The following is a 55477-nucleotide window of genomic DNA, read 5'->3' on the forward strand; positions in this document are numbered from 1 at the left end:
GCGCGCGGCGTGCAGGTGCGCCTGCTGGTCGACGACCTCTACACCATGAAGAGCCAGCAACTGCTGCTGGCGCTGGCCGCCGTGCCCAACGTGCAGGTGCGGCTGTTCAACCCCTTCTGCTGCGGGCGCGGCGGCGGGTTGCTGTCGCGCTTCGCGGCCTCGCCGCTGGAGATCGCGCGGCTCAACCACCGCATGCACAACAAGCTGTTCATCGCCGATGGCGCGATGGCCGTGGTGGGCGGGCGCAACATCGCCGACGAGTACTTCGTGCTCAGCGAGGCGCAGAACTTCATCGACATGGATGCGCTGGTGGTCGGCAAGGTGGTGCCGCAGCTCGAATCGATCTTCGACACCTACTGGAACAGCCGGCAGGTCTGGCCCGTGGCCGACATCGTGACGGGCGAGGGTGGCCGTGCGCCGGCAGCCGCCGATTTCGACGCCTGGATCGGCATGGCCGCGCCGCCGCCGAGGATCGTGCTGCCGCCGGTCGACATCCTCGGCTACGGGCCGATCGCCGAGGAGCTCGACGCGGGCCGCATGGGCCTCTTGTGGGGCGAGGCGCGGGCCATCGCCGATCCGCCGACCAAGCCGACCACCATGACCGCCGAGGAGGCCATCGCCACCAGCGTGACGATGAAGGTCTGGACCCTGATGCTCGACGCGCAGAGCGAGGTCGACCTGACCTCGCCCTACCTGGTGCCGGGCGAGCGCGGCATGGCGGCCTTCGAGGAGCTCACGAAGCGCAAGGTCAAGCTCACGCTGCTGACCAACTCGCTGGCCGCCAACGACGAGCCGCTGGTGCACACCGGCTACGTGCGCTACCGCGAGCGGCTGCTGCGCAGCGGTGCCGACGTCTACGAGCTGAGCCCCAAGCGCACCAGCGCGGGCGAGCGCTTCGGCATGTTCGGCAAGTCGCTGGGCCGGCTGCATGCCAAGACAGCGGCCATCGACAAGCGCCGCATCTTCATCGGCTCGATGAACCTCGACCCGCGCTCGGCCAGCCAGAACACCGAGATGGGCGTGGTGGCCGACAGCCCGCAGCTCGCGCGCGAGATGCTGCGCGTGATCAACATCAGCAAGCTGCAGAACTCCTACCGGCTGCGGCTGGCCAAGGGCACGGGCACCCTGGAATGGCTCACGACCGATGGCGAGAAGGAGCTGATCCTGACCGCCGAGCCCGAGTCGGATTTCTTCCAGCGCTTCTACAACATGCTGATCGCCCCGATCGTGCCCGAGATGCTGCTGTAGCCTCGGGGGATGGCGCAGACCTTCACGTCCCTTTCCGCCCCGCAGGTGATGCTGTGGGGGCTGCTGTTCTTCGGCGGCATCTACCTCGGCTTTGGCGCGCTCAATGCCCTGCTGACCCGGCGCGTGCTGCCGGCGCTGGGCATCGGCCGGGTGCTCGACCCGCGGCCGCTGCAGCCCGGGCAACTGCGGCGCGAGCTCACGCAGTCGGGCATCTCGGTGCTGATCTTCGGGCTCGGTATGGTGTTTCCCTGGGGCCTGCTGCAGCTGGGCTGGGCGCGGCTCGATCCGGATGCGGGCTGGCGCCAGGTCGTGGCCGAGATCGTGGTGCTCGCGCTGTGGAACGACGTGCACTTCTGGCTCAACCACCGGCTGCTGCACACGCGCTGGCTGCGGCGCTTCCACGGGCCGCACCACCGTTCCTTCGTGACCACGCCCTGGGCCACTTACAGCTTCCATCCGCTGGAGGCCGCGATGCTCGGCAACGTGATCCTGCTGCCGATGGTGCTGCACGACTTCAGCTTCTGGTCGCTGGCCTCGGTGCCGGTGTTCAGCCTGTTCTTCAACAGCGTCGGGCATTCGAACTACGACTTCTTCCCGCGCGTGTCGTACAGCCACTGGTTTGCGGCCAGCCGGCGCCATCACCTGCACCACGCCTGCCACAACGGCAACTACGGCTTCCAGTTCACCTTCATGGACCGGCTGTTCGGCACCCGCATCGCGGCCGACGCGGCCGAGCCGTTGTTCCGGGGCTTTCGCGACAGGCAGCGCGGCCGTGCGGCCACGCACGATGGCAGGCCGGCCTGAGATGCCGCGGCTGCGTCACTGGCGCGACTGGCAGAGCCTGTTCTATCTGGCGGCCTTGCCGGCGCTCGCCGCCTGGCAATGGGTGCATGGGTTCAGCCTCTGGCTCTATGCGCCGATGCTGTTCCTCACGCTCGGCGTCGGCGTGATCCACCACAACCACGTGCACCTGCGCATGTGGCGCGGCCGGCGCATGAACCGGTTGACCGACTTCTGGATCACGCTGCTGCAGGGCCATCCGACCTTCGTGTTCTGGCCCGCGCACGTGGCCAACCATCACCGCCATCGCCATGGCCCGAAGGACGTGGCGCGCACCTACCGCTTCGGCGGCGACACCAACCACCTGCGCGGCTACCTGCTGCATCCGTTCCAGGCGGTGTGGGTGCTGTTCCCGCTGTTCATGGCGTGGCTGGGGCGGCTGTATCGCCATCGGCGCGGGGCCTGGCGCTACTGCATGGCGCAGTACGCGCTGTGGCTGGCGAGCTGGGCCGTGCTGCTCGCGCTCGACTGGCGCAAGGCGCTGGTGTTCGTGATCCTGCCGCAACTGCACGGTCTGCACTGGCTGCTGGCCACCAACTACCTGCAGCACGCGCATGCCGACGGCCGCCGGCCCGCACGGGGGGCGCGCGGCGATACCCCGGGTACTCCGCTGAACTACGCGCGCAATTTCGAGGGCTGGGTCAATCCGCTGCTGTTCAACATCGGGCTCCACACGGCGCACCACGAGAACCCGCATGCCCATTGGTCCGAGCTCACGCATCTGCATCGCACGCATTACCGCGCGCGCGTCGATCCGTCGCTCAACGAGGGCGGGCTGGTGCCGTACATGGCGCGCGTGTTCGTGCTCGGCGCGCTCTGGCCGCGATGGCGCAGCCGACCGCTGATGCCGGGCGATTCCTTCACTTCCTGACACATGCCAGTTCCCTTCCAACGCGTCTACCTCGAAAGCGCCGGCTACTTCATGCCGGGCGACCCCGTGCCCAACGAGCGCATGGACGACTTCATCGCGCCGCTCAACCGGATGTCCGAGCGCATCAAGCGCCGCATCCTGGCCGAGAACGGCATCCGCACGCGCCACTACGCGATCGATGCCGAAGGCGCGACGCGCCACACCAACGCGCAGATGGCGGCCGGCGCGATCCGCGACTGCCTGCGCCGCGGCGGCGCCGAGCTGTCGCGCGTGTCGCTCTTGGCCAGCGGCTCGTCGGGCGGCGACACGCTGATGCCCGGCTTCGCCAACATGATCCAGGGCGAGCTCGCCGCGGCGCCGATGGAGACGCTCGCGGTGCACGGCATCTGCGCGGCCGGCGTGTCGGCGATCCAGGCCGCGGCGCAGGGCATCGAGCTGGGCGCGCACCGTTCGGCGCTCGCGGTGGCCAGCGAGATGCCCTCGCGGCTGTTCAAGCGCTCGCGTTTCGCGGCGCGCGGCTACGAGACCGACTTCGACTCGCACTTCCTGCGCTGGATGCTGTCGGACGGCGCCGGGGCGCTGCTGCTGTCCGATGGCGCGCCCGCGCTGGCCGGCTCGCCGGGCCTGCGGCTGCGCCTGAAGTGGGTGCACCAGCGCTCGTTCTCGGGCGACTACCCGGTCTGCATGCAGCTGGGCCTGACCGAGGACCGCGCGCGCGGCCACCTCGACTTCGCCTCCTGGTCCGAGGCCGAGGCGGCCGGCGCGCTGTCGCTGCGCCAGGACATCCGGCTGCTGCCGCACCTGTTCGACATCGGCATCCACGAGTACGCGGGGCTGGTGCGCGACGGCTGGGTCGATCCGAAGCGCGTCGACCATTTCCTGTGCCACTACTCGTCGGAGAAGTTCATCCCGGTGGTCGAGGACCTGATGGCCAAGGCCGAGCTGTCGATCCCGCGCGAGCGCTGGTGGAGCAACCTCGCCTGGCGCGGCAACACCGGGGCGGCGTCGATCCTGGTGATGCTGGCCGAGTTCCTCCACACCCGCGCGCTGAAGCCCGGCGAGCAGGTCTTCTGCTACGTGCCGGAGTCGGGGCGCTTCATGGCGGCCTACATGCTGTTCGAGGTGGAAGCGGTGGAGGCGCCGCCCGTGACGGTGGCGCCGCGCGCCGCTGCAGCCACGGCCGACGACGAGCTCGTGATCGCGCCGCCGCACGACCCGGCCGCCGCGCCCGAGGGCCTGGGCGCGCTGCTGACCGAACTGGCGGCGATCTGGCACGACTACCGCTCGCGCGTCTGGCGCACGCCGCTCGTGCGGCAGATCCGCGAGCGCCGCTTCGCCGTGCCCGACTACCTGAACTGGATGGAGCAGTGGGTGCCGCAGGTGCGCGAAGGCAGCCTCTGGATGCGCGAGGGCGCGGCCTCGCTGAGCGAGCCGTACCAGGCGCTGTCGTCGCTGATCGGCGTGCACGCGGGCGAGGAGCAGAACGACTTCCAGATCCTGTTCAGCGACTACCGCAAGGCCGGCGGCACGGTCGAGCGCATCGAGGACCTGCGCCGCAACCCGGGCGGCGAGGCGCTCAACGCCTACCTGCATGCACTGGCCGCCACGCGCGACCCGATCGGCCTGCTGGGCGCGATCTACATCATCGAGGGCACGGGCCAGCGCATCGTGCCGGCGCTGCTGCCGCTGCTCAAGGCCAGCCTGCGGCTGCCGCCCGATGCCTTCCGCTTCCTCGAATACCACGGCCACAACGACGAGAACCACCTGAACCGCTGGCTGCTCGCGGTCGAGATGGTGATGGCCGTCGAGGGCCAGGCGCGCGCCGCGCGCCAGATCGCCGACACGGCGCGCCACACGGCCGCCCTCTACCTGATGCAGTTCCAGCACATCACCGAGCGGATTTCCCATGCGAACGCCTGAATTCCTGGCCCGCGGGCACGACGAGCGCGACCCCAGCCCCTGGCTGGCGCTCTACCTCGACCAGAGCACGCCGCTGCCCGACGAGGTCAAGGCGGCCTGGCTCGCCGATTCGAGCTCGGGCTCGCGGCAGTACCTGCTGCCGTTCCTGCGGCCGATCGCGCGCGCCACCATCATCCTGATCCAGGTGGTGAAGGTGTTCGTCCCGCGCAACTGGTCGCACTCGCGGTTGCTGCATCGCATCCTGGCCTGGGGGCTGCGGCATTTCGTGTCGCCCGAGGCCAACTGGCTGATCCTGCGGCACTTCCACCTGGGCTCGCAGGTGCTGGCCTTCATCGGGCGCAATTCGCCGGCGCCTGTCGCCACTTCGCCGCTGGAGCCGCCGGACATCGAGGCGCTGAAGGACGACATGTTCCTCAAGCACGACCTCAACCTGTTCAATTTCGTGATCCGGCTGAACCAGGCGCTGCGCGACCGCGGGCTGGCACTGGGCAAGGCCCAGGCGCCCGATTTCTCGATGATCCGGGAGCCCGCGTTGCGGCTGGAAGACATGCCGCGCGGCCGCCTCAACTTCCTGGACCTGCAGAGCGCCATCGAGCTGTTCACGCCGCTTTACCAGCTGATGCTGACCGACAACGACTTCTGGCGCGCCGCCAACTCGCTGCAACTGGATGAAACCATCGGCATCTATGCCGCCACCATCCTCGCGGCGCCCGAGCACCTGATCCTGGTCAACAACAAGCACCCGCTGGTGCCGTTGTCGACCCTGCGGGCCGGGCACCGGCTGGTGATCCATGGCCTCTCGACCGAGATGCTGCACAGCCTGCTGCAGCGCATGAAGGCCGCAGGGCACGGCGAAGGCGGCGAATCCGGCTTCGTCCCGGCCGGGGAAGGGGCTTCGGCCGACACCCCGCCACTTGCATAGGGGTATGCTGTCCCCAGATGCAGACCATGAACACGACCCACACTCCGTCCCCCAAGACCGATCTGTCGGTGACCCATGTGCTGGCCCAGTTGCTCGAGCGGCTGGATCACAGCAAGGTGCCCGTCGGTGCCGAGCAGTACCGCTCGGTGGTCGCGCACCTGGTGCACGAGTTCGAAGACGTCGAATCGGGCGCCGACCTCAGTCGCCTGCTCGACGCCTATCCGGCCGCCGCCGAGGTGTACGAGAACCTCAATTACCAGCACGCCGGCCTGTGCCGCTCCGCGCTCGACGCCTCGCTGGCGGCCGAGACCCGCGCCAGGGAAGCGATCGCGCGCGCCATGCGCCGCCCCGAACCGAAGAAGAAGGAAGAAACCGATGGCCAAGGCTGAGGTGAAGACTGCCGTCCTGGAAGACGGCCTGCGCTACAAGTCGAAGACGCCGGGGTCCCCGTTCCGCGCCTCCGCGTCGTTCAGCGGCGCCACCATGTCGTGCTTCATGTGCGGCAAGCACCGCGTGCGCTCGCAACTGCGCACCCGCCAGGTGCTCGGCAAGTCCCAGACCGTCTGCGCGCCGTCGTGCAAGGCGCTCGACGAGGCGCTGGAAGCCGCCGCGGCCGCGCCGTCGTCGCCCGAATGACGCAACGCCCGCGAGGGCGTTATTCGGCGCGTCTCGTCTAGCACGGCGGGGCGACGCCTTGGCGACATGCCCGTGCGGGCATCGCGTCGTGCGACTTCCATGATGGCCGCAATAGTTATACAGTTAGAAACAATTGATGCATGTAATTGCATTGGTAAAAAAGTTCTAATTTCAGGCCGACATCAGATGATTTGCAGCAAGGCAATGGGTGCTTTTGGCGTAGTGCGGCCGTCCGCGCGCGCAAAAGGAAGCTGCCGTGGCTAAACCGCGTCACGTCGTCATGCAGGTGGTCAAGCGGTCCTCGGGCAGCGCGTCGCACCATGTGGAATTCGTGATGGACGACAACTTCGCCGAGCGCCTGCGGCAGTTGCGTTCGCTGGTGCCGCCGCTGGGCAGCCTCAACAAGCAGCGCGACCTGGTCATCGACAAGGTGCGGGTGCGGCTGCCCAACGCCATCTGGCGCTCGGGCCATGGCACCGACAGCAGCGTGGACGGTTCCTGCATCGTGATCGCGGCCGAGGGCTCGTTCAACTGCGGCGGCAAGGACCGCCTGACGCGCGAGAAGCTGGTGACCTACAACTTCTCGATCGCGCGCCTGGTCGAGCTGCACGGCGAGCGCCCCGAGGGCGAGACCTTCTACATCCGCGACGGCACCTTCGCCAACGACGAGCCGGCCGAGTCGCCGGCCGGCCGCTGGGTGGCCTCGATGCATGAGCTCGAGGCCGTGATGCGCGTGCCCGACGCGCCCTCGGACTTCGACACCCTGCACGAGGTGCCGCTGCGCGTCGATCCGCAGCAACAGGCGAGCGGCACGGTGCCGCAGCACCGCACCAGCTTCTTCTGAAGGGCCGCGCTCAGGCCGCGGCGGCTTCCGGCTGCGCCGCGACCGCGCCGACCGGCACGTAGGCCGCGCGGTTGTCCACGAGCCAGCGCTCCGACAGGCTGCTGTCCTGCTGGGCGGGATGGAAATCGGCGCGCAGGTAGCGGCGCCACATCGCGTAGTTGCCGCGCAGCAGCCCGTCGCGCGCGAGCAGGATGCGCGCGGCGCTCTTCCAGGTCGACCACTTCCACAGCTGCTTCTCGTGCCGCAGGTTGGTCAGCGTCTGGTGCATCAGGTCGCCGAGGAACATCAGCGTGACGCGGCGGAACCAGCGCGTGCGCCATTCGTCGGAGCCGCCCGCGGCCCGGTAGACGTCGAAGGCCACGCTCTTGTGCTCGAGCTCCTCGGCGCTGTGCCACAGCCACATCGTGCGCAGCCGCGGCTCGGCGCCGTCGAGGATCTGCGGATGCGCGAGCAGCCACTCGGCGAACATGGCGGTGAAGTGCTCGGTGGCGGCCGTCACCGCGAGCGCATGGCGCGGGTCGGCGCCTTCCATCAGCGACAGCCGCTTGCTCGCGCGCTCGGTCCAGCGGTCGACCAGGCCCTGCTTCTCGAGGTGGGCGTTGAATAGCGAATGGATGCGCCGGTGCGTCGCTTCCTGGCCGATGAAGCCGCGCACCTCGGCGCGGTACTTGTCCTGCGTCTCGGGCGGCAGGGTGGCGACGGCGTCGCGCACCGCGTCGATGAAGAACTGCTCGCCGAAGGGAAAACTCATCGACAGGGCGTTGAAGAAGGCGGTGGAGAATGCATCGCCGCCGCACCAGTCGCGGGCAAACGGGGCCTGGAGATCGATCAGAAGGCGGCGGACGACGAGTTCGGTGCTCATGAAGACAATCCTCGTGAATCGGAATGGTGGTGGCAAGGGGTGTGGTACAGATGCGTACCGCAATGCCTGCATGGTGCCTCCGGGTGCTTGGTACTGTCAAGTACCAGCGCGTAGGAAAATGTTCCGTTCATGAGTGCCGTCACCGACAACACCTCCCAGACTCCGGCCGAATCGCGCAACGAGCACTACCACCGGCTGCTCGAGGGCATGGCCCGCGCGGTGGCCGCCAAGGGCTACGCCGACACCACCATTGCCGACATCGTGCGCGAGGCCGCGGTGTCGCGCCGCACCTTCTACGAGCATTTCGCGACCAAGACCGAATGCCTGATCGCGCTCTACGAGGCGGCCAGCCACCTGGCGCTGCAGGCGGTCAGCGAGGCCTTCGACCCGGTGCAGCCCTGGCATGCCCAGGTGGAGCGCGCGATCACGGCCTATTTCGACTATCTGGCGCAGGACCCGGTGCTGCTGCGCACGCTGTTCGTCGAAATCCTGGGCCTGGGCATGCCTGGGCTGGTGGCGCGGCGACGGGTCAACGACGAGATCGCGAACTTCATCCAGGCCGCGATCAACAGCAGCGGCACGACCGGCCCGGGCCCGCAGGCGCACCTGACGAGCGAGATGGCGATGACGGTGGTCGGCGGCATCAACGAGCTGGTGCTGCAGGCCATCGAGCAGGAGCGCGCGGGCGACCTGCGCGAGCTGGTCGCGCCGGCCACGCGGCTGGTGCGCGCGGTGGCGGCGGAGAGCCAGCGCTAGGCTGCGGCCCTGCGCCGCGGCGTCGCCGCGAGCCACAGCGTCAGCAGGCCGGCCAGCAGCAGGGCCAGCAGCACGCCCAGGTGCGGCAGCACGTCGTGCAGCGGCGCACCCATCTGGTTGAGCCGCAGCGAGGCCTGGATGCCGGCCGTGCTCGGGAACAGCCAGCGCAGGGCCTGCAGCGGCGCGGGCAGGGCCTCGACCGGCCACGAGAAGCCCGACAGAAAAGCCATCGGCAGGGCCGTGAACAGCAGCACCTGAAGCGCCCGTTCGCGGTCGCGGAACCAGCAGCCCAGCAGCAGGCCCAGCGTGCAGATCGCGGGCACGTAGAAGGCCAGCAGCACCAGCGCGCCGAAGGGGTTGCCGCCGCGCGGGTAGTCCTGCAGGAAGAACACCCAGCCGAAATAGAAGATGCCGCTGAGCACGCCGAAGCCCGACAGCGCCGCGAGCCGGCCCAGCCAGGCGCTCATCGAGGCGCGCAGCCGCCGGGCCTCGGCCCAGGTGCCGGCCAGCATGGCGGTGCCCATCAGCAGCGTCTGCTGCAGGATCAGCAGCGCCACTGCCGGCACCACGTAGCTGCCGTAGCCCTCGGTGGGATTGAACAGCGCCACCAGTTGCGTGACCAGCGGGCTGCGGCTGCGCGCCGCCTGCACGGCGCTCTGGCCGCCGGCCTGCAGCTTGCGGATCTCGACACCGGTCGAGACCGTGCCCACCGCTTCCGAGAAGCCGTAGAGCACCGCCTTGTTGAGCAGCGCATAGGCGCCGTTGCCCTCGATGCTGACCACCGCCGGCAGGCCGCGCAGCACGCTGCGCTTGAGATCGGCCGGCAGCAATGCGTAGCCCTCGATCTCGCCGCGCCACAGGGCCTGCTGCGCCTCGTGCACATCGGCCGTGACCAGGCGCACGTCCAGCCGCGGATTGGCCATCGCGAAGCGCGCGATCTGGCGCGACAGACCGGTGTGGTCCTGGTCCACCACCGCCACCGGTACCCGGGTCACGGCCTGCGTGCCATAGGGCCAGGGGTAGAAGAAGCCGTAGATGATCGGCGCCAGCAGCATGATCAGCAGCACGCCCTTGTCGCGCAGCACGGCCAGCGCGGTGTCGCTCCAGGCGGCGCCGAAGCGGGCGAGGGCGCGCTGGCGGTCCATCAGCGGCCGCCCCATGAATCGGGCGCGCGCGCCGCGCGGCCCAGTGCGGTGGCCGTCGCGGCCAGCAGCACGGCGGTGCCCAGCACCATCCACAGCGGCGTCGCGGCCGAATAGGCCAGCGGCGCGCCCATCTGCAGTTGCTCCATCTGCACGCGGACGTAGTGGGTGTAGGGCAGCAGCGCGGCCCACAGCTGCGCCAGCGCGGGCATGGCCACCAGCGGGAAACCCACGCCGCCGAACGCGAAGGCCGGCGCGGTGATGAAGCCGGTGGCCGACAGCGCGGTGCGCAGCGAGCGCGTGAGCGCCGCGACGAAGCCGCCGAGCGCGATCGACAGCGCGAGGAACACCACCAGCGCGAACAGCGTCCAGCCGAGCGAGCCCACCGGATGCCAGCCACGCCCGGCCGTGATCCACAGCATGGCGGTGATGCCGACCAGCGACAGGCTCGCGAACGGCAGCGCGAGCTTGCCCGCGAGTGCGGCCAGCGCCTCGTGCCAGCGCGGCGCGGCGCCGAGCCAGCCGCCGATGCTGCGGTCGCGCAGCTCGCGGCCCACGGCCCAGGCGCCGGCGGTCATCGCGAGGATGTGCAGCAGCGCCGGGATCAGCGCGGCGCCGAGGAACTGCTCGTAGTCGCCCGAGGTGTTGAACAGCGCGACGGTGCCGGCCTTCAGCGGCTCCATGGTCGCGCGCGCGGCGATCATCGATTCGCCGCGCTTGTTGCGCACCGCGAGCTCGACCCCGCCCGAGACCGTGGCGACCACCGTGCGCACGTCGCGCTGGATCAGGCTCGAATGCGTGCCAAGCTGGGCGTTGTGCAGCAGCACGACCTGGCCTACTCGGCCCTGCTTGACCTCGCGGTTGAGATCGCGCGGCAGTTGCACCGCGGCATCGACCGCGCCGCTGGTGAGCGCGCGCGCCATCGCGCCTTCGTCGTCGAAGCGCTGCACCACGCGCAGGCCCGGCGTGGCATCGAGGAAGCGCACGATCTGGCGCGACAGCGCCGAGCGGTCCTGGTCGAGCACGCCGATCGGCAAGCGCTCGGGCAGGCCGGCCGAGAAGATCCACCAGATCAGGAGCACCGCGAGCAGCGGCACCCAGGTGATCATTGCGAGGTCCCAGGGCCGCGCGCGCAGCAGCGCGAACTCGCGCCGTGCGCTGGCGGTGGAGAAGCCGCGAAGGCTCATGTGCTAGTCGACCAGCACGCTCATGCCGGGCCGCGCGCCCTCGATCGGCTGCAGCGGCCGCGCCCGGACCTCGAAGGTGCGCACGTCGAAGCCGGCGCCGCCGCGGGTGGCGCGCCAGGTCGCGAAGTCGGGCAGCACGCCGCTGTAGTAGACCTTGAAGCGCGCCGTGCGCCGATCCTCGGCCAGCGCGGGCAGGCGGGCCTCGAACTCGCTGCCCATCGCGAAGCGCGGCAGCCGGTCCTCGCGCACGTTGAGCACCACCCACTGGTCGGCCAGGTCGACCACCGTGACCACCGCCACGCCCTGCGGCGAGAGCTCGCCGACCTTGGCCAGCACCTTGGCCACCTCGCCGGCGACCGGGCTGCGCAGCTCGGTCTCGGCCTTGGCGGCTTCCGCTTCCGCGACCACGCCGGCGACCTGGCGCGCCTGCGCGCTGGCCGCGGCCTGGTCCTCGGGACGCGCGCCGGCGCGCGCCATGTCGTATTGCGCCCTGGCGGCGATCGCCGCGTCGCGCGAGGCCTTCCAGTTGGCCTCGGCCTCGTCGCGCTTCTGGTCGGCCACCAGGCCTTCGCGCGCGAGGCCGTCGACGCGACGGAACGAGGTCTGCGCGAGCTGGGCCGCGGTCTCGGCGCGCTGCCATTGCATGCGCGCCATCTCGATCTCCTGCGGCCGCGCGCCGTTCTGCGCCTTCTGGGCCACGGCCTGCGCGGCCTGCTCGGCGGCGGTGGCCTGCGCGAGCTTGGCGCGCACCTCGGGGCTGTCCATGCGCACCAGCACCGCGCCGGCCTGGATGCGGTCGCCTTCCTTCACCAGCACCTCGGCCACGCGCGCCGTCACCTTGCCGGCCACGTCGGTCTCGCGCGCCTCCATCTGGCCCTGGAACACCTCGGGCGCGGGCCGCGAGGCGCGCCAGAAGCCCCAGGCCAGCAGCGCCAGCACGAGCAGCGCGGCCAGGATCGCGATCAGTTTGCGGGTCTTGGCACTCATCATTCAGTTCACCTTCACGTCGGCACGCGCGATGTAGTCGGAAAAGCGGTCGGACAGGCCCGCGCTCTCGAGCAGCTGAGCCAGCGCCTGCACGTACTCGTTGGCGGCCTGCGCGCGCTCGGTCAGCACCTTGGCCTGGTTGGTCTCGGCGTCGATCAGGTCGAGCGTGGTGCTGGTGCCTTCGCGCAGGCCCGAGGTGCGCAGCTTCAGCACCTCGCGCGCCAGTTCCACCGAGGCCTGCATCTCGAGGTACTGGCGGCGCGCGTTGTCGAGCGCGCGCCAGTTGCGTTCCACCAGCAGCGAGATGTCGCTGCGTGCCTGGGCGCCGGTGCGTTCGGCCTGCTCGACCTGCTTTTGCGACGCGGCCGAGAGCGCATCGCGGTCGACCGAGTCGTACAGCGTCCAGCGCACGCCCAGGCCCGCGACCCAGTCCGCATTGCCGCTCTTGAGCTGGCGCGTGCCGAAGGCGATCACCTGCGGGCGGCGCAGCGCTTCCTCGCCCTCGTGCAATTGCTCGGCCTGCGACTTCTTGGCCGCGACCTTCTCGAGGCCCGGGTGGCGGTTGAGCGCCGAATCGATGAACCAGCCCAGCGGCTCGACCGGCGCGCTGATCACGAACAGCGGCGTCTGCGGCGCCACGCGGCCCTCGGCGCGCACCGTGCGCGCCAGTGCCACGGCCGCGAGCGCGGCGTCGTTCTCGGCCTTGCGCGCGTTGCGGCGCGCCTCCTCGTAGGCCGCGCCGGCCTGCAGCCGTTCGACGCGCGAGATCACGCCGGCCGCGAGCATCTTTTGCGCCGCCGCGTCGTGCTGCGCGATGGTGCGCTCGGCCTGCGCGCGCAACTGCGCCGCGCGCTGCGCGAGCTGGGCGCCGAAGTAGCGCTGCACCAGCAGCGTGTCGACCTCGTGGCTCGCCTGTTCGGCATCGGCCTCGGCCTCGCGCGTCTGCGCCGACACGAAGCCGCGCACCGCGTCGGTGGCGCCGCCCAGGTAGATCGGCCAGACCGCCGACACCGAGGCGTTGGAGCCGGTGTCGTGCCGGTTCAGGGTGTAGCTGTTGGGCAGTTGCGGTATCGGCACGCGCGCGATGAAGCTCTGGATCGAGGGCGGCAGCGCCTGCCCGATCTGGCCGAGCTTCTGGTTGAGCGGATCGAGGTCGAGGTTCAGGTTGGCGTTGTACGCATAGGCCAGGCCCGACACGCTGACCACCGGGCCGCCCAGCCGCTTGAGGCCATCGCTCTGCAGCTGCTTGGCCTCGACCGCCGCGCGCGCGGCGGCCAGCTTGTCGGAGCGGTCGAGCATGCGGGCGCGCGCGGCGTCGAAGCTCAGGGAGGTGACGTCGTCGGCTGGCGAAGGCGCCTGTGCGAAGGCCGTGCCGCCGGTGGCCGCGAGCAGCAGCGGCGCCAGGGCCTGGAGGAGGGCGTTGCGAAGGTGAAGGTGTGTCATCGGATTCGAAATGCCTGGCGCGCAAGCGTAGCGGGCCGGCGCGGCCCGGTCACGCGAAACGTGGCGCGCGCACCTCGCTTCGATGGGGTGCGTTTTCCGGCGCGCAAGAAAAACGGGGCGACGCCGATGCAGCGTCGCCCCGTGCGGAATGGCGTTTCAGTCGGGCGCGAGCCTCAGGACTTCACCTTCACCTCGACGCGCCGCGCCTCGCCCGCGGGGCCGTCGGCCTGGGTCTGCTCGGGCTTGGCGAGCTCGATCTTGTCCTCGGGCGCGCCCGCGGCCTTGAGCGCATCGCCGACCGCCATCGCGCGCTGCTTGGCGAGCTCGGCGTTCTTCGCGGCGTCGCCGGTGGCGTCGTGGTAGCCGCTCACCAGCACCGTGTTGCCGCTCTGCACCGCCTTGATCACGTCGGCCAGTGCCTCCCTGGCATTGGGCGCGACCTCGGCGCTGCCGGTGGCGAAGTAGAACTTGACCACGCCGTTCTCGACCTTGACCGCGGCGGCTTCGGCCGCGGTCACCGCGCCCGAGGCCACGGCACCGGCCGGTGTGCTGACCGCGGCCGGTGCCATGGCGGCGACCGGTGCCGGGGGCGGCACGGCGGCCGTCGCATCGCCGGCATGGAACTTCACCACCAGCGGCACGATGAGCAGGGCCACGATGTTGATGATCTTGATCAGCGGGTTCACGGCCGGGCCGGCCGTGTCCTTGTAGGGGTCGCCCACGGTGTCGCCGGTGACGGCGGCCTTGTGCGTGTCGCTGCCCTTGCCGCCGAAGTGGCCGTCCTCGATGTACTTCTTGGCGTTGTCCCAGGCACCGCCGCCGGTGCACATGGAGATGGCGACGAACAGGCCCGTGACGATGGTGCCCATCAACAGGCCGCCGAGTGCCTTCGGACCGAGCAGCAGGCCGACCACGATCGGCACCAGCACCGGCAGCAGCGAGGGGATCATCATCTCCTTGATGGCCGCGCCGGTCAGCATGCCCACGGCCTTGCCGTACTCGGGCTTGGCGGTGCCTTCCATGATGCCGGGGATGTCGCGGAACTGCCGGCGCACTTCCTCGACCACCGAGCCCGCCGCGCGGCCCACGGCCTCCATCGCCATGGCGCCGAACAGGTAGGGGATCAGGCCGCCGATGAACAGGCCGACGATCACCATCGGGTCGCTGAGGTTGAAGCTGATGTTCAGGCCGAAGCTCTCGAGCTTGTGCGTGTAGTCGGCGAACAGCACCAGCGCCGCGAGGCCGGCCGAACCGATGGCATAGCCCTTGGTCACGGCCTTGGTGGTGTTGCCCACAGCGTCCAGCGGGTCGGTGATGTCGCGCACGCTCGCGGGCAGCTCGCTCATCTCGGCGATGCCGCCGGCGTTGTCGGTGATCGGACCGTAGGCGTCCAGCGCCACCACGATGCCGGCCATGCTGAGCATGGAGGTCGCGGCCACCGCGATGCCGAACAGGCCGGCCAGCGCGTACGAGGCCAGGATGGCGATGCACACGAAGATCACGGGCCAGGCCGTCGAGCGCATCGACACGCCGAGGCCCGCGATGATGTTGGTGCCGTGGCCCGTGGTCGAGGCCTGCGCGATGTGCTGCACCGGCTTGTATTGCGTGCCCGTGTAGTACTCGGTGATCCACACCAGCGCCGCCGTCAGCGCCAGGCCCACGAAGCAGGCGCCGAACAGCTTGAGCTGGCTGCCGCCGGCGCCGAGCGCGTTGTCGGGGATGAGCCAGCTGGTGACGAACCAGAAAGCGATCAGCGACAGGATGCCCGCCACCGCCAGGCCCTTGTAGAGCGCCGGCATCACGTTGGTCATGCCCGGCGAGGCCTTGACGAAGAAGCAGCCGATGATCGACGCGACGATCGACACGCCGCCCAGCGCCAGCGGATAGAGCACCGCGTTGACCGGCGCCGCCGTGACCATCAGCGCGCCGAGCACCATGGTCGCGATCAGCGTCACCGCGTAGGTCTCGAACAGGTCGGCCGCCATGCCGGCGCAGTCGCCGACGTTGTCGCCCACGTTGTCGGCGATCACCGCGGGGTTGCGCGGATCGTCCTCGGGGATGCCGGCCTCGACCTTGCCCACCAGGTCGGCGCCGACGTCGGCGCCCTTGGTGAAGATGCCGCCACCGAGGCGCGCGAAGATCGAGATCAGCGAGGAGCCGAAGGCGAAGCCGATCAGCGGATTGAGCAGCGCCGCCAGCGCATGGTTGCCGCTCGGCAGGCCCCTGGAGGCCAGGAACCAGTAGAAGATCGAGACGCCCAGCAGGCCCAGCCCGACCACCAGCATGCCGGTGATGGCGCCGCCGCGGAAGGCCACGTCGAGCGCCGGCCCGACGCCTTGGGTGGCGGCCTGCGCGGTGCGCACGTTGGCGCGCACCGAGACGTTCATGCCGATGAAGCCGCAGGCGCCCGAGAGCACCGCGCCGACCACGAAGCCGACCGCGGTCGTGAGGTCGAGGAAGAGGGCGATCAGGATCGCGAGCACCACGCCCACGATGGCGATGGTGCGGTACTGCTTGGCCAGGTAGGCCGCCGCGCCCTGCTGGATCGCCGCCGCGATCTCCTGCATGCGCGCGTTGCCCGCGTCCTTGGCGAGGATCCAACTTCGGGCCCAGATGCCGTAGGCCACGGCCACGAGGCCGCAGACGATGGCGAGGATGAGGGGGGTGTTGCCATTCATGCGTTGCTTCTCCATTCGTTCGTTGTGACGTGGAGACGGAAAGCGCGAGGATCCGTTGCGTGCAACGCGCGGGAGTCGAGATTTCCGCCGCGTTGCTTCCTCGAAGCTCGCTGCATCCCGGGGAGCCGGGGTGCGGAGCCGATTGGCCAACGGCTGCAATTTACAGGCAAAAACGAAATCGCGTGCGACGGGTCCATGACACGGAAAGTAAACTTCGGGTTTGTCCGCATCCCTCTCATACTTTTCAACTACTCGATAACGACATGGCCTTCGACAAAGTTTCCCCCGGCAAGAACGTTCCCGACGACTTCAACGTCGTGATCGAAATCCCGATGAACGCCGACCCGATCAAGTACGAGGTCGACAAGGAATCGGGCGCGATCTTCGTCGACCGCTTCATGACCACGGCCATGTACTACCCGGCCAACTACGGCTACGTGCCGCAGACCCTGTCGGGCGACGGCGACCCGGTCGACGTGCTGGTGATCGCGCCGTATCCGCTGCTGCCGGGCGTGGTCGTGCCCTGCCGCCCGCTGGGCATCCTGATGATGGAAGACGAAGCCGGCGTGGACGGCAAGGTGCTGGCCGTGCCGACCGACAAGGTGCTGCCGATCTACAGTCACTGGAAATCGGTGGACGACGTGAACCCGATGCGCCTGAAGGCCATCAGCCACTTCTTCGAGCACTACAAGGACCTCGAGGCCGGCAAGTGGGTCAAGGTGCTGGGCTGGGAAGGCATCGACGCCGCCCGCAAGGAAATCCTCGACGGCATCGCCGCGTACAAGAAGTGATGCGGTAGGCGCGTGTCGGTCGCTCCGGGGCAGTCACTCCTGCTCGAACGGCGACCGGCGCGCATCGCGCACGAAGGTGCCGGCCGTCGACGGGCTCGTGCATTCCGCGGCGCCCGCGGGCGTGTCGGTCACCACGATGCGGTCGGTGCCGAATTGCAGGGTGCGGGTGCAACGCCCGCCGAACGGCACCACCAGCCGCTGCCGCTCGTCGAGCCGGCCACGGCCTTGCAGCAGCATGTTGCCGCGCGCATCGGGGCAGATGTAGAGCTCGATGTCGAGCCCGCCGTCGTCCGATGGCGTCACGTCCAGGAAGCGCCCGTCCTTCGGACAGCGGCCCTCCACGTAGCGGCCGGTCCGGTGCAGCAGCGGCTCCGCCAGGTAGCGGATGCGCCGCTCGTAGTCCTCCCGCAGGCATTTCACGTCGGCCTTGCAGTGCCGGTTGCGCACCGCGAGCCAGTCGCGCTGGTCGCGCTTCAGGTAGGCGGCCCATTGGCCGGCATCGGGTGTCGCAAGCTGCTTGCGATAGAGCTCGGCCATGCTCTCGTCCTGCAGCGAGAGCGCGGGCGTGGCGCAGATGGTCTTCTCGGTGGGGTTCGAGGCCTTGGCGCAGTCGAAGCTGGCGGCATGGGCCGGGACGCAGGCGAGGGCCGCGAGGCCCAGGGCCAGCGCCCAGGGGAAGAGGGGGCGGATCGATGCGGGCATGCGGTGCTCTCCTGCGCGCCGGGCTTGCGCGATGGCCGCATGCTCGTTCCCGCGCCGGCCGCTGTCGATCTGCCGAACGGCAGGGCCGGCTATGCCCTTGGTCGGAGCCTCGGGCTCGACCTCAGCCGCGGGCCGCGTCGCCGGCCAGCCGCATCCATTCGCGGTTGACCGAGCGGGCGTGCGAGTTCCAGTGGCGCGCGGCCTGCTGGAGCTCGTCCCATTGGCGCTGCGCGGCGGCGCCGTCGCCCTGCTGCGCGAGCCAGGCCACGTAGCGCGCCCGCGCCTCGACGGTGTTGTACAGGCTCAGGGTCGATTCGAAAGCCTGGCGCGCCTCGTCGTTGCGGCCCTCGGCGGCCAGGGCGCGGGCCACCAGCAGCGCGACCTCGTCCTTGCGGTAGTCGTCGCGGGTCGAGCGCAGGCTTTGCAGCGCCTGCATCGCTTCGCCACCCGCGCCGGGACCGCCCGCGGCCAGCAGCGCGCTCGCGAGGCCGAACTGAAGTTCGGGATCGGAGGCCAGCGGGCCCTTGAGCGCATCGCGGTAATGCCCGACCGCCTCGCCGGCCTGGCCGCGGTCGAGCGCGGCCTTGGCGAGGCGCAGCTTGTTCTGCGCCGTGGGCGCGAGGTCGTAGGCCTGCTCGGCCGCGCGGTATTCGCGCTCGGGATCGATGAAGCCGATGGCCGCGCTCGCGACCTTGCCCGCGGTGCGCTGCATGCGCGAGGCGGGCAGGTACTCGACCACGAAGTAGACGATGCTGCCCAGCAGCGGAAAGCTGAACAGGATCAGCAGCCAGTACATCTGCTTGCCGTGGCGCATCGCGTGCACCGCGAAGAACAGCGCGATCAGGATGTGCAGACCCAGGCCGACGAATGGCATGACTTTTTCCCCTTGTTGTTGGCGATCTGCCGGGGTTTATAGCAGCCGTGTTTGGCCGTGACCTGACGCGGGCCCGCCGTCGCTTTCAGGCGGCCTTGAACGGGCTGCGCTCGCCCAGGTGGTCCATGTAGTTCTCGATGCCTTCGCCCTCGCGCTCGAGGAAGCGCTCGACCGCGTCGGCGAAGGCCGGATGCGCGAGCCAGTGGGCGCTGGTGGTCTTCACGGGCATCAGGGCGCGCGCCATCTTGTGCTCGCCCTGCGCACCGCCCTCGAAGCGCTGCACGCCGTGCGCGATGCACCAGGCCAGCGGCTGGTAGTAGCAGGCCTCGAAGTGCAGGCAGTCGACGCGCTCGACCGCGCCCCAGTAGCGACCGTAGGCCACGAGCGGCCGACCGGTGCCATCGTCGGTGGCCAGCGCGATCAGGCTGGCGGCGACCGGTTTGCCCTCCCGCTCGGCGACGAACAGCAGCCAGGCCTCGGGCAGCGTGTCGGCCATGCGATGGAAGAAGTCGCGCGTGAGGTAGGGCGGGTTGCCGTGCTCGCGGTAGGTGCGCGCGTAGCAGCGGTAGAAGAAGTCCCAGTCGGCGCGCGTGATGTCGGTCCCGCGCGACCAGCGGAAGCTCACGCCGGCATCGGCGACCTTGCGGCGTTCCTGGCGGATCTTCTTGCGCTTGTCGTGCGAGAGGCTCGCGAGGAAGGCCTCGAAGTCCGCGTAGCCGGGCGCCGGGTTCTGCCAATGGAACTGCACCGTGTGCCGCAGCATCAGCCCGGCCTCGGTACAGGCCTCGATGTCGGCCTCGGCACCGAACAGCAGGTGCAGCGACGACAGCTCGCTCTCCTTGCACCAGGCCACCAGCGCCTGGGCCAGCAGCGCGCGGCCGGCCGCGTCGCGCGCGAGCAGGCGCGCGCCGGGCACGGGCGTGAACGGCACTGCGACCGTCGCCTTCGGGTAGTAGGCCAGGCCGTGCTGCTGGTAGGCGTTGGCCCAGGCCCAGTCGAACACGTACTCGCCATAGGAATGGTCCTTGACGTAGACCGGGCAGGCGGCCTCGAGTGTGTCGCCGCGCCAGAGGGTGAAGAACTGGGCCGTCCATCCGCTCCCGGGCGTGGCGCTGCCGCTCTCGTGCAGCGCGGCCAGGTACTCGTGGCGCATGAAGGGCGAGGGTTCGGCCTGCGCGGCGAGCAGCGCGTTCCAGGCCTGCGGGCTCACGTCCGACGGCGACGCGACAACCCGAATGACATAATCGTTCAAGCCTGTTTCTTCCTTCCGTATGACGCTCAAGCTCGCCATCGCGCAACTCAATTTCGTGGTGGGCGATCTCCCCGGCAATGCCCGAAAAATCGTGGCGGCCGCGCGCGAGGCCCATGCCCAGGGCGCTCGCCTTCTGCTGACGCCCGAACTCTCGATCGCCGGCTACGCGGCCGAGGACCTGTTCCTGCGGCCGGCCTTCACCGAAGCTTGCGATGATGCCGTGAAAGGCATCGCCGCCGCTCTGGCCGACCTCAAAGACATGGTCGTGGTGGTGGGGCATCCGAGCGGCGGCAGCCTGCGCGGGCGCTCCGTGTCGGTGCAGTTGCGCCACAACGCGGCCAGCGTGCTCAAGGAAGGCCGCATCCTCCAGACCTACGCCAAGCGCGAGCTGCCCAACTACCAGGTGTTCGACGAGCGCCGCTATTTCGCGCCGGGGCAGGGCACCTGCGTGTTCGAGGCCGGCGGCGTGTCGGTCGGGCTGCTGATCTGCGAGGACGCCTGGTTCGACGCGCCGGCCGAGCTGGCGCGCGCCGCCGGCGCCGAGGTGCTGGCGGTGATCAATGCCTCGCCCTACCACGTGGGCAAGGAGGGCGAGCGCGTGGCGCGCATGGCCGATCGCGCGCGCGCCGTGGGGCTGCCGCTGGTCTATGCCCACCTCGTGGGCGGGCAGGACGAGGTGGTGTTCGACGGCGCCTCCTTCGCGCTGCAGGGCGATGGCGCGCTCGCCGTGCAGGCGCCGGGCTTCGAGGAGAAGCTGGTGCTGGCCGAGCTCGAGCGTGCACCGTCGCAGGGCGTGCGCTTCCTGTCCGAGCCCATCGCCGCGCCGCGCGACGCCGAGGCCCAGCTCTGGGATGCGCTGGTGCTCGGCGTGCGCGACTACGTCGGCAAGAACGGCTTTCCGGGCGCGATCCTCGGGCTGTCGGGCGGCATCGACTCGGCGCTGGTGCTCGCGATCGCGGTCGATGCGCTCGGCAAGGACAAGGTGCGCGCGGTGATGATGCCCTCGCCCTATACGGCCGACATCAGCTGGATCGATGCGCGCGACATGGCGGGGCGCCTGGGCGTGCGCTACGACGAGATCTCGATCCGCCACACCTTCGAATCGTTCAAGACGGCGCTGGCCCCCGAGTTCGCGGGCCGGCCCGAGGACACGGCCGAAGAGAACATCCAGGCCCGCATCCGCGGCACGCTGCTGATGGGGTTGTCGAACAAGTTCGGCTCGATCGTTCTCACCACGGGCAACAAGAGCGAGATGGCCACCGGCTACTGCACGCTCTACGGCGACATGGCGGGCGGCTTCGCGGTCATCAAGGACCTGTTGAAGACGACCGTGTTCGCGCTCGCGCGCTGGCGCAATGCCCACGATCCCTATGGCACCGGCACCGAGCCGATCCCCGAGCGCATCATCACGCGGCCCCCGAGCGCCGAGCTGCGGCCCGACCAGACCGACCAGGACAGCCTGCCGCCCTACGACATCCTCGACGCGATCCTGGCACGCTACATGCAGGATGACGAGGGCATCGACGAGATCATCGCCGCGGGCTACGACCGCGCGGTGGTCGAGCGGGTGGCAAGGCTCATCAAGATCAACGAATACAAGCGGCGCCAGGCGCCGGTAGGCATCCGGGTGACGCACCGCAGTTTTGGCAAGGATTGGCGTTACCCTATCACCAGCAAATTCAACGAAACCGCCGGAGCACGCAAACCATGAAGCAGATCACCGCCATCGTCAAACCCTTCAAGCTCGAGGACGTACGCGAGGCCCTGGCCGAAGTGGGCGTCACCGGACTCACCGTGACCGAGGTCAAGGGCTTCGGCCGCCAGAAGGGCCACACCGAGCTGTACCGCGGCGCCGAGTACGTGGTCGACTTCCTGCCGAAGATGAAGGTCGAGGTGGTCGTCAACGAGGGCGACGTCGAGCGCTGCATCGAGGCCATCGTGAACTCGGCGCGCACCGGCAAGATCGGCGACGGCAAGATCTTCGTCACGGCCGTCGAGCGCATCGTGCGCATCCGTACCGGCGAAGAGAACGAGAACGCGGTCTGAGCTGAACCGCAGGGGCCGGCGCTCGCCGGCCTTTCACAAGAGGTTCAGAGGTTCTCGGCCAGCCGGTCGTCGCGCGGATGGCGCGGCACCTCGGCACGCAGCGCCGCGAGCAGCGGCTCGGCCTCGGTGCCGGTGCGCACCAGGCTCATCTGCCAGTCGCCCATCAGGCCGTCTCGCACGCTCTGGGCAAGGAATTCCAGCAACTTGTCGTAGTAGCCCGCGCTGTTGAGGATGCCGACCGGCTTGTCGTGGTAGCCGAGCTGGCGCCAGGTCCAGATCTCGAACAGCTCCTCGAAGGTGCCGATGCCGCCGGCCATGGCCAGGAAGGCGTCGGCGCGCTCGCCCATCATCGCCTTGCGCTCGTGCATGGTGTCGACCACGTGCAGCTCGTCGCACAGCGGGTTGGCCAGTTCCTTGTCGACCAGCGCCTTGGGGATGATGCCGACCACGCGTCCGCCCGCGGCGCGCGTGGCCTCGGCCACCGTGCCCATCAGGCCGGTGCGGCCGCCGCCGTAGACCAGCTGGCCACGCTGCTGGCCGATCCAGCGGCCGACCGCCGTGGCGGCTTCTGTGAACTCGGGACGCTCGCCGGGGCGCGAGCCGCAATACACGCAGATCGAAAATTCAGGGGTCATCCCTCGATCATGCCTCGCGCGGCGGGCCCGCTCATGACACGAAGCGCGTCCACAGGGCTGCCGCCCAGATGCAGGTGCACAGCGACAGCGACAGCAGCACCGCGGCGCTGCCCATGTCCTTGGCGCGCTTGGAGAGGTCGTGCCACTCGGGGCCGATGCGGTCGATGGCCGCTTCCACGGCCGTGTTGAGCAGTTCGACGATCATCACCAGCACCGCGCTGCCCGCGAGCAGGGCGATCTCGACCCAGCTGCGGCCGAGCCAGAAGGCGGCGGGGATCATGACCATCGACAGGATGGCTTCCTGCCGGAAGGCCGGCTCGCCCCAGCCGGCGCGCAGGCCATGCAGCGAGATCAGCGTGGCGTGCCAGACGCGATCGAAGCCCTTGCGGGCCTTCTGCGGATTGACGGCGGGATCGGGAAGTTCGGGCAGGGCGCTCATCGGCGGCTCATGGGCTTGGAGGTGACGAGCCGGGTGCCGGCCCAGGCGTCGTGCCAGAACTGGCGTTGCGGATGGAAGCGCGCCAGCAGGGCCCAGATGGCCACCCAGCCGAAGACGAGCACCGTGACTTCGGGGCCCGACAGCTTGAAGGGCGCGATGGCGGCGAGCGGCGGCAGGAACCAGATCCAGCTCAGCAGGTAGCGCGCGAGCGCGCGGCGCTGAGTGACCGGGTGGCCGTGCGCGTCGACGATGCGGATGTTCCAGGTCTTCATCGCCAGCGTCTGGCCCTTGGCCCAGAACCAGACGAAGTAGACGCCGAACACGATGAAGAGGAAGGCCTGGAGCAGGTGGCGCCGCTCGTCCATGGCGTCGCGCATCTGGCCCAGCGTGCTGAAGAGCCAGCCCGAGACGAACACCACGGCGAACAGCAGCATGCCTTCGTAGAGCCAGCAGGCCATGCGGCGCCAGAGTCCCGGGGCTTGTGCGATGGAAAGGGAAGCGTCAGATGCGGCAGGGGCAGGCGAATCCGACTCCGAAATTTCGGAAGGGCTGGAAACCATCGAGACCTTGGGTCAGGGGGCGGGCGATTGATCGACCGCGCGCCCCGCGGAAGTGGAAGACGGTGTGGAGGATACCGAAGTCGACGGACCGGACGGTGAAGTGTACGGAGACGGCACCTGGGCTTCGGCCGGCACCGGCTGAGGCGTATAGGTGGCAGGGGGCGCGACGGAAGGCGCTGCGGGTGCGGTGGTGGCTGTCGCGGTTGCGGCGGTACCGGGGACGGTCGCCGGCGGATTCGCGACGACGGCTGCCGCCGGCACGATGGCTGGGGTTGCGGGCGCCGCGGGTGGCGCGAGCTGGATGCGGGGCGTGTGCTGGCCGGTCGAAGTGACGGCCGGAACGGCGACGAGCTTCTGCGAGGACACCGGCCGCACCGGAATGGCTGCGCCCTTGGGCTTGGCCGGCGCGCGTTCGGCGAGCTTGCGCTTTTCCTCTTCGCTCAGCGCCTGGTACTGCTCCCACTTGGCCTTGCGTTCGTCGGCCGGCACGCGCTTGACCTCGGCGAAATTCAGCCGGGCCTGGACGCGTTGCTGGTTGCTGAGCGCGGCCCATTCGATCATGCGGCTGCGCAGCGTGATCTGGTCCTCGGCCGGCAGCGAGGCGTAGTTGCGCGACAGCGCGAGCCACTTGCGCTTCTGGCCGACGTTGAGCGTGTTCCAGTGCGGAGCCAGTGGTTGCAGCGCTTGCTGCTGCTCGGCGGTGAGCTCGGCCCACAGCGGCTTGGTGAGCTGCGCGGGCTTGGCGGCGGCGGACGCGGCCATGGTGCCGGTGGTCGTTGCCTTGGGCGTATCGGCGCGGACCGCTTCCGAGCGCACGGGCGTGGTCTGCGCGACCGCGATCGTCAATCCCAGCGCCGCGGCGGCCACGATGCCGGCCCCGGCGAAGCGAGCCGCCACGCCTTGCGACCACGAGCGCGAGGAGCGGGGCGAAATCGCGGGGGGCTGGGTGCGGCGTGGCATTCGGGTGATCGGTCGGAGGGAGGCGTGGGGGAGGAGCAGGAGGAGCCAGGACGGAAGCGGCAAGGCCGCTTGCCGTCAATCGGAGGCGCCGTCGGACTTGAGGAACTGCGCGAAGCCCGGGTCGGTGTAGGCGGCTGGCGGCAGGTCGCCGGTGAGCAGTGCGGAATCGACCTCGGCCAACTCGCTGGCGCGGTCCTCGTCCTGCATCACGCTGATGGTGATCAGGCCGGCCACCAGTGCCACGAGCGGCACCACGGTGCCGATTCGGGTCCACCAGCCCCAGCCACCGCCGCCCAGGACGGCGGTGCTGCCCGACTGCACCACCGCGGGCGCCGCACGCAGCTGCGGTGCCTGCTTGCGCTGGGCCACGGCTTGCGCACGCGCCACGCGCAGGCGTTCGCCGATGTCGTGCGGCAACGCCTGGTTGCCCGCCGACAGGCGCGCGGCCACGCGTTGACCGAACTCGTTTTCGGCGACGGAAGAAATAGGAACCTTAGTATTCATAGCGAAATTCCCTTGGCTTTGAGCGCCTTGCTCAGAGCGTGGACGGCGCGCGAGCAATGGGTTTTGACGCTGCCCTCGGAGCAGCCCATGGCGGCGGCCGTCTCAGCGACGTCCATTTCTTCCCAGTAACGCATCAGGAAAGCCTCGCGTTGACGGCCCGGCAATGCCGCGATCTGTTCTTCGATCTCATGCAGGACCTGTGCCCGGCGCGTGGTGTCCTCGGCGCTCTCGGTCTCTCTGGAGTCGGTCTCGGAAGCGAAGTTCTCGAGCAGGTCGAAATCGCCGTCGTCGTCGATGGCCTCGAAGTCGCTGAGGTTCGAGAACAGCGCGCGGCGGGTCTTCTGGCGGCGGAACCAGTCGAGCGTGCAATTCGAAAGAATGCGCTGGAACAGCATCGGCAGCTCGGCGACGGGCTTGTCGCCGTAGTGCTGAGCCAGCTTCATCATGCTGTCCTGCACGATGTCGAGCGCCGCTTCCTCGTCTCGCACGTGATAGACCGACCGCTTGAAAGCGCGTCGTTCGACGCTTTTCAGGAAATCGGAGAGTTCTTGTTCGGTGGCCAAGCGTCAGAGGGGCGCCGGGCGCCGCGTGGGAATGGATGTCGGGCGGGAATGCCTCGTTGTTGGCCGCGAATTATGCCCGCCGCTCCTGACGAATCGTGTTGCGGGGCGATACGGGCTCGGCGGAAGGCCGCGTCGGTGTCATAATCGCGGTCGCAAGTCAAAAGGCAAACGGGTCACGGTCCGGCGGAACAATCAGTCCGCCCATGGCTTTGGCCTCAAGTCCTGGCGCGGCCCCACAAGGGTTGGCAAGGGGCACCCAAGGTTTTTCGTTCCCGAAAAAACTCCAAAGGTTGATCATGGAAATCTCGAAGGCGGAACTCGCTTCCGCAGCAGCCGCGTCCTCCGGCGCCGGCAATCACTCGCAAGAACTCATGGGCGCCGAAGTGCTGGTCAAGGCACTGCAGGCCGAAGGCGTCCAGTACGTCTGGGGCTACCCCGGCGGCGCGGTTCTCTACATCTACGACGCGTTCTACAAGCAGGACACCATCCAGCACGTGCTGGTGCGCCACGAGCAGGCGGCGGTCCACGCGGCCGACGGCTATGCGCGCGCCACCGGCGAGGTGGGGGTGGCGCTGGTCACCTCGGGCCCGGGCCTGACGAATGCGGTCACGGGCATCGCCACGGCCTACATGGACTCGATCCCGATGGTGATCATCTCGGGCCAGGTCCCCACGGCGGCGATCGGCCTGGATGCCTTCCAGGAATGCGACACGGTCGGCATCACGCGCCCGATCGTCAAGCACAACTTCCTCGTCAAGGATCCGAAGGACCTGGCGATGACGATGAAGAAGGCCTTCCACATCGCACGCAGCGGCCGTCCGGGCCCGGTGGTGGTGGACGTGCCCAAGGATGTCTCGTTCAAGAAGGTGGCCTACGCCGGCTACCCCGAGAAGGTCGAGATGCGCTCGTACAACCCGGTGCGCAAGGGCCACGGCGGCCAGATCCGCAAGGCGCTGCAGCTGCTGCTGAACGCCAAGCGTCCCTACATCTACACCGGCGGCGGCGTGCTGCTGGGCAATGCCACCAACGAACTGCGCACGCTGGTCGACATGCTCGGCTACCCGGTCACCAACACGCTGATGGGCCTGGGCGCCTATCCGGCGAGCGACCGCAAGTTCCTCGGCATGCTGGGCATGCACGGCACCATCGAGGCCAACAACGCGATGCAGAACTGCGACGTGCTGCTGGCCGTGGGCGCGCGCTTCGACGACCGCGTGATCGGCAACCCGAAGCACTTCGCGCAGAACGAACGCAAGATCATCCACGTCGACATCGACCCCTCGAGCATCTCCAAGCGCGTGAAGGTCGACATCCCGATCGTGGGCGACGTGAAGGACGTGCTCACCGAGCTGATCTCGATGATCCGCGAGAGCACGACCAAGCCCGACGCCGGCGCGCTCGCCAACTGGTGGAAGACCATCGAGGGCTGGCGCGACCGCGACTGCCTCAAGTACGACCGGGGCAACAAGGACGTGATCAAGCCGCAGTTCGTCGTCGAGACGCTGTGGAACATGACCAAGGACACGGACACCTACATCACGTCCGACGTCGGCCAGCACCAGATGTGGGCCGCGCAGTACTACCGTTTCGACGAGCCGCGCCGCTGGATCAACTCGGGCGGCCTGGGCACCATGGGCGTGGGCATCCCCTACGCCATGGGCATCAAGCTCGCGAAGCCCGATGCGGAAGTGTTCACCATCACGGGCGAAGGCTCGGTGCAGATGTGCATCCAGGAACTGTCGACCTGCCTGCAGTACAACACGCCGATCAAGATCTGCTCGCTGAACAACCGCTACCTCGGCATGGTGCGCCAGTGGCAGGAGATCGAATACTCCGGTCGCTACAGCCACAGCTACATGGATGCGCTGCCCAACTTCGTGAAGCTCGCCGAGGCCTATGGCCACGTCGGCATGCTGATCGAGCGTCCCCAGGACGTGGAGCCCGCGCTGCGCGAGGCACGCAAGCTCAAGGACCGCACCGTGTTCATGGATTTCCGCACCGACCCCACCGAGAACGTGTTCCCGATGGTCAAGGCCGGAATGGGCATCACCGAGATGCTGCTGGGCTCCGAGGATCTCTGATCCGCGGCCCGTTTTCGACCGTTCGTTTCTCAACCTTTCACTGACGAATCTATTGCCCGCCGAGCCCGCGCATTACCGTGCGCGGGGGAGGGCGGCGAAAGCGAAAGCTTCCGCGCTGGCGAAAAGAGGAGTCACGCACACATGAAACACATCATTGCCGTTCTGCTGGAAAACGAGCCCGGTGCTCTTTCCCGCGTGGTGGGCCTGTTCTCGGCCCGTGGCTACAACATCGAGTCGCTGACCGTCGCGCCCACCGAGGATGCGAGCCTGTCGCGCATGACCATCGTCACCGCCGGTTCGGACGACGTGATCGAGCAGATCACCAAGCACCTGAACCGCCTGATCGAGGTGGTCAAGGTGGTCGACCTGACCGAGGGCGCCTACACCGAGCGCGAGCTCATGATGGTGAAGGTGCGCGCGGTGGGCAAGGAGCGCGAGGAGATGATGCGCATGGCCGAGATCTTCCGCGGCCGCATCATCGACGTCACCGACAAGAGCTACACCATCGAGCTCACCGGCGACCATGGCAAGAACGACGCCTTCCTCGAGGCGATCGATCGCAGCGCCATCCTCGAGACCGTGCGCACCGGCGCCAGCGGCATCGGCCGCGGCGAACGCATCCTGAGGGTCTGACCCGATGAAAACGGAGCTCGGTCGCCGTCCGTTCGGGCCGAGCTTGTCGAAGCCTCCGCGCGAGCGGGGACTGCATTGAGCCCTTCGACAGGCTCAGGACGAACGGCACAACACACTGCAACTCGCATATCTATCTGGAGAACATCATGAAGGTTTATTACGACAAGGACGCGGACCTGAGCCTGATCAAGGGCAAGACGGTGGCCATCATCGGCTACGGCTCGCAAGGCCACGCGCACGCGCAGAACCTCAACGACAGCGGCGTCAAGGTCGTGGTCGGCCTGCGCAAGGGTGGCGCTTCGTGGGACAAGGTCGGCAAGGCCGGCCTCCAGGTCGCCGAAGTGGCCGATGCCGTGAAGTCCGCCGACGTCGTCATGATCCTGCTGCCCGACGAGCAGATCGCCAACGTCTACAAGAACGATGTCGCGCCGAACATCAAGGAAGGCGCTTCGCTGGTCTTCGCGCATGGCTTCAACGTGCACTACGGCTTCGTGCAGCCGCGCGCCGACCTCGACGTGTGGATGGTCGCTCCCAAGGCCCCGGGCCACACCGTGCGCAGCACCTACACGCAAGGCGGCGGCGTGCCCCACCTCGTGGCCGTGCACCAGGACAAGACCGGCAAGGCGCGTGACCTCGCGCTGAGCTACGCCACCGCCAACGGCGGCGGCAAGGCCGGCATCATCGAGACCAACTTCCGCGAAGAAACCGAGACCGACCTGTTCGGCGAACAAGCGGTGCTGTGCGGCGGTACGGTGGAGCTGATCAAGGCTGGTTTCGAGACGCTGGTGGAAGCCGGCTACGCGCCCGAAATGGCGTACTTCGAATGCCTGCACGAACTGAAGCTGATCGTCGACCTGATCTATGAAGGCGGCATCGCCAACATGAACTACTCGATCTCGAACAACGCCGAATACGGCGAGTACGTCACCGGCCCGCGCATCGTGACCGACGAGACCAAGAAGGTCATGAAGCAAGTGCTGCGCGACATCCAGACCGGCGAATACGCCAAGAGCTTCGTGCTCGAAGCCGCCGCAGGCCAGCCCGCGCTGATCAGCCGCCGTCGCCTGAATGCCGAGCATCAGATCGAAGTCGTCGGCGAGAAGCTGCGCGCGATGATGCCCTGGATCAAGAAGAACAAGCTGGTCGACCAGACCCGCAACTGATCTCCAGGCGAGCAGGGCGCTCCGGTGCCCGATTCCCCCAGGGCCACCCTCGCGGTGGCCCTTTTGCTTGGAGGGCGGGCGTGCCCCTGAACTACACTTCCGGGGATGCGACCCAGTGACCGAATTGCTATCGAAGAGATAGCTGAGCCGACAATGCCCATGAGGGACGGAGACCTATCCAATGCATGACGACACCGTCCCCGACGAGGTCCAGCCGCGCAAGCGGCGAAAGGGCATCTACGTCCTGCCGAACCTGTTCACGCTGGCCGCGCTGTTCGGCGGCTTCTATTCGGTCGTGATGGCGATGAACGCGCGCTTCGACCTCGCTGCGCTGGGCGTCTTCGCGGCCATGGTGCTCGACAGCCTCGACGGCCGCGTGGCGCGCATGACCAACACGCAGAGCGCGTTCGGCGAGCAGATGGACTCGCTGTCCGACATGGTCTCGTTCGGCGCCGCGCCCGCGCTGATCGCCTACGAGTGGTCGCTCAAGGGCCTGGGCCGCTGGGGCTGGATCGCGGCCTTCGTGTATTGCGCCTGCGCGGCGCTGCGGCTCGCGCGCTTCAACGTCAACACCGGCGTGGTCGACAAGCGCTGGTTCCAGGGCCTGCCGTCGCCCGCGGCCGCGGCGCTGGTGGCCGGTTTCATCTGGCTCATGACCGAATGGGGCAAGCGCGGCGGCGAGGTGCTGTACCTCTCGTGGACCCAGATCACCTGGATCACCTTCGCCTTCACGCTCTACGCGGGCCTCACGATGGTGACCAACGCGCCGTTCTACAGCTTCAAGGACGTGCAGATGAAGAAGAGCGTGCCCTTCGCCGTGATCGTGCTGATCGCGCTCGGCATCGCGGTCATCAACATCCATCCTCCGACGGTGCTGTTCGGCCTGTTCGTGGTCTACGGCCTGAGCGGTTACGTGGTCTATGCATGGCGCAAGGCCAAGGGGCAGCAGACCAGCGTGATCAGCACCTCGACCGAGGAACCCGACGAGCGCGGATTGCACAACTGAGACAGGCATTGCTGCACCGTCTTCACAAAGCCGCGAAGGCTGTGCTAAATTCGCAACCCTCATGACGAAGATGATTTCGCTGCTGGCCCTACTAGCTCTCCCTCACGGGCGGAGACGGTAGCGCACGCGCAAATCCATCACCACGGCCCGTTCGCACCAGCAACGGGCCGTTTTGTTTTTTGGGGTTGCTGGTTGATTACCAACCATCACAGCAGAGAAATCGACATGTTGAAGCAACCTCAAGCCAAATACCGTGCCTTCGCGCCCATCGGTCTCAAGGACCGCACCTGGCCCGACGCCGTGCTGACCAAGGCGCCGATCTGGCTGTCGACCGATCTGCGTGACGGCAACCAGGCCCTGGTCGAGCCGATGGACATCACGCGCAAGATGCGCATGTTCGAGACCCTGGTCGCCATCGGCTTCAAGGAGATCGAGGTTGGCTTTCCCTCCGCGTCGCAGGTCGAGTTCGATTTCGTGCGCAAGCTCATCGAGGAAGACCGCATTCCCGACGACGTGACGATCCAGGTGCTGACGCAGGCGCGCGACCACCTGATCGCTCGCACCTTCGAGGCCCTGCAGGGCGCCCCGCGCGCCATCGTCCATCTCTACAACGCCGTGGCGCCCGTGATGCGCCGCGTGGTGCTCGGCATGGACGAGGACGGCATCGTCGAGCTCGCCGCCTCGCATGCGCGCATGTTCAACGAGATGGCCGCGAAACAGCCGAGCACGCGCTGGACCTTCCAGTACTCGCCCGAGATGTTCTCGGGCACCGACCTCGCGTTCTCCAAGCGCGTGGTCGATGCGGTCACCGCGGTCTGGGCGCCGACGCCCGAGCGCAAGTGCATCGTCAACCTGCCCTCGACGGTCGAGCACTCCACGCCGAACATCTTTGCCGACATGATCGAGTGGATGCACCGCAACCTCGCGCGCCGCGATGCGATCGTGCTCTCGGTGCATCCGCACAACGACCGCGGCACCGGCACCGCCGCCGGCGAGTTCGCGTTGATGGCCGGCGCCGACCGCATCGAAGGCTGCCTGTTCGGCAACGGCGAGCGCACCGGCAACCTCGACCTCGTCAACGTGGCACTGAACCTCTACACGCAGGGCGTCTCGCCAGAGCTCGACTTCTCGAACATCGACGAGATCCGCGCCACGGTCGAGCACTGCAACCAGATTCCCGTGCACCCGCGCCATCCCTACGTGGGCGACCTGGTCTACACCTCGTTCTCGGGCTCGCACCAGGATGCGATCAAGAAGGCCTTCTCGGCGCGCAAGGACGGCGACATCTGGGACATGCCCTACCTCCCGATCGATCCGAAGGACGTCGGCCGCAGCTACGAGGCCGTGATCCGCGTCAACAGCCAGTCGGGCAAGGGCGGCATCGCCTACCTGCTCGAGAGCGAGTACGGCATCGAGATGCCGCGCCGCCTGCAGATGGAGTTCAGCCAGACGGTGCAGCGCGTGATGGACGTCGCGGGCAAGGAGCTCACGGCCGCGGACCTGTGGCAGCTGTTCGTGCGCGAGTACGGCATCGAGTCGGTACAGGCGCTCCAGCACCGTGTGCTGCAGGAGGAGGGCAAGGGCGGCGCCAACGCCTCGGTGCTTCTGCGCGGCGACCTGGCCTGGAACGGCGAGACCGTGGCCATCGAAGGTCGCGGCAACGGCCCGATCGATGCCTTCACGCACGCGCTGAGCGCCGCGACCGGCCACGCGGTGCGTGTCATCGACTACCACCAGCATGCGATCGGCGCCGGTGCCGATGCCAAGGCCGTGGCCTACCTGGAGCTGCGCGTGGACGAATCGCGCACGCTGTTCGGCGTGGGCATCGACGAGGACACCATCGCCGCGTCGCTGAAGGCGATCGTCTCGGGCGTGGAGCGCGCCAGGGGCAATGGCGCGCACAGCGCACAATCGGAGACCGCGACCGTCTGAACCCCATCCCGCCCGATGCGCCAGGTGGCCAGAAACGAAGGAGAACCACGATGACCGACCAACTCATAATTTTCGACACCACCTTGCGCGACGGCGAGCAGTCGCCCGGCGCCTCGATGACGCGCGACGAGAAGATGCGCATCGCCAAGCAGCTCGAGCGGCTGCGGGTCGACGTCATCGAGGCCGGCTTCCCGGCCAGCTCGAATGGCGACTTCGAGGCAGTGAAGGCGATCGCCAACGCGATCAAGGATTCGACGGTGTGCGGCCTCTCGCGCGCCAACGACCGCGACATCGCGCGCGCCGCCGAAGCGCTCAAGGGCGCGGCGCGCGGCCGCATCCACACCTTCATCGCGACCTCGCCGCTGCACATGGAGAAGAAGCTGCGCATGTCGCCCGACGAGGTGCACGAGCAGGCCCGGCTCGCCGTGCGCTTCGCGCGCAACCAGGTGGCCGACGTGGAGTTCAGCCCCGAGGACGGCTACCGCAGCGATCCCGACTTCCTGTGCCGCGTGCTCGAGACCGTGATCGCCGAGGGCGCGACCACCATCAACGTGCCCGACACCGTGGGCTACGCGATCCCCGAGCTCTACGGCAACTTCATCAAGACGCTGCGCGAGCGCATTCCCAACAGCGACAAGGCGATCTGGTCGGTGCATTGCCACAACGACCTCGGCATGGCGGTGGCGAACTCGCTGGCCGGCGTGAAGATCGGCGGCGCGCGCCAGGTCGAATGCACCATCAACGGCCTCGGCGAGCGCGCGGGCAACTGCTCGCTCGAGGAGATCGTGATGGCCGTGAAGACCCGCAAGGACTACTTCGGCCTCGCGCTGAACATCGACACCCAGCACATCGTGGCCGCGAGCCGCATGGTCAGCCAGACCACCGGCTTCGTGGTGCAGCCCAACAAGGCCGTGGTGGGTGCCAATGCGTTCGCGCATGCCTCGGGCATCCACCAGGACGGCGTGCTCAAGGCGCGCGACACCTACGAGATCATGCGGGCCGAGGACGTGGGCTGGAGCGCCAACAAGATCGTGCTGGGCAAGCTCAGCGGCCGCAACGCCTTCAAGCAGCGGCTGCAGGAACTCGGCGTGACCATGGAGAGCGAGGGCGAGATCAACGCCGCCTTCCTGCGCTTCAAGGAGCTGGCCGACCGCAAGTCCGAAATTTTCGACGAGGACATCCTCGCGCTTGTCAGCGCGGAGGAGGGTGCGAACGTTGGCGAACAGTTTGCTTTCGTTTCTCTCGCTCAGCACAGCGAAACCGGCGAACGCCCCCAGGCGAAGGTCGTCTTCACCGTCCATGGCAAGGAAGTCACGGGCGAGTCGGACGGCAATGGCCCGGTCGATGCTTCCCTCAAGGCCATCGAATCGCACGTCAAGAGCGGCGCCGAGATGGTTCTTTACTCGGTCAATGCCATCAGTGGCTCGACGGAAAGCCAGGGAGAAGTTACAGTCCGGTTACAAAACGCGGGGCGGGTGGTCAACGGCGTCGGGGCGGATCCCGACATCGTTGTAGCGTCGGCAAAGGCTTATTTGAGTGCGCTCAACAAGTTACAGAGCCAAGCTGAGAGAGTGGCGGCACAAGGTTAGGTTTTCGGGCGATCCTTGGTATTCGAATGAAGAAAAGGATGCAAGTAGCTGATATTGCGTGCCTTTTTTGATTTCGATACACTGCGGTCCTCATTCCTGCCGCTGGAGATTTTGTACATGCCCGAAGCCCGTCTCCACCGCGTTTCAAGCCTTCGCACCCTCGCCGTCGCGTTCTGCGCGACGGCTTTTTTGTTGTCCGGCGCCCACGCCGCCAAGAAAGAAAAGGCCGCCCCCGCCAAGACGGCGGCCGTCTCGAAGAAAGCCCGCGGCGCCGCGCCGGTCGAGGTGAAGCGCAATGCCGCGTCGTCCAAGGTTGCCAAGCGTGGCGGCCGTGAAGACAAGGCCGACAAGGTGGTCCGCGGTGGCCGCAACGTGGTGGCCACCCTGCAGAAGAAGAACGGCAAGACCGTGGTGGCCGTGCAGCGCCGCTCGGTGGTCCGTGTCGAGGCGCCGCCGCGCCAGTCCTTCGGCCAAATGGCCGGCCTGCATACCACCGACGACGCGCTCGAGCTCAAGTCGAGCGTCGCGCTGGTGGTCGACCAGGACACGCACGAGGTGCTGTTCAGCAAGAACGACCACGCCGTGCTGCCGATCGCCTCGCTCACCAAGCTCATGACCGGCCTGCTGATCAGCGAGGCCAAGCTGCCGAACGAAGAGCTCATCACCATCACCCAGGACGACGTCGACACCGAGAAGCGCAGCAGCTCGCGCCTGACGGTCGGCACCACGCTCACGCGCGGCGAACTGCTGCACCTGGCGCTGATGTCGAGCGAGAACCGCGCCGCCCACGCGCTGGGCCGCACCTATCCCGGCGGCCTGAGCACCTTCGTGAGCATCATGAACGCCAAGGCGCGCATGCTCGGCATGAAGGACACGCGCTACGTCGAGCCCACCGGCCTGTCGAGCCGCAACCAGTCGAGCGCGCAGGACCTGGCGCTGCTGGTGAACGCCGCCTACGCCGACGCCACTGTGCGTTCGCTGTCCACCTCGCCCGAGTACCAGGTCGAGGTCGGCCGCCGCACCTTGCAGTTCAACACCACCAACCGCCTCGTGAAGAGCCCCGACTGGGACATCGGCGTGCAGAAGACCGGCTACATCTCCGAAGCCGGCCAGTGCCTGGTGATGCAGGCCCGGGTCGCGGGCCGCAAGCTGATCATGGTGTTCCTCGATTCGGCCGGCAAGTTCAGCCGCATCGCCGACGCCGAGCGCGTGCGCCGCTGGGTCGAGGCCACGCATGCGGTTCCGGGTTCGCCGGCCGCCTCGCGCGCCGTGGCGTACCAGATCGCGGGCTGAGCGGGCCCGCCCAAAGACGAAAGCCGGCGGTTGCCGGCTTTTTTCATGGGGGGCGCGAGGAGAGCGGTCAAAGCCCCTGGAAGGCGCCAGGCGCCTCTCAGGCGCCCTCGGTGGAGGCCGACCCCGGCGCGGCCGCTACGGCCCCGCCAGCGGGCGCCACGCCCTGCTTGAAGCCCAGTGCCTCCGAGATCTCGTTCGCGGTCGCCTGCAGTTTCGGCAGCCAGCCTTCGTCGAGCCGGTCGGCCGGTGCCGAGATCGACAGCCCCGCGACCAGCTTGCCCTGGTCGTCGTAGATGCCGGCGGCCATGCAGCGCACGCCGAGTTCGAGCTCCTCGTTGTCGCGCGCGATGCCGTACTGGCGCGCCTTCGACAGCTCGCGCTCGAGCGCCGGCAGCTGCGTGATGCTGTTGCGCGTGTGGCCGGCCAGTCCGGTGCGGGTGGCGTAGCTGCGCACCCGCTGCGGATCGTCAGCGGCCAGGAACAGCTTGCCGGTGGAGGTCAGGTGCAGCGCGGCGCGGCCGCCGATGGCGCGCACCACCTGCATCCCCGAGCGCTCGCTGTAGGAGCGCTCGATGTACACGATCTCGTCGCCCTGGCGCATGCTGAGGTTGACCGGCTGCTGCGTGAGCTTGTGCAGCTCGCGCATCGGGCCCAGCGCGGCGTCGCGCACGTTGAGCCGCCCCTTGACCAGGTTGCCGAGCTCCAGCAGGCGCATGCCGAGTCGGTAGCTGCCGGCCTCGGGACGGTCGACGAAGCGGCCGACCGCGAGGTCGTTGAGGATGCGGTGGGTGGTGGAGGGATGAAGCCCCGTCTTTTCGCTGATTTCCTTCAGGGAAATGGCTTCTTCGCGCGAGGCCAGCACGTCGATCAGCGCGAACATGCGTTCGATGACCTGGATGACGGGGGTGGCCGGAATGTCTGAATGGTTTTTTCTCATGGCGCTGTGCGGTGAAGACCGGGCGCCATTTTATCTTGTGAAATCGCTGGCGCGCTGCCAGCGGCCGTCGATCAGCAATTCGTGGGGCGCGAAGCGCGCCTTGTAGTTCATCTTCGGGCTGTGTTCGATCCAGTAGCCCAGGTAGACGTGGGGCAGGCCGAGCTTGCGCGCCTGCTCGATCTGCCAGAGCACGCTGTAGGTGCCGTAGGCCATGCCGTCCTCGGGCTCGTAGAAGGTGTAGACGGCCGAGATGCCGTCGTTGAGCACGTCGAGGATCGACACCATCTTGAGCGCGCCCGCGCTGCCATCGGGCAGGGTCTCGCGGAACTCGACCAGCCGCGAGTTCACGCGGCTTTGAAGCAGGAACTGGGTGTACTGGTCGATGCTGTCGTGGTCCATGCCGCCGCCCGCGTGGCGGCCGTTCTGGTAGCGCAGGTAGAGCTGGTAGTGCTCGGGCACGAAGCACAGCTTGAGCACGCGGGCCTGCAGGTCGGCGTGCTGCTTGACCGCCCGGCGCTGGCTGCGCGAGGCCTTGAAGGCATTGGCCAGCACCCGCAGCGGCACGCAGGCGCGGCAGCCGTCGCAGTACGGGCGGTAGGTGAACATGCCGCTGCGCCGGAAGCCGCTGAGCACCAGGTCGGAGTACGCGTCGTTGTGGATCAGGTGGCTGGGAGTGGCCACCTGCGAGCGGGCCTGGCGGTCCGGCAGGTAGCTGCAGGGATAGGGCGCGGTCGCGTAGAACTGCAGCGTGTGGAGCGGGAGATCCTTGAGGTGCGTCACGTCGGGTGAGAAGGTCGCGCGGACAGGAGTTCGGACCAGTATACGGGCTCGAAACGCCACGCGGGGCCCGTCGCTTCCCGGGCCCGGGCCACGTGCTCGACGAAGCGCGCGCGCGGCATTTCGTGCGCGCCCAGGCTCGCGAGGTGAGCCGTGTTCTGCTGGCAGTCGATCATCCGCACGCCGAAGCGCCGGCACAGGCACACCAGCGCCGCCAGCGCGATCTTCGAGGCATCGGGGCGGCGCGTGAACATCGATTCGCCGAACACGGCGCCGCCGATCGCCACGCAGTAGAGCCCGCCCGCGAGCTCGCCGTCGATCCAGGTCTCGACGCTGTGGGCGTGTCCGGCCCGGTGCAATTCGGTATAGGCGGCGACCATGTCGGGCACGATCCAGGTGCCCGACTGGCCCGGGCGGGCCGAGCCGGAGCAGGCCCGGATGACGGCCGCGAAGTCGTGGTCGATGCGGATCTCGCAGCCCGGCGCCTGCGCGAAGCGCGCCAGCGTCTTGCGCAGCGAGCGGTGGAGCCGGAAATCGGCCACCTGCAGCACCATGCGCGGATCGGGGCTCCACCACAGGATCGGCTGGTCCTCGCTGAACCAGGGGAAGACGCAGCGGCCGTAGGCGCGCAAGAGAGTATCGACATCGAGCGAGCCGCCGGCGGCCAGCAGGCCGGGCACGGGATCGGCGATTCCCCACGCTGTCGAGGGGTCGGGCAGGGCATCGCCGGGTTCGAGCCAGGGCAGTTGTCGCATGGCCGTAGGTATACACGGCTTGCGCGGCGCATCTTCGTATCGGGGGCGAAAAACCGGGCCAACCCGCCGCCGCGTCCCCCTGGTTGCGCCCCTTTCTGGTGCCCTCGCAATGCACTCGTCCAAAGGCGCACACGTTTGCCCAAGCTCACATATAGTGCGGAGCTTCCTTCGAAGAAGCACCCCATGACGGTCCCAGCGCGCCAGCGTTGTGCGCGGGCCCGGTACAAGAGGACCACGTTGACCACAGACCCCAACCCCATGCGTTTCGGCAGCGGCCAGGCCGTGCGCCGGCTCGAAGACCAGAGTCTTCTCTCAGGTGCCGGCCGCTACACGGACGACGTGTCCCTGCCGAACCAGTCCCACCTGGTCTTCCTGCGCTCCCCGTACCCCCACGCGCGCCTCGTCTCGGTCGACACCTCGGCCGCGCTCGCGCTGCCGGGGGTGCTCGCCGTGATCACCGGCGCCGACCTGGCCGCGGCCGGCGTCAAGCCGATGCCCGGCGCCGCCGGCTTCAAGCGTGCCGACGGGGGCGACAGCGCCAGCCCCGCGCGCCATGCCATCGCGCACGAACGCGTGCGCTTCGTCGGCGAGGCCGTGGCCGTGGTGGTGGCCGACACCGTGCAGCAGGCGCGCGACGCGGCCGAAGCCGTGATGGTCGAGTACGAGGAGCTGCCGATGGTGGTCGACCTCGCGGCCGCCACCGCCGAAGGCGCGCCCCAGCTGTGCGAAGCGGCGAGCGGCAACGTCGCGGCCGAGATGCGCCACGGCAGCAGCGAGGCCGCCACGGCCGCCTTCGCCAAGGCCGCCCACGTGGTGGCGCTCGACGTGGTCAACCAGCGCGTGGTGGCACTGACCATCGAGCCGCGCTCGGTGCTCGCGGCGCCCGATGCCGACACCGGCCGTCTCACGATCCGCATGAGCACCCAGATGCCCTCGGGCGTGCGCGATTCGATCTGCGCCGCCATCGGCCTGACCAAGGACAAGGTCCGCGTGGTGGTCGGCGACGTCGGCGGCGGCTTCGGCATGAAGACCGGGGCCTACCCCGAGGACATCGCGGTGGCCTTCGCGGCGCTGCAGGTGAAGCGCCCCGTGAAGTGGGTGGCCGACCGCAGCGAGGAATTCCTCTCGAGCGCCCATGGCCGCGACATCGAGGCCAAGGCCGAGCTCGCGCTCGATGCCAAGGGACGCATCCTCGCCCTGCGCATCAAGACGCTGGCCAACGTCGGCGCCTATGCCACCGGCACCGGCGTCGCGATCCAGCTGCTGATCGGCCCCTGGGTGCAGACCAGCGTCTACGACATCCAGACCATCGACTTCCACTTCAAGGCGGTGCTCACCAACACCGCGCCCACCGGCGCCTACCGCGGCGCCGGCCGGCCCGAGGCGATCTTCACCATCGAGCGGCTGATGGACGAGGCCGCGCGCCAGACCGGCATCGACCGCATCGAGCTGCGCCGGCGCAACTTCATCCGCCCCGAGCAGATGCCGTACAAGAACCCGATGGCGCAGACCTACGACACCGGCAAATTCGAGTCGGTGATGGACCAGGCGCTGGGCCTGGCCGACTGGAACGGCTTCGAGGCCCGCGCGGCCGAATCGGCGCGCAACGGCCGCCATCGCGGCCTGGGCATCGCCACCTTCCTCGAGTGGACCGGCGGCAACGTGTTCGAGGAACGCGTCACCGTCTCGGTGCAGGCCGACGGCGTGATCGAGGTGTTCTCGGCCGTCAATGCCATGGGGCAGGGCATCGCCACCTCGCTGGCCCAGCTCGCGGTCGACGCCTTCGGCGTGCCGATCGAGAAGGTGCGCGTGGTGCTCGGCGACACCGACCGCGGCGACGGCTTCGGCAGCGCGGGTTCGCGTTCGCTGTTCACCGGCGGCTCGGCGGTGCGCATCGGCGCCGAACGCACCATCGACAAGGCGCGCGAACTCGCGGCCCAGGAATTCGAGGTGGCGATCGACGACGTGACCTACAGCCGCGGCGCCTTCGCCGTGATCGGCACCGACCTCGAGCTCGACCTGTTCACGCTCGCGGGCAAGCAGCCCGAGCGCGAGATCTTCGTCGACTCCACCAGCACCGTGGCCGGCCCGACCTGGCCCAACGGCTGCCACATCTGCGAGATCGAGATCGATCCGCCCACCGGCGAGATCAGCGTGGTGGCCTACAGCTCGGTCAACGACGTGGGCCGCGTGGTCAACCCGATGATCGTGCGCGGCCAGCTCGAGGGCGGCGCGGTGCAGGGCATCGGCCAGGCGCTCTACGAGCAGGTGGTGTACGACCACGAGACCGGCCAGCCCGTCACCGGCAGCCTGATGGACTACGCCGCGCCGCGCGCCGACATCGTCAGCACCATGTTTCACATGGAGATGGACGAATCGACGCCCTGCAAGAACAACCCGCTGGGCGTCAAGGGCGTGGGCGAGCTGGGCACCATCGGTGCCACGCCGGCCATCGTCAATGCCGTGGCCGACGCCTTCGCGCGCAACGGCCATGCCGCCCGCGCGCCGCGCCTGCACATGCCGCTGAGCCCCTCGCGCGTGTGGCAGGCGATGCAGACGGTCGACTGAGGGCCCGCCGCACGGCCGGTACTGCGGAAGAACCACCATGCTCGTGGTCACCGAACTGCAGACCGAGCCGATCCGGGTCTCGAGCTACCGCTGCGACGCGGGTCCCGATGCCCCGCCTTTCGCCGAGATGCACGAGGGCCATTCGGTCTCGTACGTGCGCAAGGGCAGCTTCGGCTGTCGCACGCGCGGCCATGCCTACGAACTCGTGGCCGGCTCGGTGCTCATCGGCGCGCCGGGCGACGAATACGTCTGCACCCACGACCACCACCTCTGCGGCGACGAGTGCCTGGCCTTCCACCTCTCGCCGGGCTTCGTCGAGCTGATCGGCGGCGGGCGCGGCACCTGGCAGGCCAGCGGCCTGCCGCCGCTGCCCGGGCTGATGGTGCTCGGCGAACTCGCGCAGGCCGCGGTCGAGGGGCGCAGCGACCTCGGCCTCGACGAGGTCGGCATGCAGTTCGCCCATCGCTTCGTCGACCTCGTGGAAGGGCGCGATGCGCCGCGGCCCGGAGCGGCCCCCGCGCGCGACCGGCGCCGCGCCGTCGATGCCGCGATGTGGATCGCCGAGGGTTCGCACGAGGACATCGGCCTCGAGCAGGCCGCGGCCGAGGCCGGGCTCAGCGCCTTCCATTTCCTGCGGCTGTTCTCCCAGGTGCTGGGCGTGACGCCGCACCAGTACCTGGTGCGCTCGCGCCTGCGCCACGCGGCGCGCCTGCTCGCCGACGGCGACCGTCCCGTGACCGAGATCGCGCTCGACGTGGGTTTTGCCGACCTCAGCAATTTCGTGCGCACCTTCCGGCGCGCCGCCGGTGTCTCGCCGGGCGACTTCCGCCGTGCCGCGCGCGGCGACCGCAAGATTCTCCAAGACCGCCTCGCGGCCTTGCTCGACGATGAGCGCCTGATCCATTCATCGACCAGGAAGCCATCGCCATGCACCACGCCATCGAACTCGAACTGACAGTCCCGGCCCGCGCGGGCCGCCATCCCTGAGCGCGAAGGAGCCCGCCATGGCCACCATCCACCGGGAATTCGAACTCGCCGCGAGCGCGGCGCAGGTCTGGGACGCGCTGCGCGACTTCCGTGCCGTGCACGAGCGGCTCGCGCCGGGCTTCCTCACGGCCTGCCGCATCGACGAGGAGGGCGCGCGCGTCCTCGACTTCTCCAACGGCAGCGTGGCGCGCGAGCTGCCGGTGTCGATCGACGAGTCGCTTCGCCGCATCGCCTACACCGTCACGGGCAGCCGCATGCGCCATCACCATGCGTCGGCGCAGGTGTTCGACGCGGGCGAAGGGCGCTCGCGCTTCGTCTGGATCACCGACGTGCTGCCCGACGAACTCGCGCCCCACATCGCCGGCATGATGGACGAGGGCGCGGCCGCGATGAAGAAGAAGCTCGAGGCCGAGGCTCAGAAGTCCTCGAGCGGCAGCCCGACGTAGTTCTCGGCCAGCGAGGTCGAGGCCGCGTGCGAATGCACGAGGTAGTCGAGCTCGGCCTCCTGGATCTTCTGGCCGAAGGCGCCGGTCTCGGGGAAGCGGTGCATCAACGAGGTGAACCACCACGAGAAGCGCTCGGCCTTCCAGACCCGGCGCAGGCACAGGTCGGAATAGCGGTCGAGCGCCGAGGCCGAGCGCTCGCGGTAGAAGATCTCGAAGGCGCGCGACAGGTAGCCCACGTCGGCGGTCGCGAGGTTCAGCCCCTTGGCGCCGGTCGGCGGCACGATGTGCGCCGCGTCGCCGGCCAGGAACAGCGAACCGAAGCGCATCGGCTCGGCCACGAAGCTGCGCAGCGGCGCGATGCTCTTCTCGAGCGATGGGCCGGTCACCAGCCGCTCGCGCGCTTCCGGGTCGAGGCGCGCGCGCAGCTCGTTCCAGAAGGCCTCGTCGCTCCAGTTCTCCACCCGTTCCTCGGTCGGCACCTGCACGTAGTAGCGGCTGCGCGTGGCGCTGCGCATGCTGCACAGCGCGAAGCCGCGTTCGGTGTTGGCGTAGATCAGCTCGTGCGACACCGGCGGCACGTCGGCCAGCACGCCGAGCCAGCCGAAGGGGTAGACCTTCTCGTAGGTCTGGATCGCATCGGCCGGCACGCTCGCGCGGCTCACGCCGTGGTAGCCGTCGCAGCCGGCGATGAAGTCGCACTCGATCTCGTGCGTCTGGCCGTCCTTCTCGTAGCGCACGCGCGGCGAGCGTGAATCGAAGTCGTGCAGGCTCACGTTGGCCGCGCTGTAGACGGTGGCCAGGCCCTCGGCCGCGCGCGCTTCCATCAGGTCGCGCGTCACCTCGGTCTGGCCGTACACCGTGACCTGCTTGCCGCCCGTGAGGCCGTGCATGTCGATGCGGTGGCGCGCGCCCTTGAACAGCAGCTCGATGCCCCCGTGCGGCAGGCCCTCGGCCTTGGCGCGGGCGTCGACGCCGGCACGCTCCAGCAGGTCCATCGTGACCTGCTCGAGCACGCCCGCGCGGATGCGCCCGAGCACGTAGTCGCCGCTCTGGCGTTCGACGATGACGTTGTCGATGCCGGCCTTGAACAGAAGCTGGCCGAGCAGAAGGCCGGCCGGGCCGGCGCCGATGATCGCTACCTGGGTGCGCATGTCGTTGTCTCCGAGAAGTTCCGCGAAGCGTAGGGCGCGCGCGCCGCCCTGGCATGCCGGGCGATGCGGCTGTGTGCGATCATGCGAATGGCTGCGCGATGATCGCGCAACTTCCCGCTTCGCCTCACTCATGACCATCGCCAGAGCCGACTTCATCGAGGGCATCGCCAAGGGAATGGCGGTGCTCGAAAGTTTCGACACCGAGCGCCAGCGCCTCAACGCCACCCTGGCGGCCGAACGCGCCGGCCTCACGCGCGCCGCGGCGCGCCGGCACCTGCTGACCCTGGCGCACCTGGGCTATCTCGAGACCGACGGCAGCTACTTCTGGATGGCGCCCAAGGTGCTGCGCTTCTCGGGCAGCTACCTGGCCTCGTCGCGCCTGCCGCGCGCGCTGCAGCCCACGCTGAACCGGCTCGCGGCGCAGACCGGCGAATCCTTCTCGGCCGTGGTGCTCGACGGCGAGGAGGTGGTGATCGTGGCGCGCAGCGGCAGCTACGGCACGCCCACGCGCGTGCTGGCCTATGGCCTGCACCTGGGCGCGCGGCTGCCGGCCCATGCCACCTCCACCGGCCGCGTGCTGCTGGCCGCGCTGCCGCCGGCCGAGTTCACGCGCTGGCTCACGGGCCGCCACCTGGCGCGCCTCACGCCGCAGACCACCACCCAGGCGCGCGCGTTGCGCCAGCTGGTGACGCGCGCGCGCAAGGAAGACCATTGCTTCGCGAGCGAGGAGCACGAGCTCGGCGTGCAGGCGCTGGCCGTGCCGCTGCGCGACATGCAGGGCCACACGGTGGCCGCGCTCAACGTGGTGCTGTCGGGCGCGCGCTACCAGGAGGAGGCCGTGCGGCGCGACATGCTGCCGCTGCTGTTCGAGGCCGCGCGCGAGGTGCGCGCGCTGCTTTGAACTTCGCCCGATCCGGCCGCCTCGAACCTCGAAACCAGAACTCCAGGAACCCGCCATGCGACTGCTGCTCCTCGAAGACGACGTGATGATCGGCGAAGCCGTGCTCGACCTGCTGCGGGCCGAGCAGTACGCGGTCGACTGGGTCAAGGACGGCGACAGCGCCGAGTCGGCGCTGCGCACCCAGGACTACGACCTGGTGCTGCTCGACCTCGGCGTGCCGCGCCGCGACGGCCTGGAGGTGCTGCGCAACCTGCGTGCGCGCAAGCAGCGCATGCCGGTGCTGATCGCCACCGCGCGCGACTCGATCCAGCAGCGCATCGAGGGCCTGGATGCCGGCGCCGACGACTACGTGCTCAAGCCCTACGACCTCGACGAGCTGCTGGCGCGCATCCGCGCGCTGCTGCGCCGCGCGGCCGGGCGCGCCGAGCCGGTCTACGAACACATGGGCGTGAGCATCAATCCCGCCACCCGCGAGGTCAGCGTGGCCGGCCAGCCCGTGGTGCTGTCGGCGCGCGAATGGGCCGTGCTCGAGCCGCTGCTGGCACGGCCCGGCATGGTGCTCTCGCGCGCGCAGCTCGAGGAGAAGCTCTACAGCTGGAAGGACGAGATCAGCAGCAACGCGGTCGAGGTCTACGTGCACGGCCTGCGCAAGAAGCTCGGCGCGGAGCTGATCCGCAACGTGCGCGGCGTCGGCTACATGGTGCCGAAGGCGTGAGCGGCATGAGCGGCATGAGCGGCGTGATGGGACTGATCGCGCGCATGACCGGCTCGTTGCGCGCGCGCCTCTTGTGGTTCCTGCTCGCGGCCATCGTGCTGGCGGCCGGCGCGCAGGCGCTGGTGGCCTACCGCACCGTGCTCAAGGAGGCCGACGAGATCTTCGACTACCACATGCAGCAGATGGCGCTCTCGCTGCGCGCGGGCCTGCCGCCCAGCGCGGCGGTGGGCGGCCTCGGCGGCGCCGAGCAGAACTTCGATTTCGTGGTGCAGGTCTGGACCGCCGACGGCGTGCGCATCTTCGAGTCGGCCGACCAGGCCGCGCTGCCGCAGCTCGCGGTACTGGGCTTCGCCGACGTGCGCGCGCGCGGCACCACCTACCGCGTGTTCTCGATGCAGACGCGCGGGCTGGTGATCCAGGTGGCGCAGGACATGGCGGCGCGCCAGCACATGGCCGGCACCCTGGCGCTGCGCACCGTCGCGCCGGTGGCGCTGATGGCGCCGCTCCTGATGCTGGTCGTGTGGTGGGTGGTGAGCCGCTCGCTCGCGCCGGTGGCGCGCGTGCGCACCCAGGTGGCCTCGCGCCAGGCCGACGATCTCTCGCCCGTGAGCGAGGAGAAGCTGCCCGACGAGGTACGGCCGCTGGTGCAGGAGCTCAACCTGCTGTTCGACCGCGTGCGGCAGGCCTTCGAGGCGCAGAAGCACTTCGTGGCCGACGCGGCGCACGAGCTGCGCTCGCCGCTGGCCGCACTCAAGCTGCAGGTGCAGGGCCTGCAGCGCGCCAGCGACGACGGCGCGCGCGAGCTCGCCATCGGCCGATTGGTGGCGGGCATCGACCGCGCGACGCGGCTGGTCGAGCAGATGCTCGCGCTCGCGCGCCACGAGGCCAGCATGGCCGCGGGCGCGCCGCCCGAGCCGGTGGTGCTCGCGGAGGTGGCGCGGCTGGCCGTGTCGGATGCCGTGGCCGCGGCCCAGGCGCGGCGCATCGACATCGGCATCGCGCGCGCCGACGAGGGCGCCACGGTGAAGGGCCAGTCCGAGGCGCTGCGCATGCTGCTGCGCAACCTGCTCGAGAACGCCGTGAAGTACACGCCCGAGGAAGGCCGCGTCGACATCGCGATCGCGCGCCTGGACGACGCGGTCGAGCTCAGCGTCGACGACAGCGGCCCGGGCCTGCCGCCCACCGAGCGCGAGCGCGTGCTCGACCGCTTCTACCGCTCGGGCGAGCCGCAGGCGCCGGGCAGCGGACTCGGCCTCTCGATCGTCAAGTCGATCGCCGAGCTGCATGGCGCGAGCGTGGCCCTTGATGCCTCGCCGAGCCTGGGCGGGCTGCGCGTGGTGGTGCGCTTTCCGACGCGGGCCTGAGGGGTCGTCGCCGGCATTTCCCTTTAAGCGGCGCTTAAGTCAGCGCAACGACATTCCTTCCATCGCATCAGCGTCACGACGCAATGAAAGGAACCGATCCATGAACACCCGACTGACTTCGCCCCGTGCCCTGGTCCTGGCCCTGGCCACCGCGGGCGTGATCGGCGCCGTCGGCGCCGGCGCCTACACCAGCGCGCGCGCCGTGGGCACGCCCACCAACGCCACCGCGACCGCACCGGCCGCCATGGTCACGCTGCCCGACTTCTCGACCATCACCGCGCGCGACGGCGCGGCCGTGGTCAACATCAGCGTCACCGGCACCATGAAGGCCTCGGACGACGAGCAGGCCGCGCAGATCCAGGGCATCGATCCCGATGACCCGATGTTCCAGTTCTTCCGCCGCTTCCAGGGGCAGATGAACCCGCGCGGCCAGCAGCAGCGCGACGTGCCGGTGCGCGCCCAGGGCTCGGGCTTCATCGTCGACGCCAACGGCATCATCCTGACCAACGCCCACGTGGTGAAGGACGCGAAGGACGTCACCGTCAAGCTCACCGACCGCCGCGAGTACCGCGCCAAGGTGCTCGGCGCCGATGCCAAGACCGACATCGCGGTGCTCAAGATCGACGCCAGGAACCTGCCCGTGCTCGCGCTGGGCAACACCAAGGACCTGAAGGTCGGCGAATGGGTGCTGGCCATCGGCTCGCCCTTCGGCTTCGAGAACACCGTGACGGCCGGCGTGGTCAGCGCCAAGGGCCGCACGCTGCCCGACGACAGCTACGTGCCCTTCATCCAGACCGACGTGGCCGTGAACCCCGGCAACTCGGGCGGCCCGCTGCTCAACACGCGCGGCGAGGTGGTCGGCATCAACTCGCAGATCTACAGCCGCAGCGGCGGCTACCAGGGCGTGTCGTTCTCGATCCCGATCGACGTGGCGGTGCAGGTCAAGGACCAGATCGTCGCCACCGGCAAGGCCGTGCACGGCCGCCTCGGCGTGGCGGTACAGGAAGTGAACCAGGCTTTCGCCGATTCCTTCAAGCTCGACAAGCCCGAGGGCGCGCTGGTCTCGAACATCGAGAAGGGCGGCCCCGGCGACAAGGCCGGCCTGAAGGCCGGCGACGTGATCCGCAAGGTCGGCGATCAGCCCATCGTGTCCTCGGGCGACCTGCCCGCGGTGATCGGCCAGCAGGCCCCCGGCACCAAGGTCACGCTCGAGGTGTGGCGCCAGGGCGAACGCCAGGAGCTGACGGCGAAGCTCGGCGATGCCAGCGACAAGCCGGCCCAGGTCGCGAAGGCCGACAAGGCCACCGGCCAGGGCAAGCTGGGCCTGGCGCTGCGGCCGCTGCAGCCCGACGAGAAGCGCGAGGCCTCGGTGGAGACCGGCCTGCTGATCGAGGACGCGGCCGGCCCGTCGGCGATGGCCGGCGTGCAGGCCGGCGACGTGCTGCTGGCGATCAACGGCACGCCCGCCAAGACCGTGGAGCAGGTGCGCGAGGTGGTCGCGAAGGCCGACAAGTCGGTGGCGCTGCTGATCCAGCGCGGCGACGACAAGATCTTCGTGCCGGTGCGCATCGGCTGACCGCCCCGGGCCGGACCCCGACGCGCGACGACCGATGAAGCCGCCGCACCGACGGTCTTCGGCCCCGCAGGCCGAGCACCTCGACCCTGCCGACAGCGCCGCCAACGGGCTGTCGGCCCACATCCTGCCGACCTCCGCCACCATGATCGGCGTGTGCATGACCGTGATGTCCATCGGGCACCTCGGTCCGCGCGACGATCTGCGGCTGGTGATCGATCGGCTGCTCGCGGTCGACGCGCTGGTCTTCCTGGCCAGCGCGTTGCTGTCGTTCATCTCGATGCGCATGCGGCGCTCGGGCGCGCGACTCGAGGCCTGGGGCGAGGTGGTGTTCATCGCGGGCCTGGCGCTGCTGGCGCTCGGTGCCGTGGCGCTGACCTTCGCGCTGCGCTGAACCCGGTGGCCGCGTTCAGTGCCGCGGGCAGTCGAGCGCGCCCGGCCACTCGAGCGTGATGCGCGTGCCGCCGGCGGCGTTCTCCCGCGCCTCGGCCGGCTCTATCACCAGCCGCGCGCCGATGCTCAGCGCGCGCGCCCGCATGTTCGCGAGGCCATGCCCCGTGGCCTTCGGCGCGGCGTCCGCGGGCCGCGGACCGATGCCGTCGTCCGTCAGCACGATGCGCACGCGCGGGGGCTGCGCCTCGGCCTGCCAGCGCGCATGCAGCACGATGCGCGTCGCGCGCGCATGCTTGAGCACGTTGGTGAAGGCCTCGAGCAGGATGCGCTGCAGCTGCAGCGCGGCCTGGGCCGAGAACGGCGCCACGGGCGGTATCACGCCCACGTCCCATTCGAGCGCGATGCCGGCCGCGTCCAGCCGCGGCTGCAGCCGGTAGCGCAGGGTGGCGAGCACGGTCGCGAGGTCGTCGTGCGTGGGCTGCAGCGAGTCGACCGCCATGCGCATCTCGTCGAGCGCGAGCTTCACGTGCTCCTCGACCACGGCGCGGTCGGGCGCTGGCTGGGTCACGACGTTGAGCAGGCCCACGAGCTGCGAGCCGACGCCGTCGTGGATCTCGCGCATGATGCGCTGGCGCTCGAGCAGCACGGCTTGTTCCTGCTGCTGCAGCCGCAGCGCGTCGAAGGCCACGCGCAGCTGTCCCTCGCGCTCGGCCACCCGCTCGGCCAGGGTGGCGTTGAGCGCGCCGTAGTCGGCCACGGTGCGGCTGTAGCGGTCGACCACCAGGCCCGCGAGGATCAGCACGAAGAAGAACATCGCGCGCGGCGTCTGCGAGGTGTCGGAGCCGCCGAAGAAGCCCATGCGCATCAGCAGCAGGTCGTACATGCCCGCGAGGATCGCGAGCACGCCCGCCAGCAGCAGCACCATGGCGATCGGCCGGCGCTCCACCCAGGCGCTGCGCGCCACCACCGGCAGGCAGGCCACGCCGGTGAGGTTCAGCAGCACCAGCCCGGCGGTCCACAGCGCCGGCCAGGCCAGCGCGAAGGCCGCGATGGCGCTCGCCATCGCGATACCCATAGCCGCGTAGAGCGCGCGCACCAGCCCCACCGAACCGCGCTGCAGCGCCAGCAGCACGAAGCGCGTGATGAGCCCGATGTGCAGCGCATAGCAGACCGCGACCACCACGCCCCAGAGCGGCCAGGGCAGGTTCATGTCGGGCCGCACCCGGTCGATGTTGTGCGGCAGGCCCGAGAGCGCGGCGAGCGCGAAGCAGCCGTAGAGCGCATGGCGCTGGCGCAGCCAGAGCGCGCCCGACAGGCAGCCCATCAGCGCGAGGACGGCCGCGTTGACGATCACCGAGGTGTGGCGCCAGCGCTGGTAGCCGCGGTAGCGCGGCAGCAGCTCGCGCTCGGTGCCGTACTGCAGCGTGGCCAGTGCCGCGCCGCGCTGGCGTTGCACGGTGGTGCGGATCACCAGTTCCTGCGCGGCGCCGGTGCGCTGCAGCGACGCGGCCACCGGCACGAAGGGCGTGCCCTTGGTGTCGTAGGACGGATCGCCGAGCGTGCCGAAGCCCGCGAGCGGCGTGCCGTTGAACTCGATTGCGACCTGGTTGCCCACGCCCGCGAACAGCAGCGCGGCCGGTTCGCTCGCGGGCGCCGCCGCGGCGGGCAGGGCGATGCGGTAGGTGGCCTTGCCGCCGCGGCCCGGAAAGGCATGGTCCCAGCGGAACGGCAACTGCACTTGGCGTTCCTCGGCGGGCAGGCCGTCGGGTTCGAGGCGGGCCTCGGCGCTGGTGACGGTGTAGGGCGTGGCGGTGCTGCTGGCGATGGCCGGGCCTGCGATCAACAGCAGCGCGGCGACCAGGGCGAACAGGAAGCGCAGATCGGAAGAAGAGGCGGCGGCAGGCTGCTCAGGGCAGCCAGCCCAGGTTGCGCGCCTCGAACACGGCTTCGGACTTGTTGTGGACATCCAGCTTGCCGTAGATATTGCGGATATGGGTTTGAACGGTCGAAGCCGAGACTCCCATCCGCGCGCCGACTTCGGCATAGGTGAAACCACGGGAGACGAGGTCCAGCACCTCCGATTCGCGCGGCGACAGCCGCACCGGCGGCGTGCGAGGGAGTGCCGAGGATGCCATGGCCGAGCCGATCGTGTCCTGGGCCAGCCCGACCAGCGCGGCGGCGCCGGCAGGCACGGGAGCGTCGGTGCGGGCCTGCCAGCGGCGCAGCAGCTGCCGCGCGATCACCGGCGACATCGGCGAGCCGCCCGCGCGCAGGTGGCGGATGTGGGCCGCGAGGTCGCGCTCGGTGCCGTCCTTGAGCAGGTAGCCGCTGGCGCCGGCCTCGAAGGCGCGCAGCATGTTGGCTTCGTCGCCGAAGATCGACAGCACCATCACCGCGCAGGCGGGCTGCATGCCGCGGCAGCGGTCGATGACCTGCAGCCCCGGGATGTCGGGCAGGCCCAGGTCGACCAGCAGCACGTCGACCGGGTTGTCCTCGAGCCAGGCCAGCAGCTCGGTCGCGGTCGAGGCGCAATGGGCCAGGGTCAGCGAGGGGTCGGCATCGATCACGCGGGCGAGGCGCTCGCGCATGCCGGTGTCGTCCTCGACCAGCGCGACCTGCGTGGTCGAGAGAAGGGGAGCGGCTGCGGTGTCGATGGCCATGGCGCGGGACTGCGGTCCTCGGGTGGGCGGACCCGCAGCGTAGGGGCCGACGCGCGCCGTGCCCATCCTATATACGTGGGAGGGGCGCGGGCCGCGCGTTCAGGCGGCCGACATGCGCGCCAGCCGCGACGCCACGCGCTGCAGGTGCGCGCCGAGCTCGGGCGGCGACTCGACCTCGAAGTCGTGCCCCAGGCAGCCGAGCCAGACCGCCAGCGCATCGAGCGAATTGGCCGCGGTCTGGATGCGCGTGCGGTCGGGCGCCACGGCCTCGGGCACGCCGCCGACCCACGACAACTGGCCGTCGAGCGCGGCCACGGGCGCATGCACCAGCACGCGCGCATGGTGCAGGTAGGGCGAGATCTGCAGCGCGTGCTGCATGTAGGCCGCGATGTCGCCGTGCGGCAGCCGCCGCGGCGTGAAGCGCGCGCCGGTGGGCTCGGGATCGACGATGCGGTCGAGCCGGAAGGTGCGCCAGTCCTCGCGGTCCGTGTCCCAGGCCAGCAGGTACCAGCGCTGGCCGGTCTGCACCACGCGGTGCGGCTCCACGCGGCGGCTGCTGACCACCTCGTGGTGGTCGCGGTAGCCGAAGCGCAGCAGCGCGCGGTCGGCGCAGGCCTCGGCGAACAGCGACACCGCCTTGAGCCGGATGTCCGAGCGCTTCTGCAGCACCGGCACCACGGTGGCGCGCAGCTTGTCGAGCCGGCGGCGCAGCCGCGGCGGCATCAGCTGCTCGAGCTTGGCCAGCGCGCGCATCGAGGCGTTCTCGATGTCGTTGCCGCCGTCGCTGGAGGCCGGGCCCACGCCCAGGCCGACCGCCACCGCGATCGCTTCCTCGTCCTCGAGCAGGAGCGGCGGCAGGCTGTTGCCCGCGCCCAGCCGGTAGCCGCCGGCGACGCCCGAGGTGGAATCGACCGTATAGCCGAGGCTGCGCAGCCGGTCGACGTCGCGGCGCAGGGTGCGCTCGGTGATCTCGAGGCGGCGCGCGAGCTCGGCGCCGGTCCAGGCGCGCTGGGCCTGGAACAGCGACAACAGGCGGATGAGGCGGGCGGAGGCGGAGAGCATGGAAGCGATGATGCCTGCGATCGAGGACAGAATCTGTCCGCAATGGACCTTAGTCTTCGGGCCTTCCAACACCTCAGACCCCAGGAGAAAAGCCCATGCTCAAGACCTACAACGGCAGCTGCCACTGCGGCAAGGTTCGCTTCCAGGCCGACATCGATCTCGCGGCCGGCACCGGCCGCTGCAACTGCTCGATCTGCGCCAAGGCGCGCAACTGGGGGGCGATCGTGCGGCCCGAGGCCTTCCGGATGGTCAGTGGCGAGGAGGAGCTGTCGAGCTACCAGTTCGGCTCGTACAGCACGCACCACCTGTTCTGCCGCCATTGCGGCGTGCGGCCCTTCGGCCGCGGCGATGTGGCCGAGGTCGGCGGCAAGTACGTCAGCATCAATGTCAGCTGCCTCGACGACGCCACGCCCGACGAACTGGTGGCCGCGCCCGTGATGTACATGGACGGGCGCAACAACAACTGGTTCAACCCGCCGGCCGAGACGCGGCATCTCTGAAAGACGGGCGATAAAAAGCCCCGCGGCCTGGCGGCGGCGGGGCTGCTCGTCTCTCGCCGCGCTTACTTGCGGCGACGCGCCGGCTGCTCGGCCGGCACATAGGTCTGCGACGGTGCCGCGCCGCCATCCACGCCGAGGCGGCCACCGCCACCCAGGCCCTGGCCGCGCACGGTCTGCGCCTTGTAGTTGCGCAGCGAACGGACCATCTGGTTGAAGGCGTCCATGAAGGCCGCCGCGATCACCTTGCCTTGCGGGGTGCGCGTGTAGCCGCCGATGCCACCGGCCGCGCGGCCGCCGGCGAGGTCGGCGAAGCCGCCGAAGTCGGTCTTCGAGGCGCTGCCTTCCGCCGCCGCGACCTGCACGCCCGAGCGGTTGTCGATCAGGGTCAGCAGCGCCGAGGCTTCCTTGGTCTGCAGGTTCGCGCCCAGGTTCGCGATCGCACGGCCACGGCCACCGCCGACCAGTCCGCCGAGCGCGCCGCCGAGGCCGCCCGCGTCGCTGTTGCTGAACACGATCTCGGGCGACAGGCCGTAGTCCGACGCGACCATCTGGCCGCGGCCGAAGTTGCTGCCGCCACGCATCTCGCCCGACTGCTGCAGCGCGCGCTCGCGCGTCATCGCGTTCATGCCGGCCGCGCCGCGCTCGACCACCACGAAGCAGTTCGATTGCTGCACCAGCAGGCGCAGCAGGTTGGCGGTGGGCGGCAGCTTGTATTCGCCGGTCAGCACCGTGTACCAGCCGGCATTCACGTTCTCGATCAGCGAGACGGTGCCCAGCGGCGAGTCGCAGCGCTCGAGCGCGCTGCTTTCGCCCGAGGTGGCGGCGCCGGCCGCGCTGCCCGTGGCGACGGTCTTGGCCGATTGGCTGCCCATCTGCATGTCCATGGTCTGGCAACCCGAGAGGGCCAGCAGGCCGGCCAGTGCGCTTGCGAGAGAAAGTTTGGAAAAAGCCATGTCCCGATCTATCAAGTGAAACAACACGGCGCCCGCGCGGCAGGCGCCCCTATCGAACAGCCGAAGGTGGGACCGCGTGGCCAATACGAGCTCCCGATTCGATACCGCGTCGCAAGCGACCGCGCGACGATACGGACCGGTCACCCGGTACGCCAGTGTCGAAAGTCATGTGCGCATGCGCGTCGTCCGCGGTGCGGAGTCCGGCATGGCCTGGGATGGAAAACGGCTCCTCGACCTCGGCTCGAACGGGGGCTCTTGGAAGGTGGCCCATCTTCGAAACGCGCCGCCTGGTGCGCTGCGCGAACGGCAAGGCCCGGGGGCTTGCGCGACGCGCCGGCCGGCGTAGCGAGGCGCGATTATCCATCCGGAAATCTTCAGAAAAGATGAGCGCGACGACGGTGTTCTCACCGAGCGCTTCGAGTGAAAACCTTCATCTTATTTTTGACGCCCAGTTAACATTTCATCGTTGGCGGAGGGTTGTGGCGCGTGATGGATCTCACGCGGCCCGCAGTCGGCTGGCGTTGTTTTGCTTTTTTCCTCACTTCCAGAATCAGGAGTTTTCAGATGGCAACCACCAAGAAGAACGTCGTTGGAGAAGCGGCAGCCGAACTCACGCGCCAGCAGGTGCAGCAGGCCCTGGCGATCGCGGGCGCGGCGGAATTCAGCGGCTCGACCGACCCGGCCTTCGTCGGCTCCGTGCTCGTGGCGCTGGCCATCAACACGAGCTCGGTCAGCGCGACCATCGACAACGCGAAGACCCGCCGCGATGCGACTGGCGGCGGCGTGACGGCGCACTGATCGAACGGCCGGAAAACGAAAGGCCGGCAAGCGCGATGCCTGCCGGCCTGGGTGGATCGGGTGTGGACGCGAGCCCGATGACGCCTGGTCTTCGCGATGCCGCGGTTCAGCGCGCGGCCCGCCTCATCGCATCGTCATTCGCAGCGAAACAGCACGCCGCTCTCGGCCGGTGCCTTGCCGAGCCAGCGCGGGCTCTGGCTCTTGTTGTCGCAGTAGATCTGTGCCTGCGTGTAGGTGGTGGCGCGCAGAACGCCTTCGCGGAACTGCATCACTTCGTTCGGGGGCGTCGAGCAGCCGGCGATGGCCAGCGCGCAGGGGATCGACAGGAGGGCCAGGAGGGACGGTGCATGCCAGTTCATCGCACGATTCTCCGACATTCCCGTGTCTGCCAAGACATGCACCTTCGCGCCCGACGCTTCATCCCTGATTGGCCGCGGCCGCCGCACCCGGGTACAGGTATCTGAAGTAGGGCCCCGAGCTGCCGAACAGTCTTGCCGCGAGCTGCACCGGATCTTCGGCGCTGTGCTTCTCGTAGAGCACCGGTCCCCAGATGATGAAGCCGTCGATGCTGAGCGTGGCGGGCGCGGGCTCGATCGCCTTCCAGGCATGGGCGAATTTCGAGATCCAGGCGAGGGCGTCGGTCAGCGCGTAGTTGGGCACGACCACCGGTTGTTCGATGCGGGGCATGGCGGTACTCCTGGGTTGAGAGAACTGTACAAATATACAGTAAACTACGGCCCATGGCAGGCGCGCGGCGCACCACTTTCCATTCTCCTTGACGGGTTGCCCGTCCCTTTGATGCTTGACTGCAAGAAGGCTTGAGCCCGGTCCGATGCCGGGCTTTTTTTTGCGCGCGCGATTTGTTGATGGCGGCGTCATCGCGCTGCATGCGGGCGATGAAGAAAGAGCGGATGCGATGCGTGCGATCGGCCATCGATCGTGTTGCCGCATTCGTTCTTCGGCACGCGTTTGCAGGTCGATGCGCGAGCACAAAGGAAAATGCCCCGCTACCTTGTGAGTAGCGGGGCATCCAGTAGCCTTGCGGCTTGTTTTTGGCTCCTCGACCTGGGCTCGAACCAGGGACCTACGGATTAACAGTCCGGCGCTCTACCGACTGAGCTATCGAGGAACAAGCCTCAGATTATAGCGTCGTTTTTGAGGGTCTGGCAAACCGACGCAACTTTTCGCTAAAAAAGTTCAGAGCGCGATGCTCACGCCCAGTCGCAGCGTGCGCGGCGCGCCCGGGAACAGGTAGACGTGGCTGAACTGGTAGGGCGATTCCTTCCAGTAGCGGCGATCGAAGACGTTGTCGACAGCCAGCGACCAACTGGTGTTCACGCCGTTGAGCTTGGTGTCGTAGCGCAGCACCGCATCGAGGCGCGTCCACGACGGCAGTCGGATCGAACCATCGGGCAGCACGTTGCGCCGGCCTTCGTACGACAGCTGTCCCGCGATCTCGAGGCCCGCCACCGCGGGCACGCGGTAGGCGACCTGCGCGCGCAGCACCTGCTTGGGCACGTTGGTCGGCGACTGTCCGTTGAGCGCGGGATCGGCCGTGCTGCCGCGGCGCTTCGCGTC

Annotated in this window: 55 protein-coding genes and 1 tRNA gene (2 of these 56 cut by a window edge); 29 read left to right on the forward strand and 27 right to left on the reverse strand. The window is 69.0% G+C overall.

Annotated features, from left to right (window positions below; all coding sequences use genetic code 11):
• The 8 genes from ACODT0_RS22185 to ACODT0_RS22220 form a co-directional block, all read left to right on the forward strand.
• On the forward strand, window positions 1–1248 hold the 3' portion of the coding sequence (locus tag ACODT0_RS22185; protein ID WP_489042280.1) for a phospholipase D family protein. 336 nt of this gene lie to the left of the window's left edge; 1248 of the gene's 1584 nt are visible here — the last part of the coding sequence; the start codon falls outside the window, past its left edge; its stop codon occupies window positions 1246–1248.
• A 9-nt stretch (window positions 1249–1257) separates the two neighbouring features.
• Complete coding sequence (locus tag ACODT0_RS22190; RefSeq protein ID WP_296789204.1) at window positions 1258–2052, forward strand: sterol desaturase family protein; 795 nt, start codon at window positions 1258–1260, stop codon at window positions 2050–2052.
• Window positions 2036–2959 carry a fatty acid desaturase gene (locus ACODT0_RS22195; RefSeq protein WP_489042281.1) on the forward strand — a complete coding sequence of 308 codons (924 nt, stop codon included), beginning with the start codon at window positions 2036–2038 and terminating at the stop codon, window positions 2957–2959. Before ACODT0_RS22190 ends, ACODT0_RS22195 begins: the two co-directional genes overlap by 17 nt.
• 3 nt (window positions 2960–2962) lie before the next feature.
• Window positions 2963–4879: an iron-containing redox enzyme family protein gene (locus ACODT0_RS22200; RefSeq protein WP_413763712.1), complete on the forward strand. Its 1917-nt coding sequence runs from the start codon at window positions 2963–2965 to the stop codon at window positions 4877–4879.
• Complete coding sequence (locus ACODT0_RS22205; RefSeq protein WP_489042282.1) at window positions 4866–5801, forward strand: DUF6999 family protein; 936 nt, start codon at window positions 4866–4868, stop codon at window positions 5799–5801. The genes ACODT0_RS22200 and ACODT0_RS22205 overlap by 14 nt, the downstream gene beginning before the upstream one ends.
• A gap of 17 nt (window positions 5802–5818) precedes the next feature.
• Window positions 5819–6190 (forward strand): hypothetical protein, encoded by a 372-nt coding sequence (locus tag ACODT0_RS22210; protein ID WP_057592506.1) that lies wholly within the window; start codon window positions 5819–5821, stop codon window positions 6188–6190.
• Entirely contained in the window at window positions 6177–6437 is a 261-nt protein-coding gene (locus ACODT0_RS22215) for a hypothetical protein (RefSeq protein ID WP_057592505.1), read from the forward strand. Before ACODT0_RS22210 ends, ACODT0_RS22215 begins: the two co-directional genes overlap by 14 nt.
• 256 nt (window positions 6438–6693) lie before the next feature.
• On the forward strand, window positions 6694–7281 hold the full coding sequence (locus tag ACODT0_RS22220) for a hypothetical protein (protein WP_057592504.1): 588 nt from the start codon (window positions 6694–6696) through the stop codon (window positions 7279–7281).
• 10 nt (window positions 7282–7291) lie between these two features.
• Here the strand turns inward: ACODT0_RS22220 and ACODT0_RS22225 are convergent, their stop codons facing one another.
• The gene (locus ACODT0_RS22225; protein WP_489042283.1) at window positions 7292–8143 is read right to left on the reverse strand and encodes a metal-dependent hydrolase; all 852 of its coding nucleotides are present in this window, start codon (window positions 8141–8143) and stop codon (window positions 7292–7294) included.
• 129 nt (window positions 8144–8272) lie between these two features.
• Here ACODT0_RS22225 and ACODT0_RS22230 point away from each other — a divergent pair, with 129 nt between their 5' ends.
• Window positions 8273–8899: a TetR/AcrR family transcriptional regulator gene (locus tag ACODT0_RS22230; protein ID WP_261213832.1), complete on the forward strand. Its 627-nt coding sequence runs from the start codon at window positions 8273–8275 to the stop codon at window positions 8897–8899.
• Here ACODT0_RS22230 and ACODT0_RS22235 read toward each other — a convergent pair.
• From ACODT0_RS22235 to ACODT0_RS22255, 5 genes are all read right to left on the reverse strand, one after another.
• Window positions 8896–10044, reverse strand: a complete 1149-nt coding sequence (locus ACODT0_RS22235) for an ABC transporter permease (protein ID WP_489042284.1) — start codon at window positions 10042–10044, stop codon at window positions 8896–8898. The two genes, ACODT0_RS22230 and ACODT0_RS22235, sit on opposite strands and share 4 nt — an antisense overlap.
• On the reverse strand, window positions 10044–11228 hold the full coding sequence (locus ACODT0_RS22240; RefSeq protein WP_489042285.1) for an ABC transporter permease: 1185 nt from the start codon (window positions 11226–11228) through the stop codon (window positions 10044–10046). The genes ACODT0_RS22235 and ACODT0_RS22240 overlap by 1 nt, the downstream gene beginning before the upstream one ends.
• A gap of 3 nt (window positions 11229–11231) precedes the next feature.
• Window positions 11232–12218, reverse strand: coding sequence for an HlyD family secretion protein (locus ACODT0_RS22245; protein WP_093341394.1), 987 nt, complete (start codon window positions 12216–12218; stop codon window positions 11232–11234).
• The gene (locus tag ACODT0_RS22250) at window positions 12219–13658 is read right to left on the reverse strand and encodes a TolC family protein (RefSeq protein WP_413763707.1); all 1440 of its coding nucleotides are present in this window, start codon (window positions 13656–13658) and stop codon (window positions 12219–12221) included.
• Window positions 13659–13831: 173 nt separating this feature from the next.
• Complete coding sequence (locus ACODT0_RS22255) at window positions 13832–16336, reverse strand: sodium-translocating pyrophosphatase (protein ID WP_489042286.1); 2505 nt, start codon at window positions 16334–16336, stop codon at window positions 13832–13834.
• A gap of 263 nt (window positions 16337–16599) precedes the next feature.
• Here ACODT0_RS22255 and ppa point away from each other — a divergent pair, with 263 nt between their 5' ends.
• Window positions 16600–17127 carry an inorganic diphosphatase gene (gene ppa / locus ACODT0_RS22260; RefSeq protein WP_057592497.1) on the forward strand — a complete coding sequence of 176 codons (528 nt, stop codon included), beginning with the start codon at window positions 16600–16602 and terminating at the stop codon, window positions 17125–17127.
• A 33-nt stretch (window positions 17128–17160) separates the two neighbouring features.
• On the opposite strand, the gene ACODT0_RS22265 is transcribed toward ppa, so the two are convergent.
• From ACODT0_RS22265 to ACODT0_RS22275, 3 genes are all read right to left on the reverse strand, one after another.
• Entirely contained in the window at window positions 17161–17829 is a 669-nt protein-coding gene (locus ACODT0_RS22265; protein WP_489042287.1) for a lysozyme inhibitor LprI family protein, read from the reverse strand.
• Window positions 17830–17950: 121 nt separating this feature from the next.
• Window positions 17951–18703, reverse strand: coding sequence for a hypothetical protein (locus tag ACODT0_RS22270; RefSeq protein ID WP_057592495.1), 753 nt, complete (start codon window positions 18701–18703; stop codon window positions 17951–17953).
• Between the two features lie 85 nt (window positions 18704–18788).
• Window positions 18789–19955, reverse strand: a complete 1167-nt coding sequence (locus tag ACODT0_RS22275) for a GNAT family N-acetyltransferase (RefSeq protein WP_489042288.1) — start codon at window positions 19953–19955, stop codon at window positions 18789–18791.
• Between the two features lie 19 nt (window positions 19956–19974).
• Here ACODT0_RS22275 and ACODT0_RS22280 point away from each other — a divergent pair, with 19 nt between their 5' ends.
• Window positions 19975–21666 (forward strand): NAD+ synthase, encoded by a 1692-nt coding sequence (locus tag ACODT0_RS22280; RefSeq protein WP_057592493.1) that lies wholly within the window; start codon window positions 19975–19977, stop codon window positions 21664–21666.
• Window positions 21663–22001, forward strand: coding sequence for a P-II family nitrogen regulator (locus ACODT0_RS22285; RefSeq protein ID WP_013540975.1), 339 nt, complete (start codon window positions 21663–21665; stop codon window positions 21999–22001). The genes ACODT0_RS22280 and ACODT0_RS22285 overlap by 4 nt, the downstream gene beginning before the upstream one ends.
• Window positions 22002–22045: 44 nt before the next feature.
• Here ACODT0_RS22285 and ACODT0_RS22290 read toward each other — a convergent pair whose 3' ends face one another.
• The 6 genes from ACODT0_RS22290 to ACODT0_RS22315 all read right to left on the reverse strand — a co-directional run bounded on the left by ACODT0_RS22290 (window position 22046) and on the right by ACODT0_RS22315 (window position 25662).
• On the reverse strand, window positions 22046–22636 hold the full coding sequence (locus tag ACODT0_RS22290) for an LOG family protein (RefSeq protein ID WP_057592492.1): 591 nt from the start codon (window positions 22634–22636) through the stop codon (window positions 22046–22048).
• A gap of 31 nt (window positions 22637–22667) precedes the next feature.
• Window positions 22668–23075, reverse strand: coding sequence for a diacylglycerol kinase (locus ACODT0_RS22295; RefSeq protein WP_057592491.1), 408 nt, complete (start codon window positions 23073–23075; stop codon window positions 22668–22670).
• Window positions 23072–23635, reverse strand: a complete 564-nt coding sequence (locus tag ACODT0_RS22300; RefSeq protein WP_057592490.1) for an RDD family protein — start codon at window positions 23633–23635, stop codon at window positions 23072–23074. The genes ACODT0_RS22295 and ACODT0_RS22300 overlap by 4 nt, the downstream gene beginning before the upstream one ends.
• A 12-nt stretch (window positions 23636–23647) precedes the next feature.
• The gene (locus ACODT0_RS22305) at window positions 23648–24595 is read right to left on the reverse strand and encodes a DUF3106 domain-containing protein (protein WP_489042289.1); all 948 of its coding nucleotides are present in this window, start codon (window positions 24593–24595) and stop codon (window positions 23648–23650) included.
• A 75-nt stretch (window positions 24596–24670) separates the two neighbouring features.
• Window positions 24671–25099 (reverse strand): DUF3619 family protein, encoded by a 429-nt coding sequence (locus ACODT0_RS22310; RefSeq protein WP_489042290.1) that lies wholly within the window; start codon window positions 25097–25099, stop codon window positions 24671–24673.
• On the reverse strand, window positions 25096–25662 hold the full coding sequence (locus ACODT0_RS22315) for an RNA polymerase sigma factor (protein WP_057592487.1): 567 nt from the start codon (window positions 25660–25662) through the stop codon (window positions 25096–25098). Before ACODT0_RS22315 ends, ACODT0_RS22310 begins: the two co-directional genes overlap by 4 nt.
• Before the next feature lie 296 nt (window positions 25663–25958).
• On the opposite strand from ACODT0_RS22315, the gene ACODT0_RS22320 reads away from it, so the two are divergent.
• From ACODT0_RS22320 to ACODT0_RS22350, 7 genes are all read left to right on the forward strand, one after another.
• The gene (locus ACODT0_RS22320; protein WP_057592486.1) at window positions 25959–27743 is read left to right on the forward strand and encodes an acetolactate synthase 3 catalytic subunit; all 1785 of its coding nucleotides are present in this window, start codon (window positions 25959–25961) and stop codon (window positions 27741–27743) included.
• 141 nt (window positions 27744–27884) lie between these two features.
• On the forward strand, window positions 27885–28376 hold the full coding sequence (gene ilvN, locus ACODT0_RS22325) for an acetolactate synthase small subunit (RefSeq protein WP_012747479.1): 492 nt from the start codon (window positions 27885–27887) through the stop codon (window positions 28374–28376).
• A gap of 146 nt (window positions 28377–28522) precedes the next feature.
• Entirely contained in the window at window positions 28523–29539 is a 1017-nt protein-coding gene (gene ilvC / locus ACODT0_RS22330) for a ketol-acid reductoisomerase (RefSeq protein WP_057592485.1), read from the forward strand.
• 181 nt (window positions 29540–29720) lie between these two features.
• Window positions 29721–30545, forward strand: coding sequence for a CDP-diacylglycerol--serine O-phosphatidyltransferase (pssA, locus tag ACODT0_RS22335; RefSeq protein ID WP_057592484.1), 825 nt, complete (start codon window positions 29721–29723; stop codon window positions 30543–30545).
• A 225-nt stretch (window positions 30546–30770) separates the two neighbouring features.
• Window positions 30771–32477 carry a 2-isopropylmalate synthase gene (leuA, locus tag ACODT0_RS22340; RefSeq protein WP_413763700.1) on the forward strand — a complete coding sequence of 569 codons (1707 nt, stop codon included), beginning with the start codon at window positions 30771–30773 and terminating at the stop codon, window positions 32475–32477.
• 50 nt (window positions 32478–32527) lie between these two features.
• Complete coding sequence (locus tag ACODT0_RS22345; protein ID WP_057592482.1) at window positions 32528–34066, forward strand: 2-isopropylmalate synthase; 1539 nt, start codon at window positions 32528–32530, stop codon at window positions 34064–34066.
• Between the two features lie 117 nt (window positions 34067–34183).
• Window positions 34184–35359: a serine hydrolase gene (locus ACODT0_RS22350; RefSeq protein ID WP_261213788.1), complete on the forward strand. Its 1176-nt coding sequence runs from the start codon at window positions 34184–34186 to the stop codon at window positions 35357–35359.
• A 97-nt stretch (window positions 35360–35456) separates the two neighbouring features.
• Here the strand turns inward: ACODT0_RS22350 and ACODT0_RS22355 are convergent, their stop codons facing one another.
• Genes ACODT0_RS22355 through aat form a run of 3 tightly spaced genes read right to left on the reverse strand, consistent with a single transcriptional unit; the run spans window position 35457 to window position 37828 of the window.
• Window positions 35457–36296 carry an IclR family transcriptional regulator gene (locus ACODT0_RS22355; RefSeq protein ID WP_057592480.1) on the reverse strand — a complete coding sequence of 280 codons (840 nt, stop codon included), beginning with the start codon at window positions 36294–36296 and terminating at the stop codon, window positions 35457–35459.
• Window positions 36297–36326: 30 nt separating this feature from the next.
• Window positions 36327–37076 (reverse strand): arginyltransferase, encoded by a 750-nt coding sequence (locus ACODT0_RS22360; RefSeq protein WP_203205672.1) that lies wholly within the window; start codon window positions 37074–37076, stop codon window positions 36327–36329.
• Window positions 37073–37828, reverse strand: a complete 756-nt coding sequence (gene aat / locus ACODT0_RS22365; protein WP_057592478.1) for a leucyl/phenylalanyl-tRNA--protein transferase — start codon at window positions 37826–37828, stop codon at window positions 37073–37075. Before aat ends, ACODT0_RS22360 begins: the two co-directional genes overlap by 4 nt.
• Before the next feature lie 258 nt (window positions 37829–38086).
• Between aat and ACODT0_RS22370 the strand changes: the two genes are divergently transcribed.
• Genes ACODT0_RS22370 through ACODT0_RS22380 form a run of 3 tightly spaced genes read left to right on the forward strand, consistent with a single transcriptional unit; the run spans window position 38087 to window position 41829 of the window.
• Window positions 38087–40396, forward strand: coding sequence for a xanthine dehydrogenase family protein molybdopterin-binding subunit (locus tag ACODT0_RS22370; protein ID WP_489042291.1), 2310 nt, complete (start codon window positions 38087–38089; stop codon window positions 40394–40396).
• Between the two features lie 37 nt (window positions 40397–40433).
• Window positions 40434–41351, forward strand: coding sequence for a helix-turn-helix transcriptional regulator (locus tag ACODT0_RS22375; protein WP_489042292.1), 918 nt, complete (start codon window positions 40434–40436; stop codon window positions 41349–41351).
• A gap of 49 nt (window positions 41352–41400) precedes the next feature.
• On the forward strand, window positions 41401–41829 hold the full coding sequence (locus tag ACODT0_RS22380; protein WP_057592475.1) for an SRPBCC family protein: 429 nt from the start codon (window positions 41401–41403) through the stop codon (window positions 41827–41829).
• Here ACODT0_RS22380 and pobA read toward each other — a convergent pair.
• Entirely contained in the window at window positions 41799–42980 is a 1182-nt protein-coding gene (gene pobA, locus ACODT0_RS22385; protein WP_261213778.1) for a 4-hydroxybenzoate 3-monooxygenase, read from the reverse strand. The genes ACODT0_RS22380 and pobA overlap by 31 nt on opposite strands.
• Window positions 42981–43110: 130 nt before the next feature.
• Between pobA and ACODT0_RS22390 the strand changes: the two genes are divergently transcribed.
• From ACODT0_RS22390 to ACODT0_RS22410, 5 genes are all read left to right on the forward strand, one after another.
• Window positions 43111–43881 carry an IclR family transcriptional regulator domain-containing protein gene (locus tag ACODT0_RS22390; RefSeq protein ID WP_057592473.1) on the forward strand — a complete coding sequence of 257 codons (771 nt, stop codon included), beginning with the start codon at window positions 43111–43113 and terminating at the stop codon, window positions 43879–43881.
• Window positions 43882–43936: 55 nt separating this feature from the next.
• The gene (locus tag ACODT0_RS22395; protein ID WP_057592472.1) at window positions 43937–44596 is read left to right on the forward strand and encodes a response regulator; all 660 of its coding nucleotides are present in this window, start codon (window positions 43937–43939) and stop codon (window positions 44594–44596) included.
• A gap of 5 nt (window positions 44597–44601) precedes the next feature.
• Window positions 44602–45960 (forward strand): ATP-binding protein, encoded by a 1359-nt coding sequence (locus ACODT0_RS22400; protein WP_489042293.1) that lies wholly within the window; start codon window positions 44602–44604, stop codon window positions 45958–45960.
• Between the two features lie 100 nt (window positions 45961–46060).
• A complete protein-coding gene (locus tag ACODT0_RS22405; RefSeq protein WP_489042294.1) occupies window positions 46061–47536 on the forward strand; it encodes a DegQ family serine endoprotease in 1476 nt (491 codons plus the stop codon).
• A gap of 34 nt (window positions 47537–47570) precedes the next feature.
• Window positions 47571–47927 (forward strand): hypothetical protein, encoded by a 357-nt coding sequence (locus tag ACODT0_RS22410; RefSeq protein ID WP_057592470.1) that lies wholly within the window; start codon window positions 47571–47573, stop codon window positions 47925–47927.
• A gap of 15 nt (window positions 47928–47942) precedes the next feature.
• On the opposite strand, the gene ACODT0_RS22415 is transcribed toward ACODT0_RS22410, so the two are convergent.
• The 3 genes from ACODT0_RS22415 to ACODT0_RS22425 all read right to left on the reverse strand — a co-directional run bounded on the left by ACODT0_RS22415 (window position 47943) and on the right by ACODT0_RS22425 (window position 51648).
• Window positions 47943–49769, reverse strand: a complete 1827-nt coding sequence (locus tag ACODT0_RS22415; RefSeq protein WP_489042295.1) for a sensor histidine kinase — start codon at window positions 49767–49769, stop codon at window positions 47943–47945.
• A gap of 64 nt (window positions 49770–49833) precedes the next feature.
• The gene (locus ACODT0_RS22420) at window positions 49834–50586 is read right to left on the reverse strand and encodes a response regulator transcription factor (RefSeq protein ID WP_057592468.1); all 753 of its coding nucleotides are present in this window, start codon (window positions 50584–50586) and stop codon (window positions 49834–49836) included.
• Between the two features lie 99 nt (window positions 50587–50685).
• Window positions 50686–51648, reverse strand: a complete 963-nt coding sequence (locus ACODT0_RS22425) for a helix-turn-helix transcriptional regulator (RefSeq protein ID WP_422097201.1) — start codon at window positions 51646–51648, stop codon at window positions 50686–50688.
• A gap of 95 nt (window positions 51649–51743) precedes the next feature.
• On the opposite strand from ACODT0_RS22425, the gene ACODT0_RS22430 reads away from it, so the two are divergent.
• Window positions 51744–52148 carry a GFA family protein gene (locus ACODT0_RS22430; RefSeq protein WP_057592466.1) on the forward strand — a complete coding sequence of 135 codons (405 nt, stop codon included), beginning with the start codon at window positions 51744–51746 and terminating at the stop codon, window positions 52146–52148.
• A 62-nt stretch (window positions 52149–52210) separates the two neighbouring features.
• On the opposite strand, the gene ACODT0_RS22435 is transcribed toward ACODT0_RS22430, so the two are convergent.
• Entirely contained in the window at window positions 52211–53101 is an 891-nt protein-coding gene (locus tag ACODT0_RS22435) for a CsgG/HfaB family protein (RefSeq protein WP_057592465.1), read from the reverse strand.
• Window positions 53102–53665: 564 nt separating this feature from the next.
• Between ACODT0_RS22435 and ACODT0_RS22440 the strand changes: the two genes are divergently transcribed.
• Window positions 53666–53899, forward strand: a complete 234-nt coding sequence (locus tag ACODT0_RS22440; RefSeq protein WP_057598089.1) for a hypothetical protein — start codon at window positions 53666–53668, stop codon at window positions 53897–53899.
• Between the two features lie 134 nt (window positions 53900–54033).
• On the opposite strand, the gene ACODT0_RS22445 is transcribed toward ACODT0_RS22440, so the two are convergent.
• From ACODT0_RS22445 to ACODT0_RS22460, 4 genes are all read right to left on the reverse strand, one after another.
• Window positions 54034–54258 carry a hypothetical protein gene (locus tag ACODT0_RS22445; RefSeq protein ID WP_057596660.1) on the reverse strand — a complete coding sequence of 75 codons (225 nt, stop codon included), beginning with the start codon at window positions 54256–54258 and terminating at the stop codon, window positions 54034–54036.
• Between the two features lie 58 nt (window positions 54259–54316).
• Window positions 54317–54586, reverse strand: coding sequence for a hypothetical protein (locus ACODT0_RS22450; RefSeq protein WP_057596661.1), 270 nt, complete (start codon window positions 54584–54586; stop codon window positions 54317–54319).
• A 366-nt stretch (window positions 54587–54952) separates the two neighbouring features.
• Window positions 54953–55028 (reverse strand) — tRNA-Asn (locus tag ACODT0_RS22455).
• Between the two features lie 68 nt (window positions 55029–55096).
• Window positions 55097–55477, reverse strand: partial view of a TonB-dependent siderophore receptor gene (locus ACODT0_RS22460; RefSeq protein WP_489042296.1) — the end only. The gene runs 1761 nt beyond the window's last position; only the last 381 of its 2142 coding nucleotides appear in the window; its start codon lies beyond the right edge, outside the window — the gene reads right to left on this strand; the stop codon is at window positions 55097–55099.

The organism is Variovorax sp. FG153, from assembly GCF_057809595.1.

Bases quoted from the DNA above. Each gene is read 5' to 3' on its own strand.
- ACODT0_RS22190 (WP_296789204.1), top strand. From the start codon at position 1,258: ATGGCGCAGACCTTCACGTCCCTTTCCGCCCCGCAGGTGATGCTGTGG.
- ACODT0_RS22195 (WP_489042281.1), top strand. From the start codon at position 2,036: ATGGCAGGCCGGCCTGAGATGCCGCGGCTGCGTCACTGGCGCGACTGG.
- ACODT0_RS22200 (WP_413763712.1), top strand. From the start codon at position 2,963: ATGCCAGTTCCCTTCCAACGCGTCTACCTCGAAAGCGCCGGCTACTTC.
- ACODT0_RS22205 (WP_489042282.1), top strand. From the start codon at position 4,866: ATGCGAACGCCTGAATTCCTGGCCCGCGGGCACGACGAGCGCGACCCC.
- ACODT0_RS22210 (WP_057592506.1), top strand. From the start codon at position 5,819: ATGCAGACCATGAACACGACCCACACTCCGTCCCCCAAGACCGATCTG.
- ACODT0_RS22215 (WP_057592505.1), top strand. From the start codon at position 6,177: ATGGCCAAGGCTGAGGTGAAGACTGCCGTCCTGGAAGACGGCCTGCGC.
- ACODT0_RS22225 (WP_489042283.1), bottom strand. From the start codon at position 8,143: ATGAGCACCGAACTCGTCGTCCGCCGCCTTCTGATCGATCTCCAGGCC.
- ACODT0_RS22230 (WP_261213832.1), top strand. From the start codon at position 8,273: ATGAGTGCCGTCACCGACAACACCTCCCAGACTCCGGCCGAATCGCGC.
- ACODT0_RS22235 (WP_489042284.1), bottom strand. From the start codon at position 10,044: ATGGACCGCCAGCGCGCCCTCGCCCGCTTCGGCGCCGCCTGGAGCGAC.
- ACODT0_RS22240 (WP_489042285.1), bottom strand. From the start codon at position 11,228: ATGAGCCTTCGCGGCTTCTCCACCGCCAGCGCACGGCGCGAGTTCGCG.
- ACODT0_RS22245 (WP_093341394.1), bottom strand. From the start codon at position 12,218: ATGATGAGTGCCAAGACCCGCAAACTGATCGCGATCCTGGCCGCGCTG.
- ACODT0_RS22250 (WP_413763707.1), bottom strand. From the start codon at position 13,658: ATGACACACCTTCACCTTCGCAACGCCCTCCTCCAGGCCCTGGCGCCG.
- ACODT0_RS22255 (WP_489042286.1), bottom strand. From the start codon at position 16,336: ATGAATGGCAACACCCCCCTCATCCTCGCCATCGTCTGCGGCCTCGTG.
- ppa (WP_057592497.1), top strand. From the start codon at position 16,600: ATGGCCTTCGACAAAGTTTCCCCCGGCAAGAACGTTCCCGACGACTTC.
- ACODT0_RS22265 (WP_489042287.1), bottom strand. From the start codon at position 17,829: ATGCCCGCATCGATCCGCCCCCTCTTCCCCTGGGCGCTGGCCCTGGGC.
- ACODT0_RS22270 (WP_057592495.1), bottom strand. From the start codon at position 18,703: ATGCCATTCGTCGGCCTGGGTCTGCACATCCTGATCGCGCTGTTCTTC.
- ACODT0_RS22280 (WP_057592493.1), top strand. From the start codon at position 19,975: ATGACGCTCAAGCTCGCCATCGCGCAACTCAATTTCGTGGTGGGCGAT.
- ACODT0_RS22285 (WP_013540975.1), top strand. From the start codon at position 21,663: ATGAAGCAGATCACCGCCATCGTCAAACCCTTCAAGCTCGAGGACGTA.
- ACODT0_RS22290 (WP_057592492.1), bottom strand. From the start codon at position 22,636: ATGACCCCTGAATTTTCGATCTGCGTGTATTGCGGCTCGCGCCCCGGC.
- ACODT0_RS22295 (WP_057592491.1), bottom strand. From the start codon at position 23,075: ATGAGCGCCCTGCCCGAACTTCCCGATCCCGCCGTCAATCCGCAGAAG.
- ACODT0_RS22300 (WP_057592490.1), bottom strand. From the start codon at position 23,635: ATGGTTTCCAGCCCTTCCGAAATTTCGGAGTCGGATTCGCCTGCCCCT.
- ACODT0_RS22305 (WP_489042289.1), bottom strand. From the start codon at position 24,595: ATGCCACGCCGCACCCAGCCCCCCGCGATTTCGCCCCGCTCCTCGCGC.
- ACODT0_RS22310 (WP_489042290.1), bottom strand. From the start codon at position 25,099: ATGAATACTAAGGTTCCTATTTCTTCCGTCGCCGAAAACGAGTTCGGT.
- ACODT0_RS22320 (WP_057592486.1), top strand. From the start codon at position 25,959: ATGGAAATCTCGAAGGCGGAACTCGCTTCCGCAGCAGCCGCGTCCTCC.
- ilvN (WP_012747479.1), top strand. From the start codon at position 27,885: ATGAAACACATCATTGCCGTTCTGCTGGAAAACGAGCCCGGTGCTCTT.
- ilvC (WP_057592485.1), top strand. From the start codon at position 28,523: ATGAAGGTTTATTACGACAAGGACGCGGACCTGAGCCTGATCAAGGGC.
- pssA (WP_057592484.1), top strand. From the start codon at position 29,721: ATGCATGACGACACCGTCCCCGACGAGGTCCAGCCGCGCAAGCGGCGA.
- leuA (WP_413763700.1), top strand. From the start codon at position 30,771: ATGTTGAAGCAACCTCAAGCCAAATACCGTGCCTTCGCGCCCATCGGT.
- ACODT0_RS22345 (WP_057592482.1), top strand. From the start codon at position 32,528: ATGACCGACCAACTCATAATTTTCGACACCACCTTGCGCGACGGCGAG.
- ACODT0_RS22350 (WP_261213788.1), top strand. From the start codon at position 34,184: ATGCCCGAAGCCCGTCTCCACCGCGTTTCAAGCCTTCGCACCCTCGCC.
- ACODT0_RS22355 (WP_057592480.1), bottom strand. From the start codon at position 36,296: ATGAGAAAAAACCATTCAGACATTCCGGCCACCCCCGTCATCCAGGTC.
- aat (WP_057592478.1), bottom strand. From the start codon at position 37,828: ATGCGACAACTGCCCTGGCTCGAACCCGGCGATGCCCTGCCCGACCCC.
- ACODT0_RS22370 (WP_489042291.1), top strand. From the start codon at position 38,087: ATGCGTTTCGGCAGCGGCCAGGCCGTGCGCCGGCTCGAAGACCAGAGT.
- ACODT0_RS22375 (WP_489042292.1), top strand. From the start codon at position 40,434: ATGCTCGTGGTCACCGAACTGCAGACCGAGCCGATCCGGGTCTCGAGC.
- ACODT0_RS22380 (WP_057592475.1), top strand. From the start codon at position 41,401: ATGGCCACCATCCACCGGGAATTCGAACTCGCCGCGAGCGCGGCGCAG.
- pobA (WP_261213778.1), bottom strand. From the start codon at position 42,980: ATGCGCACCCAGGTAGCGATCATCGGCGCCGGCCCGGCCGGCCTTCTG.
- ACODT0_RS22390 (WP_057592473.1), top strand. From the start codon at position 43,111: ATGACCATCGCCAGAGCCGACTTCATCGAGGGCATCGCCAAGGGAATG.
- ACODT0_RS22395 (WP_057592472.1), top strand. From the start codon at position 43,937: ATGCGACTGCTGCTCCTCGAAGACGACGTGATGATCGGCGAAGCCGTG.
- ACODT0_RS22400 (WP_489042293.1), top strand. From the start codon at position 44,602: ATGAGCGGCATGAGCGGCGTGATGGGACTGATCGCGCGCATGACCGGC.
- ACODT0_RS22405 (WP_489042294.1), top strand. From the start codon at position 46,061: ATGAACACCCGACTGACTTCGCCCCGTGCCCTGGTCCTGGCCCTGGCC.
- ACODT0_RS22410 (WP_057592470.1), top strand. From the start codon at position 47,571: ATGAAGCCGCCGCACCGACGGTCTTCGGCCCCGCAGGCCGAGCACCTC.
- ACODT0_RS22420 (WP_057592468.1), bottom strand. From the start codon at position 50,586: ATGGCCATCGACACCGCAGCCGCTCCCCTTCTCTCGACCACGCAGGTC.
- ACODT0_RS22425 (WP_422097201.1), bottom strand. From the start codon at position 51,648: ATGCTCTCCGCCTCCGCCCGCCTCATCCGCCTGTTGTCGCTGTTCCAG.
- ACODT0_RS22430 (WP_057592466.1), top strand. From the start codon at position 51,744: ATGCTCAAGACCTACAACGGCAGCTGCCACTGCGGCAAGGTTCGCTTC.
- ACODT0_RS22435 (WP_057592465.1), bottom strand. From the start codon at position 53,101: ATGGCTTTTTCCAAACTTTCTCTCGCAAGCGCACTGGCCGGCCTGCTG.
- ACODT0_RS22440 (WP_057598089.1), top strand. From the start codon at position 53,666: ATGGCAACCACCAAGAAGAACGTCGTTGGAGAAGCGGCAGCCGAACTC.
- ACODT0_RS22445 (WP_057596660.1), bottom strand. From the start codon at position 54,258: ATGAACTGGCATGCACCGTCCCTCCTGGCCCTCCTGTCGATCCCCTGC.
- ACODT0_RS22450 (WP_057596661.1), bottom strand. From the start codon at position 54,586: ATGCCCCGCATCGAACAACCGGTGGTCGTGCCCAACTACGCGCTGACC.